Source organism: Cereibacter sediminicola (assembly GCF_007668225.1).
GTDB classification, from domain to species: Bacteria; Pseudomonadota; Alphaproteobacteria; order Rhodobacterales; family Rhodobacteraceae; genus Cereibacter_A; species Cereibacter_A azotoformans.
In genome coordinates this window covers 1-56,807 of sequence record NZ_VDEK01000004.1, presented here as the reverse complement: position 1 = coordinate 56,807, position 56,807 = coordinate 1, and the positions used below count along the sequence as shown (strand labels likewise).

50 protein-coding genes and 1 tRNA gene (1 of these 51 running past the window's edge) are annotated in these 56,807 nt (G+C 69.2%); 28 read left to right on the top strand and 23 right to left on the bottom strand.

Annotation, left to right across the window (positions count from 1 at the left end; all coding sequences use genetic code 11):
* Positions 1-2,222, top strand: the 3' portion of a protein-coding gene (hrpB, locus tag FG154_RS04085; RefSeq protein ID WP_145104610.1) for an ATP-dependent helicase HrpB. The gene continues 205 nt to the left of window position 1, outside the view; 2,222 of the gene's 2,427 nt are visible here — the last part of the coding sequence; its start codon lies beyond the left edge, outside the window; it ends in the stop codon at positions 2,220-2,222.
* A 123-nt stretch (positions 2,223-2,345) separates the two neighbouring features.
* On the opposite strand, the gene FG154_RS04080 is transcribed toward hrpB, so the two are convergent.
* From FG154_RS04080 to FG154_RS04070, 3 genes are all read right to left on the bottom strand, one after another.
* Positions 2,346-2,537: a hypothetical protein gene (locus tag FG154_RS04080; protein ID WP_011910053.1), complete on the bottom strand. Its 192-nt coding sequence runs from the start codon at positions 2,535-2,537 to the stop codon at positions 2,346-2,348.
* Positions 2,538-2,676: 139 nt separating this feature from the next.
* Positions 2,677-3,306 (bottom strand): CoA transferase subunit B, encoded by a 630-nt coding sequence (locus FG154_RS04075; RefSeq protein ID WP_145104608.1) that lies wholly within the window; start codon positions 3,304-3,306, stop codon positions 2,677-2,679.
* A gap of 14 nt (positions 3,307-3,320) precedes the next feature.
* Positions 3,321-4,019 carry a CoA transferase subunit A gene (locus FG154_RS04070; protein ID WP_011910051.1) on the bottom strand — a complete coding sequence of 233 codons (699 nt, stop codon included), beginning with the start codon at positions 4,017-4,019 and terminating at the stop codon, positions 3,321-3,323.
* A gap of 335 nt (positions 4,020-4,354) precedes the next feature.
* Here FG154_RS04070 and FG154_RS04065 point away from each other — a divergent pair, with 335 nt between their 5' ends.
* Positions 4,355-4,561, top strand: coding sequence for a hypothetical protein (locus tag FG154_RS04065; protein WP_145104606.1), 207 nt, complete (start codon positions 4,355-4,357; stop codon positions 4,559-4,561).
* A gap of 102 nt (positions 4,562-4,663) precedes the next feature.
* Here FG154_RS04065 and argF read toward each other — a convergent pair whose 3' ends face one another.
* A complete protein-coding gene (argF, locus tag FG154_RS04060) occupies positions 4,664-5,590 on the bottom strand; it encodes an ornithine carbamoyltransferase (RefSeq protein ID WP_145104604.1) in 927 nt (308 codons plus the stop codon).
* Between the two features lie 114 nt (positions 5,591-5,704).
* Positions 5,705-6,886, bottom strand: a complete 1,182-nt coding sequence (locus FG154_RS04055) for an aspartate aminotransferase family protein (protein WP_145104602.1) — start codon at positions 6,884-6,886, stop codon at positions 5,705-5,707.
* Between the two features lie 386 nt (positions 6,887-7,272).
* Here FG154_RS04055 and FG154_RS04050 point away from each other — a divergent pair, with 386 nt between their 5' ends.
* On the top strand, positions 7,273-7,896 hold the full coding sequence (locus FG154_RS04050) for a GcrA family cell cycle regulator (protein ID WP_145104600.1): 624 nt from the start codon (positions 7,273-7,275) through the stop codon (positions 7,894-7,896).
* 54 nt (positions 7,897-7,950) lie between these two features.
* On the opposite strand, the gene FG154_RS04045 is transcribed toward FG154_RS04050, so the two are convergent.
* Complete coding sequence (locus tag FG154_RS04045) at positions 7,951-9,921, bottom strand: AsmA family protein (RefSeq protein ID WP_145104598.1); 1,971 nt, start codon at positions 9,919-9,921, stop codon at positions 7,951-7,953.
* 197 nt (positions 9,922-10,118) lie between these two features.
* Here FG154_RS04045 and FG154_RS04040 point away from each other — a divergent pair, with 197 nt between their 5' ends.
* Positions 10,119-11,984: a peptidyl-prolyl cis-trans isomerase gene (locus FG154_RS04040; protein WP_145104596.1), complete on the top strand. Its 1,866-nt coding sequence runs from the start codon at positions 10,119-10,121 to the stop codon at positions 11,982-11,984.
* Positions 11,985-11,993: 9 nt separating this feature from the next.
* Positions 11,994-13,505: an anthranilate synthase component I gene (trpE, locus tag FG154_RS04035; RefSeq protein WP_145104595.1), complete on the top strand. Its 1,512-nt coding sequence runs from the start codon at positions 11,994-11,996 to the stop codon at positions 13,503-13,505.
* Between the two features lie 84 nt (positions 13,506-13,589).
* Here the strand turns inward: trpE and FG154_RS04030 are convergent, their stop codons facing one another.
* Entirely contained in the window at positions 13,590-15,017 is a 1,428-nt protein-coding gene (locus FG154_RS04030; RefSeq protein WP_145104592.1) for a polysaccharide deacteylase family 2 protein, read from the bottom strand.
* 177 nt (positions 15,018-15,194) lie between these two features.
* Between FG154_RS04030 and FG154_RS04025 the strand changes: the two genes are divergently transcribed.
* Genes FG154_RS04025 through lexA form a run of 6 tightly spaced genes read left to right on the top strand, consistent with a single transcriptional unit; the run spans position 15,195 to position 20,038 of the window.
* On the top strand, positions 15,195-15,776 hold the full coding sequence (locus FG154_RS04025; RefSeq protein WP_145104590.1) for an anthranilate synthase component II: 582 nt from the start codon (positions 15,195-15,197) through the stop codon (positions 15,774-15,776).
* Positions 15,773-16,789: an anthranilate phosphoribosyltransferase gene (trpD, locus tag FG154_RS04020; protein ID WP_145104588.1), complete on the top strand. Its 1,017-nt coding sequence runs from the start codon at positions 15,773-15,775 to the stop codon at positions 16,787-16,789. The genes FG154_RS04025 and trpD overlap by 4 nt, the downstream gene beginning before the upstream one ends.
* A gap of 31 nt (positions 16,790-16,820) precedes the next feature.
* Complete coding sequence (gene trpC, locus FG154_RS04015) at positions 16,821-17,633, top strand: indole-3-glycerol phosphate synthase TrpC (RefSeq protein ID WP_145104586.1); 813 nt, start codon at positions 16,821-16,823, stop codon at positions 17,631-17,633.
* Positions 17,633-18,112, top strand: a complete 480-nt coding sequence (moaC, locus tag FG154_RS04010; RefSeq protein ID WP_145104584.1) for a cyclic pyranopterin monophosphate synthase MoaC — start codon at positions 17,633-17,635, stop codon at positions 18,110-18,112. The genes trpC and moaC overlap by 1 nt, the downstream gene beginning before the upstream one ends.
* On the top strand, positions 18,109-19,293 hold the full coding sequence (locus tag FG154_RS04005) for a molybdopterin molybdotransferase MoeA (protein WP_145104582.1): 1,185 nt from the start codon (positions 18,109-18,111) through the stop codon (positions 19,291-19,293). The genes moaC and FG154_RS04005 overlap by 4 nt, the downstream gene beginning before the upstream one ends.
* Before the next feature lie 58 nt (positions 19,294-19,351).
* Positions 19,352-20,038: a transcriptional repressor LexA gene (lexA, locus tag FG154_RS04000; RefSeq protein ID WP_145104580.1), complete on the top strand. Its 687-nt coding sequence runs from the start codon at positions 19,352-19,354 to the stop codon at positions 20,036-20,038.
* 14 nt (positions 20,039-20,052) lie between these two features.
* On the opposite strand, the gene FG154_RS03995 is transcribed toward lexA, so the two are convergent.
* Entirely contained in the window at positions 20,053-22,092 is a 2,040-nt protein-coding gene (locus FG154_RS03995) for a ComEC/Rec2 family competence protein (protein ID WP_145104579.1), read from the bottom strand.
* A 77-nt stretch (positions 22,093-22,169) separates the two neighbouring features.
* Between FG154_RS03995 and gltX the strand changes: the two genes are divergently transcribed.
* Both gltX and gltA read left to right on the top strand, forming a co-directional pair.
* Entirely contained in the window at positions 22,170-23,585 is a 1,416-nt protein-coding gene (gene gltX / locus FG154_RS03990) for a glutamate--tRNA ligase (RefSeq protein WP_145104577.1), read from the top strand.
* 106 nt (positions 23,586-23,691) lie between these two features.
* The gene (gene gltA / locus FG154_RS03985; RefSeq protein WP_145104575.1) at positions 23,692-24,978 is read left to right on the top strand and encodes a citrate synthase; all 1,287 of its coding nucleotides are present in this window, start codon (positions 23,692-23,694) and stop codon (positions 24,976-24,978) included.
* A 56-nt stretch (positions 24,979-25,034) separates the two neighbouring features.
* On the opposite strand, the gene FG154_RS03980 is transcribed toward gltA, so the two are convergent.
* Together FG154_RS03980 and FG154_RS03975 are read right to left on the bottom strand one after the other, a co-directional pair.
* Positions 25,035-26,138: a DUF2235 domain-containing protein gene (locus FG154_RS03980; RefSeq protein ID WP_145104573.1), complete on the bottom strand. Its 1,104-nt coding sequence runs from the start codon at positions 26,136-26,138 to the stop codon at positions 25,035-25,037.
* Positions 26,139-26,294: 156 nt separating this feature from the next.
* Positions 26,295-27,440 (bottom strand): type III PLP-dependent enzyme, encoded by a 1,146-nt coding sequence (locus tag FG154_RS03975; protein WP_145104571.1) that lies wholly within the window; start codon positions 27,438-27,440, stop codon positions 26,295-26,297.
* A gap of 217 nt (positions 27,441-27,657) precedes the next feature.
* Here FG154_RS03975 and FG154_RS03970 point away from each other — a divergent pair, with 217 nt between their 5' ends.
* Positions 27,658-28,089 (top strand): Lrp/AsnC family transcriptional regulator, encoded by a 432-nt coding sequence (locus FG154_RS03970; protein ID WP_011910031.1) that lies wholly within the window; start codon positions 27,658-27,660, stop codon positions 28,087-28,089.
* A gap of 73 nt (positions 28,090-28,162) precedes the next feature.
* A complete protein-coding gene (locus FG154_RS03965; RefSeq protein ID WP_145104569.1) occupies positions 28,163-31,126 on the top strand; it encodes a valine--tRNA ligase in 2,964 nt (987 codons plus the stop codon).
* Between the two features lie 142 nt (positions 31,127-31,268).
* On the opposite strand, the gene FG154_RS03960 is transcribed toward FG154_RS03965, so the two are convergent.
* Positions 31,269-31,865 carry a transglycosylase SLT domain-containing protein gene (locus tag FG154_RS03960; RefSeq protein ID WP_145104567.1) on the bottom strand — a complete coding sequence of 199 codons (597 nt, stop codon included), beginning with the start codon at positions 31,863-31,865 and terminating at the stop codon, positions 31,269-31,271.
* Between the two features lie 167 nt (positions 31,866-32,032).
* On the opposite strand from FG154_RS03960, the gene gatB reads away from it, so the two are divergent.
* Positions 32,033-33,544, top strand: a complete 1,512-nt coding sequence (gatB, locus tag FG154_RS03955; protein ID WP_145104565.1) for an Asp-tRNA(Asn)/Glu-tRNA(Gln) amidotransferase subunit GatB — start codon at positions 32,033-32,035, stop codon at positions 33,542-33,544.
* A 123-nt stretch (positions 33,545-33,667) separates the two neighbouring features.
* The gene (locus tag FG154_RS03950) at positions 33,668-34,096 is read left to right on the top strand and encodes a DUF4177 domain-containing protein (protein WP_145104563.1); all 429 of its coding nucleotides are present in this window, start codon (positions 33,668-33,670) and stop codon (positions 34,094-34,096) included.
* 15 nt (positions 34,097-34,111) lie between these two features.
* Here the strand turns inward: FG154_RS03950 and FG154_RS03945 are convergent, their stop codons facing one another.
* The 3 genes from FG154_RS03945 to pepN form a co-directional block, all read right to left on the bottom strand.
* Complete coding sequence (locus tag FG154_RS03945) at positions 34,112-35,215, bottom strand: pyridoxal phosphate-dependent aminotransferase (RefSeq protein WP_145104561.1); 1,104 nt, start codon at positions 35,213-35,215, stop codon at positions 34,112-34,114.
* Positions 35,216-35,271: 56 nt separating this feature from the next.
* Positions 35,272-36,183, bottom strand: coding sequence for a lysophospholipid acyltransferase family protein (locus tag FG154_RS03940; RefSeq protein WP_145104559.1), 912 nt, complete (start codon positions 36,181-36,183; stop codon positions 35,272-35,274).
* Between the two features lie 103 nt (positions 36,184-36,286).
* Positions 36,287-38,842: an aminopeptidase N gene (gene pepN, locus FG154_RS03935; protein ID WP_145104558.1), complete on the bottom strand. Its 2,556-nt coding sequence runs from the start codon at positions 38,840-38,842 to the stop codon at positions 36,287-36,289.
* Between the two features lie 214 nt (positions 38,843-39,056).
* On the opposite strand from pepN, the gene FG154_RS03930 reads away from it, so the two are divergent.
* Together FG154_RS03930 and FG154_RS03925 are read left to right on the top strand one after the other, a co-directional pair.
* Complete coding sequence (locus FG154_RS03930) at positions 39,057-40,424, top strand: FAD-binding domain-containing protein (RefSeq protein WP_145104556.1); 1,368 nt, start codon at positions 39,057-39,059, stop codon at positions 40,422-40,424.
* 101 nt (positions 40,425-40,525) lie between these two features.
* Entirely contained in the window at positions 40,526-42,685 is a 2,160-nt protein-coding gene (locus FG154_RS03925; protein ID WP_145104554.1) for a malate synthase G, read from the top strand.
* A gap of 124 nt (positions 42,686-42,809) precedes the next feature.
* Here the strand turns inward: FG154_RS03925 and FG154_RS03920 are convergent, their stop codons facing one another.
* Positions 42,810-43,067 carry a BolA family protein gene (locus tag FG154_RS03920; RefSeq protein ID WP_145104552.1) on the bottom strand — a complete coding sequence of 86 codons (258 nt, stop codon included), beginning with the start codon at positions 43,065-43,067 and terminating at the stop codon, positions 42,810-42,812.
* A gap of 73 nt (positions 43,068-43,140) precedes the next feature.
* Between FG154_RS03920 and FG154_RS03915 the strand changes: the two genes are divergently transcribed.
* The 7 genes from FG154_RS03915 to FG154_RS03885 all read left to right on the top strand — a co-directional run bounded on the left by FG154_RS03915 (position 43,141) and on the right by FG154_RS03885 (position 49,699).
* Positions 43,141-43,776: a J domain-containing protein gene (locus tag FG154_RS03915; RefSeq protein WP_011910020.1), complete on the top strand. Its 636-nt coding sequence runs from the start codon at positions 43,141-43,143 to the stop codon at positions 43,774-43,776.
* Between the two features lie 123 nt (positions 43,777-43,899).
* Positions 43,900-44,937 carry a cobaltochelatase subunit CobS gene (gene cobS, locus FG154_RS03910; protein ID WP_145104550.1) on the top strand — a complete coding sequence of 346 codons (1,038 nt, stop codon included), beginning with the start codon at positions 43,900-43,902 and terminating at the stop codon, positions 44,935-44,937.
* Positions 44,934-45,263 (top strand): hypothetical protein, encoded by a 330-nt coding sequence (locus FG154_RS03905; RefSeq protein ID WP_145104548.1) that lies wholly within the window; start codon positions 44,934-44,936, stop codon positions 45,261-45,263. The genes cobS and FG154_RS03905 overlap by 4 nt, the downstream gene beginning before the upstream one ends.
* A gap of 1 nt (position 45,264) precedes the next feature.
* Positions 45,265-45,594, top strand: a complete 330-nt coding sequence (locus FG154_RS03900) for a hypothetical protein (RefSeq protein ID WP_145104546.1) — start codon at positions 45,265-45,267, stop codon at positions 45,592-45,594.
* 41 nt (positions 45,595-45,635) lie between these two features.
* The gene (gene cobT / locus FG154_RS03895) at positions 45,636-47,495 is read left to right on the top strand and encodes a cobaltochelatase subunit CobT (RefSeq protein ID WP_145104544.1); all 1,860 of its coding nucleotides are present in this window, start codon (positions 45,636-45,638) and stop codon (positions 47,493-47,495) included.
* Complete coding sequence (locus FG154_RS03890) at positions 47,495-49,291, top strand: aminopeptidase P family protein (RefSeq protein ID WP_145104543.1); 1,797 nt, start codon at positions 47,495-47,497, stop codon at positions 49,289-49,291. Before cobT ends, FG154_RS03890 begins: the two co-directional genes overlap by 1 nt.
* Before the next feature lie 66 nt (positions 49,292-49,357).
* Positions 49,358-49,699 (top strand): DUF427 domain-containing protein, encoded by a 342-nt coding sequence (locus FG154_RS03885; protein WP_145104541.1) that lies wholly within the window; start codon positions 49,358-49,360, stop codon positions 49,697-49,699.
* 22 nt (positions 49,700-49,721) lie between these two features.
* Here the strand turns inward: FG154_RS03885 and FG154_RS03880 are convergent, their stop codons facing one another.
* Positions 49,722-50,150, bottom strand: coding sequence for a SufE family protein (locus tag FG154_RS03880; protein ID WP_145104539.1), 429 nt, complete (start codon positions 50,148-50,150; stop codon positions 49,722-49,724).
* Positions 50,151-50,279: 129 nt separating this feature from the next.
* Here FG154_RS03880 and FG154_RS03875 point away from each other — a divergent pair, with 129 nt between their 5' ends.
* Positions 50,280-50,732, top strand: a complete 453-nt coding sequence (locus tag FG154_RS03875; RefSeq protein ID WP_145104537.1) for a hypothetical protein — start codon at positions 50,280-50,282, stop codon at positions 50,730-50,732.
* Positions 50,733-50,768: 36 nt separating this feature from the next.
* On the opposite strand, the gene rnd is transcribed toward FG154_RS03875, so the two are convergent.
* The 3 genes from rnd to purM form a co-directional block, all read right to left on the bottom strand.
* Positions 50,769-51,926: a ribonuclease D gene (gene rnd, locus FG154_RS03870; protein WP_145104536.1), complete on the bottom strand. Its 1,158-nt coding sequence runs from the start codon at positions 51,924-51,926 to the stop codon at positions 50,769-50,771.
* Positions 51,927-52,021: 95 nt separating this feature from the next.
* The gene (gene purN / locus FG154_RS03865) at positions 52,022-52,612 is read right to left on the bottom strand and encodes a phosphoribosylglycinamide formyltransferase (protein ID WP_145104534.1); all 591 of its coding nucleotides are present in this window, start codon (positions 52,610-52,612) and stop codon (positions 52,022-52,024) included.
* Positions 52,609-53,655 carry a phosphoribosylformylglycinamidine cyclo-ligase gene (purM, locus tag FG154_RS03860; protein ID WP_145104532.1) on the bottom strand — a complete coding sequence of 349 codons (1,047 nt, stop codon included), beginning with the start codon at positions 53,653-53,655 and terminating at the stop codon, positions 52,609-52,611. Before purM ends, purN begins: the two co-directional genes overlap by 4 nt.
* 107 nt (positions 53,656-53,762) lie before the next feature.
* Here purM and FG154_RS03855 point away from each other — a divergent pair.
* Positions 53,763-53,838: transfer RNA gene (locus FG154_RS03855), tRNA-Ile, on the top strand.
* 47 nt (positions 53,839-53,885) lie between these two features.
* Here FG154_RS03855 and FG154_RS03850 read toward each other — a convergent pair.
* The 4 genes from FG154_RS03850 to FG154_RS03830 all read right to left on the bottom strand — a co-directional run.
* Complete coding sequence (locus tag FG154_RS03850; protein WP_186312286.1) at positions 53,886-54,830, bottom strand: tyrosine-type recombinase/integrase; 945 nt, start codon at positions 54,828-54,830, stop codon at positions 53,886-53,888.
* Between the two features lie 122 nt (positions 54,831-54,952).
* Positions 54,953-55,108 (bottom strand): hypothetical protein, encoded by a 156-nt coding sequence (locus tag FG154_RS21385; protein WP_246100124.1) that lies wholly within the window; start codon positions 55,106-55,108, stop codon positions 54,953-54,955.
* Between the two features lie 240 nt (positions 55,109-55,348).
* The gene (locus FG154_RS03840; protein WP_145104527.1) at positions 55,349-55,678 is read right to left on the bottom strand and encodes a DUF2190 family protein; all 330 of its coding nucleotides are present in this window, start codon (positions 55,676-55,678) and stop codon (positions 55,349-55,351) included.
* Position 55,679: 1 nt separating this feature from the next.
* The coding region (locus FG154_RS03830; protein ID WP_222120549.1) for a phage head-tail joining protein at positions 55,680-56,807 on the bottom strand (1,128 nt) is incomplete at its 5' end.

The following is a 56,807-nucleotide window of genomic DNA, read 5'->3' as shown; positions in this document are numbered from 1 at the left end:
TGGCGGCCACGCTCGGCGAGCCGGTGGGCCAGACCGTCGGCTACCGTATCCGGGGCGAGGCGCGCGTCTCGCCGGCCAGCCGCATCGAGGTGGTGACCGAGGGCATCCTCACCCGGATGATCCAGGACGATCCCGCGCTCGAGGGGATCGGCGCGCTGATCTTCGACGAGTTCCACGAGCGCAGCCTGAACGCCGATCTGGGGCTTGCGCTGGCGCTCGAGGTGCGGGGCGCGCTGCGCGAGGATCTGCTGCTTGTCGCCATGTCCGCGACGCTCGACGCGGGGCCGGTGGCCGATCTGATGGGCGGGGCGCCTGTCGTGACCTCGGAGGGACGCGCCTTCCCGGTCGAGACGCGGTGGCTGGCGCGCCCGCTCGCCCCCGGCGCGCGGCTGGAGCCCGAGGTGGCGGCCCTCGTGCGGCAGGCGGCGGCCGAGACCCAAGGCGACATCCTCGTCTTCCTGCCGGGTGAGGGCGAGATCCGGCGCGTGCAGGGCATGCTCGACCTGCCGGGGGTGCGCGTGGCGCCGCTCTTCGGCGCGCTCGACTTCGCGGCCCAGCGCGCGGCGCTCGAGCCAGGCCCGGAGCGTCGGATCGTGCTGGCCACCTCGATCGCCGAGACTTCACTGACCATTCCGGGCGTGCGGGTGGTGGTCGATGCCGGCCGCGCGCGGCGGGCGCGGTTCGATCCGAGTTCCGGCATGTCGCGGCTGGTGACCGAGCGGGTGACGCGGGCGGAGGCCGACCAGCGGCGGGGCCGCGCGGGCCGTGTGGCCGCGGGCATCTGCTACCGGATGTGGACGCGGGGCGAGGAAGGGGCTCTGGCGGCCTTTCCGCCGGCCGAGATCGAGGCGGCGGATCTGACCGGGCTTGCGCTCGAGCTGGCGGTCTGGGGCAGCGCCGACCTGCCGTTCCTGACGCCGCCCCATCCCGGCGTGCTGGCCGAGGCGCGTGGGCTGCTCGAGCGGCTGGGCGCGCTGGAGGATGGCCGGATCACCGCCCATGGCAAGCGGCTGGCGCGTCTGCCGCTCCATCCCCGGCTGGGCCACATGCTGACGGTGGCGGGGCCCTCCGCCGCGCCGCTTGCCGCGCTGATGGCCAACCGTGACCCGGTGAAGGGGCCGCCCGATCTTGCGCTGCGTCTGGCGGCGCTGGCCGATCCGAAGCGCTTCTCGGACGAGCATCCGCACGAGGTGAACCGCACGGCCCTCGCCCGCATCCGGGACGAGGCCCGCCGGCTCTCCCGCGCGGTGGCGACGCCCGACGCGGGTCTGTCGGTGGGGCAGATGGCGGCGCTGGCCTATCCCGACCGGGTCGGCCTGAGGCGCAAGGGCGAGGCGCCGCGCTGGGTGCTCTCGGGCGGCAAGGGCGCGGCGATGGAACCGGGCCTGCCGCTCTCGGGCGCGCGGCTGATCGTGGCGACCGATCTCGACGGCGACGCGCGCGAGGCGAAGGTGCGGCAGGCGGCGCCGATCCCGGAATCCGAACTGCGCCAGCTGTTTGCGCCACAGATCCGCTGGCGCACGGTCTGCGACTGGTCGCGCCGCGAAGGCCGCGTCGTGGCGCGGCGGCAGGAAACCTGTGGCGCGCTGGTGCTCGACGACCGGACCTGGCCCGAGGTGCCCCCCGAGGCGCTGGCCCGCGCGGCCTTCGAGGGGCTGCGCCAGATCGGCCTGCCGTGGAGCGAGGCGGCCCGCAGGCTGCGCGCCCGCATCGCCCTGTTGCGCGCCGAGGGGGCCGAGATGCCCGACACGTCGGACGCGGCGCTGCTGGCCGATCCCGAATGGCTGCTGCCCTACCTCGGCACCCGCCGGACCGAGGCGGATCTGCGCGCCCTCGACCTGACCGAGCCGCTGCGCGCCCTCCTCGGCTGGGAGGGGGTGCAGCTTCTCGACCGGCTGGCGCCCGCGCATTTCGAGACGCCGCTCGGGCGCAAGGTGCCGATCGATTACGAGGGAGAGGCGCCGGGAATCGAGATCCGGCTGCAGGAGATGTTCGGCGTGACGGTGCACCCGACGGTGGGGCCCAAAAGGCTGCCCTTGCGGATCACCCTGCTGTCACCGGGCCAGCGGCCGGTGCAGGTGACGATGGATCTTCCGGGCTTCTGGGCAAGTTCCTATGCCGACGTCCGCCGCGACATGCGCGGGCGCTACCCCCGCCATCCCTGGCCCGAGGATCCGACGGTGGCGGAGCCGACGCTGCGGGCCAAGCCGCGCGGCACCTGAGGTGCGCCGGGCGGGCATGGTCCATGCCCACGACGTCTCAGACCGGGGAGGCAGACGCCAGCGCATCGCGGTCAGGGGCCGGGCACGACCCGGCCGCTGCGCCCGAGGAACCGAGCCGCCGGATCAGGCGGCGTCCGGTCCCTTGATGACCAGAACCCAGAAGGCATAGATCCCGAGGAGGAGGAAGATCACGGCCCAGACGGGGCTTCCCAGCGCGAACAGCTCGACGGCCGACCAGGCGATCGGGAAGATCCCGGTGACCCAGCGACGCCAGGCGGGGCGGAAGAACGGGTGGTTTGGATCGATGAGTTGCATGGGGAAACCCTAACCTGCCCCCTCGCCCGGAGGTAGGGAGAAGATGCCGCAGGCCCCTGCATCGGAGGTGTCCGCGGCCCCTCCCCTTCCCGCGGGAAGGGAGCGGCTCCTCTGGCAGCGGCCGGAAGAGCCGGACCTGTCAGGCGACGATGGTGGCCTCCGTCGCCGCGCGGATCTCATCTTCCGTCACGCCGTCGGCGCATTCCACGATCTTCAGCCCCCCCGGCACCACGTCGAGCACGCCGAGGTTGGTCACGATGCGGTTCACGACCCCCTTGCCGGTCAAGGGCAGGGTGCATTGCTTCAGCACCTTCGACTCGCCGTGCTTGGAGGTGTGGTCCATCACCACCACCACGCGCTGCACGCCCGCCACAAGGTCCATCGCGCCCCCCATGCCCTTCACGAGCTTGCCGGGGATCATCCAGTTCGCAAGGTCTCCGTTCTCGGCCACCTCCATCGCGCCAAGGATCGCCATGGCGATCTTGCCGCCGCGGATCATGGCGAAGCTTTGTGCGCTGTCGAAGTAGGCGGTCTTGGGCAGTTCGGTGATCGTCTGCTTTCCGGCGTTGATCAGGTCGGCATCCTCCTCGCCCTCGAACGGGAAGGGGCCCATGCCGAGCATCCCGTTCTCGGATTGCAGCGTCACCTCGATCCCCTCGGGGATGTAGTTGGCCACCAGCGTCGGGATGCCGATCCCGAGGTTGACATACCAGCCGTCCTGAAGCTCCTGCGCGGCGCGTGCCGCCATCTGGTTGCGGTCCCAGCCCATGATTTCTCTCCCCCTCAGGCGCGCTTGCGGACGGTGCGCTGTTCGATGCGTTTCTCGTGCTGGCCCTGGATCAGGCGGTGCACATAGATCCCCGGCAGATGGATCGAGTCCGGCTCGAGGCTGCCCAGCGGCACGATCTCCTCGACCTCGACCACGCAGACCTTGCCGCAGGTGGCCGCCGGCGGGTTGAAGTTGCGCGCCGTCTTGCGGAAGACGAGGTTGCCCGACGGGTCCGCCTTCCAGGCCTTGACGATCGAGAGATCCGCCACGATGCCGCGCTCGAGGATGTAGGTCTCGCCGTCGAACTCCTTGTGCTCCTTGCCCTCGGCGATCACGGTGCCCACGCCGGTCTTGGTGTAGAAGCCCGGAATGCCCGCGCCGCCGGCCCGCATCCGCTCGGCGAGCGTTCCCTGCGGGTTGAACTCCAGCTCCAGCTCGCCCGAGAGATACTGGCGCATGAACTCGGCATTCTCGCCGACGTAGGAGGAGATCATCTTCTTCACCTGCCGCGTCTCGAGCAGCACGCCCAGACCGAAGCCGTCCACGCCCGCATTGTTCGACGCGATGGTCAGATCCCGGGTGCCCGCGTCGCGGATCGCCTGGATCAGCAGCTCGGGAATGCCGCACAGACCGAAGCCACCGGCCGCGATCAGCATCCCGTCGAACAGCAGCCCGTCCAGCGCGGCGGACGCGCTGTCATAGACCTTCTTCATGGAGACCTCCCCGAAAATTCTCGCAGGAATTTGTGGCGGACCCTCCGGGGCGTGTCAATCGCCGCGCTGCGGCGGACCGCGCCGTCCGCCCAACCTGCCAAAGCCCCTGCGCCTGCCCGAGCCGAAAGCGCCTCGCCCACCATCCGAGTGGCGCGGGCGCGGCTCCGGCAGATTTCACGGCACGAAAGAATGTGGCAACCTTGCAGGATTTTGCACGTTGTTCGCTCGAAGTCCGTCTTGCAGTCTCGCAAAGCACTGCTCTTGAGCGGTTCGAAGGGGTTCATGCGGTATCAGCAGTGTTCAGGGAGGAACCTGCCACCTGTGAAGAGGTCAACATGATCGAACTTGCCTTCGTGGCCTGCCTCAGTGCCGCCCCCGAGGCCTGCGAGAAGCGCAGCCTCTATTATAGCGACGATCTCAGCCCGCAAGCCTGCCTGCTCCGCGCGCCGCCCGAGCTTGCGAAGTGGGTGATGGACCACCCGAAATACCGCGTCTCGAGCTGGAGGTGTCGCGTCCGGCCCGCCACGGAACGGGACGCCTGAGAGGCACGCCCACGCCCGCCCACGCGAGGGACCGTCCGTCCGGCGATCTGCCGGGGCCCGGTTTCGGGCAAGGCCCGGCCGTGGCCGGGCCCGGGCAGCCCATCAGGTTCCGAGGCACCAGCGCATGATGGCCTTCTGCGCATGGAGCCGGTTCTCGGCCTCGTCGAAGATCACCGAATGGGGGCCATCCATCACCGCGCTGGTGGCCTCGTCGTCGCGATGCGCAGGCAGGCAGTGCATGAAGAGCGCATCGGGCCGCGCCTTCGCCATCAGCGCCTCGTTCACCTGATAGGGCCGAAGCTGGTTGTGCCGCCGCTCGCGCGCGGATTGCGGATCGTGCATCGACACCCAGGTGTCCGTCACCACGAGATCGGCTCCGTCCACCGCCCGTGCCGGGTCGCGCTCGATCGAGACGCGCTGGCCCTTCTCGCGGGCATAGCCCACGAACTCGGCCTCGGGGTCGAGCGTGGGCGGGCCGGTGAAGGTGAAGTCGAAGCCGAACTGGCCCGCCGCATGCAGGAACGAGGCGCAGACATTGTTGCCGTCGCCCGCCCAGACCACCTTGCGCCCCGAGATCGGGCCCCGATGCTCCTCGTAGGTCATCACGTCGGCCATGATCTGGCAGGGATGGGTGCGGTTCGTGAGCCCGTTGATCACCGGCACCGTGGCGTGCTCGGCCATCTCGAGCAGCGTCGCCTCCTCGAAGGTGCGGATCATGATGAGATCGACGTAGCGCGAGAGCACGCGCGCCGTGTCGGCGATGGTCTCGCCGTGGCCGAGCTGCATCTCCTTGCCCGAGAGCACCATGGTCTGCCCGCCCATCTGCCGCACGCCCACGTCGAACGAGACGCGGGTGCGGGTCGAGGGCTTCTCGAAGATCAGCGCCACCATGCGGCCCGCGAGCGGCTGGTCATCGTCGAGCTGGCCCTTGGGCCGGCCCTGACGCGCCGCCTTCATCGCGTGGGCGCTGTCCATCATCTGCCGGAGGGCGTCGGTGTCGGTCTTGTGGATGTCGAGGAAGTGGTTCACGGAAAAGGGCCTTCTGTCTCGGGTGCGGGCCTCGGGCACCGCCTCCCGCCGGATGTTCATGCGCGACCGGAGAGGAAGCCGGCTCGCGGGCGCGGATCGGCCCCGAGGCAGGGATCAGGCCGCATCGGCTTCCAGTGCCCCAGCGGCCCGGTCGAGACGCGCCACCGCTTCGGCGATGTCCTCGTCGGGGATGTTCAGCGCGGGCAGCAGCCGCACCACATTGTCGGCCGCGGGCACGGTCAGCAGATGCTCGCCATAGGCCGCCTGCACCAGATCCGTGTTCGGCGCCCGGCACTTCAGGCCGAGCATCAGGCCCGCGCCCCGCACCTCTTCGAAGACCTGCGGATGGGCCGCCACCAGCCCCTCGAGCTTCTGGCGGAAGAGCGCGCCCTTGCGGTTCACCTCGGCGAGGAAGGCCGGGTCGGCGATGATCTCCATCACCTTCGCCCCCACCGCGCAGCCGAGCGGGTTGCCCCCATAGGTCGAACCGTGGGTGCCCGCGGTCATGGGCGCGGCGGCTTCTTCCCTGGCCAGCAAGGCCCCCAGCGGAAAGCCACCGCCGATGCCCTTGGCCACCATCATGATGTCGGGCTCGATCCCTGCCCATTCGTGGGCAAAGAGCTTGCCGGTGCGCCCCATGCCGCACTGAACCTCGTCGAACACCAGAAGCGCGCCCACGGAATCGCAGGCGTCACGCAGGCCTTTCAGGCAGACGTCGGGCAGGACGCGGATGCCGCCCTCGCCCTGCACCGGCTCGATCATCACGGCCGCCGTCCTGTCCGAGATCGCGGCCCGCAGCGCCTCATGGTCGCCGAAGGGCAGTTGCCGGAAGCCCGGCATCAGCGGCCCGTAGCCCTTGGTCATCTTCTCCGAGCCCGCCGCCGCGATGGCGCCGGTCGAGCGGCCGTGGAAGGCGCCCTCGAAGCAGAGGATCTCGATCCGGTCAGGCTGGCCCTTCGCTGACCAGTATTTGCGCACCATCTTGATGGCGAGTTCCGCGGCCTCGGTGCCCGAGTTGGTGAAGAAGACCGTGTCGGCGAAGGTGGCCTCCACCAGCTTCTCGGCCAGCCGCTCCTGTTCGGGGATGCGGTAGAGGTTCGAGACATGCCAGAGCCTGCCGGCCTGCGCCGCGATCGTCTCGACCAGCGCGGGGTGGGCGTGGCCCAGCGCGTTCACCGCAATCCCTGCGCCGAGGTCGAGGTATCGGCTGCCGTCCTCGGCGGTGAGCCACGAGCCCTCGCCCGTCACGAATGCGAGGGGCGCACGGTTGTAGGTCGGCAGGACGGCGGAGATCATCGGCAAGGGTCCCTTGGAAAGCCACAGGGGTGCCAGAGGAGGCGCCCCAAGTCAACGTGATGTGTCAGGAAGGAAGGCAGGACGGGCAAAGGCTGCGCGCAGGCGCGATCGGACGCTGGAAAGCGTCAACGTCGGGCGGCGGTGGTGCAGGTCCGGCTTGTCATGGCCCGGCTCCTATCGCGATCCGTGCCGGCTGTCCATCCGTTTCGCAGCCGCTTGCGCAAGCCTCCGGGATGGGCGCGCCCGCCCGCCCCTGCCCGCCGCGGCGCCGGAGCGGCTTGAAACACGGCCGGGGCGGGTGTAAATCTCGCCCTTCCTCCCCACAGGCGGGGAGCGGCGGAAGCCCGGCGCCCGGCGTCGGGTCCACCCTCAAGCGGAGTTGCGGCATGTCCTGGACCGACGAGCGCGTCGAGACCCTGAAGCGAATGTGGGCCGAGGGCCAGAGCGCCAGCCAGATCGCCAAGGAGCTCGGGGGCGTCACGCGCAACGCGGTGATCGGCAAGGTGCACCGGCTGGGCCTGTCGAACCGTGTGGGCGGCAACGGCAGCCGCGACGAGATCGAGGAGGAGGTCGCGCCCGCCACCGGCACGACCGCCGCGAGCCCGGCCCCGGCGGCCCCGCGCCCCGAACCGGCACGTCCGGCCGATCCGCCCCGCAGCGCCGACCCGCGCCCGGCGCCGGAACGCCCCGCCCCGGCTCCGGTTGCGCCGGTGGCCCCGGTGCCGCTGCGCAAGCCCCTGGTGACCGCGGGCCAGCCCCTGCCGCCGCAGCCCTCGGCCAACGAGATCAGCCCCGAGGCGTTGGCTTCAGTCCGCGAGGTGGAAAAGCGCGCCCGCCGGCTCACGCTGATGGAGCTGACCGAGCGGACCTGCAAATGGCCGATCGGCGACCCGGCCACCGAGGACTTCTGGTTCTGCGGCCTGCCCTCCTCGCCCGGCAAGCCCTATTGCGAAGCCCATGTCGGCGTAGCCTTCCAACCCATGAGCGCCCGCCGGGACCGTCGGCGCTGAGACGCAGCCTTTGCCCGTGTGCGGCCTGTCCGCCCACGGCACCGGACACCGGCCTCAGTTCCCGCCGAGCAACCTGTTCAGCGCCCGCCCGGCCTCGTTCTGAAGCGCCTCGCGGGCGCGGCGCTTGGCGGCCTCCTCGAGGCTCTCGCCCTCCTGAGGAACGACGCCGAGACGCTCGGCCGCCTCCTCGGACATCCGCTCCTTCACCTGCTGCCCGACCGGCTGGCGCACCAGCGCATCGAGGTCGAGCCGCGTGCGCGGGCCCGCCCAGGGCCCGGCGATGATCACCGGAACGCTCACCCCGCCCGTCCCGTCCTCGCGCGGCAAGAGCGTCGGAAGCAGCCGGTAATCAAGCGTCCGGTCGCCGAACCCGACCGATCCCGCGCCCGTTGCCCCCATCAGCGGCGCCTCGAGGGCCAGATCCTCGTTGCGCAGCACGCCCTTCTCCACGGTGAAGCTCGCGCCGAGCTTGTCGAAGATCGTGCGCGTCCCCTCGCCCACCGAGCCCGCATCCAGCGTGCGCACCATCCGCGCCACATCAAGCCCGCGGAACTCACCCTTGCCAAAGCGGATCGAGCCGGTGCCCGACAGGCTCTGCATCAGGGCCTCCTGATGCGGGCCCGAGGCGAGCAGCTTCAGCCGCACGTCCCCTTGCGTCGCAAGCCGGTCGAACTCCGCCAGATCGGCCAGAAGGGGCTCGGTCTGCAGCCCCGACAGCGTCAGGTCCGCCGCAAGCGAAAGGCCCTGCCGCCCGTTCACCACCAGCTCGCCCGTGAGACTGCCGCCGTAGGCGGCCACCTCGCGCAGGTCCGCCACCAGCCGCGCCCGGTCGAGCGTCAGGATCGCCTTGGTCGCCCCCAGCCTGAGCCGTCCGAGGTCGATGCTGCCCGCAGAGAGGGCAAGACCGAGATCCACCGCCGAAAGGGCGCTGACGTCGATGGGGGTGCGTGACCAGCCTTGCCGGTCGCCGCCGGGCTGGCCTGCGGCTGCGGCCGGTGTCGAGACGCCTGCAAGATCAAGCGCCTCGGCCCGCACATTCGCATCAAGCCTTGGGCGATCCCCGCCGGGGGTCATGTCGGCTTCGACGGCCAGCCGGTTGCCATCCGCGGTCACCCGCCCCTCGCGCAGATGCAGGGTGCCTCCCTCGGCCAGCGTGAGCCGGCCCGCGATCTCGAGCTGACGGCGCCCCAGCCCTTCGGGCAGCTCCGGCCGGGAGCGGCCAAGAAGCGCCGCCAGATCGCCGAGATCGCCCAGAGCGGCGTCGATCCGCCCGTCGGCCATCGGCGGCGCGCTGCCGGCCTCGCCCTCGAAGGTGATGCGGGCGCTGCCCGTGGCGAGCGACAGGCGCAACGGCGCGACCCGGCCGGCCAGTGCGCTGCCCGCTTCGTCAAGCCGGCCCTCGACAGCAAAGCCCCGGCCATTCGCCTGACCCGAGAGGGTGAGATCGGCCGGCCCGCCCGGCTCCGGCAGGGTCACCCGCGCCTGAACGGCGGAAATGTCGCCCCGGCGCCCGGTGCCGTGATCGATCCAGAGAACCCGCCCGCCCTTCACGATGCCCTCGTCGAGGGTGAAGGGCGACACGGCCGATCCCGCGGCAGCGGCGGGCGCGGGATCGGCCCCGGGCGCAGGATCGGACAACGGGCGCGACAGGTCCCAGTTCGCCCGCCCCTCCGCGTCGCGCTCGAGGCGGATCACCGGCTCGTCCAGCGCGACCCGGCTGATCCGCCAGCTGCCTCCCATCAGGGCGAGCGTATCGAGCCCGATCTCGAGCGCGCGCGCCTCGAGCAACGGCTCGCCCGCGGCCCAGGGGGCATTTGCGATCGTCACCGGGCCCGTGCGCACCCCGAGCCTGGGCCAGACCGAGGGGCGCACCTCGCCGGAAAGGGTCATGGGGCGGCCGGTCGCGGCCTCGAACTGGCGGGCGGCCAGCTCGGCCAGCCGGTCGCGCGGCACGAGCACCAGCGCCACGAGAAACAGGGCCACGAGCCCGAAGAGCACAGCCACCAGACGGATCAGCCAGCGCATCGACACCTCCGATCTTTCCCGCGAAAGCCTAGCCGCCGCCATGGGCCGCAGCAAGCATCGCCCCGGCGCGGAGCTGGCCGGGAGGTCAGGATTGCGTGAAGCGCGTCGCGCGGGCCCGCGTCATGCGGCCCTCTGCACCTTGCCCCGGCGCCGCCCAGGCCCTAGACAGTCGCAACCGCCCAAACCGGAAGAATGCCATGTCGAGACTGACGTCGATCGAGCACCACAAGCCGAAGAAGAAGGGCACGCAGATCGTGTTCTGGGGCCTTGTCGCCCTGATGGCCGTGGGCCTCGGCGGCTTTGGCGTGACCAATTTCGGCGGCGGGCTCAGCACCGTCGGCAGCGTCGGCGACCGTGACATCACCACCGCCGACTATGCCCGCGCGCTTCAGCAGGAGATGCGGGCGCTCGGGGCGCAGATCAACCAGCCGGTCACGATGGAGATGGCGACGGCCTTCGGGCTCGACCAGCAGGTGCGCCGCCGTCTCGTGACGCAGGCCGCGCTCGCCAACGAGGCGGACCGTGTCGGCCTGTCCGTTGGCGACGCGCGGGTGGCCGAGGAGATTACCGGCTCGGATTCCTTCCACGGTCCCTCGGGGCAGTTCGACCGCGAGACCTACCGGCTGGTGCTGCGCCAGAACAACCTTTCCGAACCCGAGTTCGAGAACGGTCTGCGCGAGGATATCTCGCGCTCGCTGCTGCAGGGCGCGGCGGGGGGCGGCTTCGTGGCGCCCGCGGCGCTGGTGGACACGCTTCACGCCTACATCGCCGAGCGGCGCAGCTTCAGCCTCCTTCGGGTGCAGGAGGCCAACCTCGGCGCGCCCCTGCCCGAACCCACCGAGGACGAGCTTCAGGCCTGGTATGAGGCGCATCCGGCCGATTTCACCGCCCCGGAGCGCAAGCGCATCACCTACGCCGCCCTGCTGCCGCAGGAGGTGGCCCCAACCCTTCCGGTCGATGAAGAGGCGCTGCGCCGGCTCTATGACCAGCGTCTGGGCGAATTCGTGCAGCCCGAGCGCCGGCTGGTCGAACGGTTGGTCTTTTCCACGCCCGAGGCCGCGGCCGAGGCCCGGGCCCGGATCGACGAGGGAACGCCGTTCGAGACGCTCGTTTCCGAACGGGGACTCGAATTGAGCGACATCGACATGGGCGATGCCACCCGCGACGAGTTGGGCGGGGCGGCGGATGCGGTCTTCGCGCTGACCGAGCCGGGCATCGCGGGCCCGGTCGAGACCGGGCTGGGCCCTGCCCTCTTCCGGGTGAACGGCGTGATCGCGGCGCAGGAGACCCCGTTCGAGGCGGTGCGCGACGACCTGCTCACGGAATATCAGCAGGACGCCGCCGCACGCGCCATCTCGGGCCGCCGCGACCAGATCGACGACCTGCTCGCGGCCGGTGCCACGCTGGAAGAGCTGGGGACCGATGCCGGGATGAAGATCGCCACCGTCGACTATGCGCCGGGGCTCGATTCGGACATCGCGGGCTATGAGGCGTTCCGCAGCGCCGCCGATGCGCTGCAGCCGGACGACTTCCCCGAGACGGTCCAGCTCAACGACGGCGGGCTTCTGGCCATGCGCCTCGACGAGGTGGTGCCACCGCAGCTGAAGCCCTTCGAGGAGGTGCGCGACGAGGTGGCCGAGGCCGTGCGCGCCGACGCACTTGGCAAGGCGCTGGCCGCCCGTGCCGCCGAGATCGCCACGGCGGCCGAGGAAGGCACGGATCTCGGCAGCTTCGGCCCGGTCGAGGATCTGGGCCCGATGACCCGCGACGGCTTTGTCGAGAACGTGCCCGATACGCTCGTCACCACCGCCTTCGGGATGGACGAGGGCGCGCTGCGCGCCATCGAGGGGCCGGGCTTTGCCGGCGTCCTCCGGCTCGACACGGTCGTGCCCGCCGCTGGCGACGACGAGGCGGCCCGGGCGCTCAAGGCCTCGCTGTCGGCCCAGATCGAACAGGCGCTCTCGCAGGATGCGCTTGCACTCTTTTCCAACAGCCTGATGCAGGAGGCCGGCATCACGCTGAATGACGCCGCGATCTCGGCGGTTCAGGCCCAGTTCCAGTAAGGTGCCCTCGTGCCGCTCGTGACCTCCTTCGAAACCTTCGAGCGCGGCTGGAACGCCGGGCAGAACCAGCTTGTCCATGCGCGGCTGACGGCGGATCTCGACACGCCGGTGTCGCTGATGCTGAAGCTGGCCGAGGCGCGGACCGACACCTTCATGCTGGAATCGGTGACCGGCGGCGAGATCCGGGGCCGCTATTCGGTGGTCGGCATGAAGCCCGACCTGATCTGGCAGTGCCACGGGCAGCACAGCCGCATCAACCGCGAGGCGCGCTTTGACCGGCAGGCGTTCCAGTCGCTTGAGGGCCATCCGCTCGACACGCTGCGGGCGCTGATCGCGGAAAGCCGGATCGACATGCCGGCCGACCTGCCGCCGATCGCCGCCGGCCTCTTCGGCTATCTCGGCTATGACATGATCCGGCTGGTCGAACATCTGCCGGGGGTGAACCCCGATCCGCTCGGCCTGCCCGATGCGGTGCTGATGCGGCCCTCGGTCGTCGCGGTGCTCGATGGGGTGAAGGGCGAGGTGACGGTCGTGGCGCCGGCCTGGGTCTCGTCGGGCCTTTCGGCGCGGGCGGCCTATGCGCAGGCCGCCGAGCGGGTGATGGACGCGCTGCGCGACCTCGACCGTGCGCCGCCCGCGCAACGCGACTTCGGCGAGGTGGCGCAGGTCGGCGAGATGCGCTCGAACTTCACCCACGAAGGCTACAAGGCCGCGGTCGAGACCGCCAAGGACTACATCCGCGCCGGCGACATCTTCCAGGTCGTGCCCTCGCAACGCTGGGCGCAGGAGTTCAAGCTGCCGCCCTTCGCGCTCTACCGCAGCCTGCGGCGCACCAACCCCTCGCCCTTCCTGTTCTTCTTCAACTTCGGCGGCTTCCAGGTGATCGGGGCCAGCCCCGAGATCCTCGTGCGGCTGCGCGACGGCGAGGTGACGATCCGCCCGATCGCCGGCACCCGCAAGCGCGGCGCCACGCCGGAAGAGGACCGTGCGCTCGAGGCCGACCTGCTCGCCGACCAGAAGGAGCTGGCCGAGCATCTGATGCTGCTGGACCTTGGCCGCAACGACGTGGGCCGGGTGGCGAAGGTGGGCACGGTGCGGCCGACCGAGAAGTTCATCATTGAGCGCTACAGCCACGTCATGCACATCGTCTCGAACGTGGTGGGCGAGATCGCCGAGGGGCAGGACGCGCTGTCGGCGCTGCTGGCAGGCCTGCCGGCGGGCACCGTGTCAGGTGCGCCCAAGGTCCGCGCGATGGAGATCATCGACGAGCTGGAGCCGGAAAAGCGCGGCGTCTATGGCGGCGGCGTGGGCTATTTCGCGGCCAATGGCGAGATGGATTTCTGCATCGCGCTCCGCACCGCCGTGCTGAAGGACGAGACGCTCTACATCCAGTCCGGCGGCGGCGTGGTCTATGACAGCGACCCCGAGGCCGAATATCAGGAGACGGTGAACAAGGCCATGGCGCTGCGCCGTGCGGCCGAGGATGCGGGCCTCTTCGCCCGCCGCCACGGCAACGGCTGAGACCCTTGAGGGGCGGCCTTCCCGGCCGTCCCCTTATCTCACGACCGAATCGCATCGCGCGGCCCGCGACCGCGCCGCGCGCGATTACCGCATCAGGGCCGTCACCGGCGCCAGCGCCACCGCATCCGCCCGCCCCTCGACCGTCCATTCCAGCAGGCCCTGCAGCGTCTCGGGCCGCGTGTCGCCATAGACCGCCACCCGGCCGTCCTGCGCCGCCTTGAAGGCGGCCCGGTCGAGCACGCGGCGGATCTCGGCCGCGTTCGCCCCCTCCGCATCAAGGCTGCGGAACACGACCGCTGCCGGGAGGCTCTGGCGCCGCGCCACCTGATCAGCGGCGTTGAGGCCGCGGTCATGGGTCACGAGCCCCCGGCCCTGCGATTCCAGGATGCCGACGACCTGCGTCGCCAGCGTCCGGGCCTCCTGAAAGCCACCCGACGGCAGATCGATCATCCCGACCGCCTCCGGCACCGCAAGCGCGGCGGATTCGAGCATCACCTCGGCATCCGCGGCCGTCGCGCCCTCGGGCAGGCCGGTGGCGAGCATCAGCACCTCATGCCCCGCCGCGCGATACATGGCGGCCGCGGTGGCCGCGCCGGGCTCCTGCGGGTCGATGACGAAGGTCACGGGGAACGGCAGGCCGGCCAGCGCCTCGCGGTCAAGGCCCGGCCCGCCCGTGTCGCGCAGGAGAACTGCAAACAGCGGCTTCTGCATCGGGTTCTCGAAGGGCCGCGCGTAGCGCCGGATCGGCGGCGGGTCGGTCTCGGGCTCGGCCGTCGCTGAGGTGGCAGGGTCCGGGTCGCCGATGCGCGGCAGGCGCGAACCGTCGGCGGGCGTGCGCGGCGGGTCGGCCTCGATCATCCGCGGGCGTGCGGGATCGGTGATCCCTGCGGCGTCCGCCAGCATCGCCTCCTCCTCCGGCGTCAGGGGCGGTGGCGGCGGCAGCTCGGCCGCGGCGGGATCGGCCTCGGCCGAGGGCACCCCCGGCTGCGCCGTCCCCTCGAGACGGACCGGCGCGGCAAGGCTGGAGGCTGGACGCGCGGGCGCTGCGGCCTCGTCCGCCGGTGCGACCGGAACCGCGGGTTCAAGCGGCACCGATTGCGGCCGGGAGGCGGTCCGGGTGTCGGGCGACGAGCTATCGGGCACGTCCGGGACGGCCACGGGCAGCACCTCGCTGCGCGGCGGCGCCCGGTCGGCCGTCGGCAGGACCGGCGGTGCGTCGGGCAGCGGGCGGGCGAATTCGGATCCGGCGGGCGGCACGAGATCGGTGGCGGGGCCCGCAGGCACAGGCTCGGCCGTCGGGGCCTTGGGCACGAGAGCCGGATCGGTCTTTCGGACGGCGTCCGCCCCGGCGGCGCGATCCGAGGAGGAGACCTCCGCGGCCACCCTTGCGGGCTCGGCCTCGGCGGCTGGCCAGGTCGTGCCCGGAGGCCGCGCCATCTGCGAGGCGACGGCGAGGCCCACGCTGCCCACGATGCCGCCCATCAACACGCCCGAAAGGAAACCCCGGCTCATCTGGCCACTCCTGCCCACTGCCCCGCCGCGCCGGCCAATCCCGGCCCTCGTGGGGCATTTCGCGCGTTGTCCGCGCTGTTCATCCCCTTGACGCCCCTGCGCCGCTCGGCCCATGTATAACGCGACCGTCGCAAGGGTTCACCCCCTATCCTCCACATCGCCTCGGGGTGCCGCAAGATGCTGCTTCTCATCGACAACTACGACAGCTTTACCTACAACCTCGTGCATTATCTGGGGGAACTCGGGGCCGAGGTCGATGTGCGGCGCAACGATGCGCTCGACGTGCAGGCGGTGATGGCGCTCCGGCCCGAGGCCATCGTGCTCTCGCCCGGCCCGTGCGATCCCGAGGCCGCGGGGATCTGCCTGCCGCTGACCGCCGCCGCGGCCGAGGCGAAGATCCCGCTCCTGGGTGTCTGCCTCGGACACCAGACGATCGGCCAGGCCTTCGGCGGCAAGGTGGTGCGCTGCCACGAGATCGTGCACGGCAAGATGGGCGCCATGCACCACGAGGGCAAAGGCGTCTTCGCGGGCCTGCCCTCGCCCTTCCTCGCCACGCGCTACCACAGCCTGATCGTCGAGCGCGACAGCCTGCCCGACTGCCTCGAGGTCACCGCATGGCTCGAGGATGGCACGATCATGGGGCTGCGCCACAGGACCCTGCCGATCGAGGGCGTGCAGTTCCACCCCGAGAGCATCGCATCCGAGCATGGCCACCAGATGCTGCGCACCTTCCTCGATAGCGCCAAGGTGGCGGCATGAGCGACCGGCTGAAGCCGCTGATCGGGACCGCGGCCACCCGCGCCCTCACCCGCGAGGAGGCCGAGTTCGCCTTTGAATGTCTGTTCGAGGGCGAGGCCACGCCCGCGCAGATGGGGGGCCTTCTGATGGCGCTGCGCACCCGCGGCGAGACGGTGGACGAATATGCCGCCGCTGCCAGCGTCATGCGGGCCAGGTGCCACAAGGTCCGCGCGCCCCACGGCGCCATCGACATCGTGGGCACCGGGGGCGACGGCAAGGGCACGCTGAACATCTCGACCGCGACGGCCTTCGTGGTGGCGGGCGCGGGCGTGCCGGTGGCCAAGCACGGCAACCGCAACCTTTCATCCAGGTCGGGCGCCGCGGATGCGCTGACCGAGATGGGTCTCAATGTCATGGTCGGCCCCGAGCGGGTCGAAGAATGCCTGATGGAGGCCGGGATCGGCTTCATGATGGCGCCGATGCACCATCCGGCGATGCGCCATGTGGGGCCGGTGCGGACCGAGTTGGGCACGCGGACGATCTTCAACATCCTCGGGCCGCTGACCAATCCGGCGGGCGTGAAGCGGCAGCTGACCGGCGCCTTCTCGGCCGACCTGATCCGGCCGATGGCCGAGGTTCTGGCCGCGCTCGGCTCCGAGAAGGCGTGGCTCGTGCATGGCGGCGACGGCACGGACGAGCTGGCGATCTCGGCCGCCTCGAAGGTGGCCGCGCTCGAGGGCGGGCAGATCCGCGAGTTCGAGTTGCACCCCGAGGAGGCGGGCCTTCCCGTTCACCCGTTCGAGGAGATCGTGGGCGGCACGCCGGCCGAGAATGCGCAGGCCTTCCGCGCGCTGCTCGAGGGCGCGCCCGGCGCCTACCGCGACGCGGTGCTGCTGAACGCGGCGGCGGCGCTCGTGGTGGCCGATCGGGCGCCGGGCCTCCGCGAAGGGGTGGAGATCGCCACCGAAAGCATCCTGTCCGGTGCCGCCAAGGCGAAGGTCGCCCTGCTGGCCCGGCTGACGAACGCCGCCTGACGGCCAAGAGACAAAGGGGGACCGGCCGGCGATGAGCACCATTCTCGACCGCATCAAGGCTTACAAACTGGAAGAGATCGAAGCCCGCAAGGCCGAAAGGCCGCTGGTGGCGGTCGAGGATGCGGCCCGCGCCGCGCCTGCGCCCCGAGGCTTCGCCCGCGCGCTCTCGACGGCCGCCGCGACCGGCTACGGGCTGATCGCCGAGATCAAGAAGGCCAGCCCGTCGAAGGGCCTCATCCGCGAGGATTTCGACGTGCCCGCGCTGGCCCGCGCCTATGAGGCGGGTGGCGCCACCTGCCTCTCGGTGCTGACCGACGGCCCGTCGTTCCAGGGCGCCGACGAGTTCCTGCGCCAGGCCCATGACGCGGTCAAGCTGCCCTGCCTGCGCAAGGACTTCCTCTACGACACCTATCAGGTGGCCGAAGCCCGCGCGCTCGGGGCCGACTGCATCCTGATCATCATGGCCAGCGTCAGCGACAGCCAGGCGCTCGAACTCGAGGCGGCGGCAAACCAGTGGGGCATGGATGTGCTGGTCGAGGTCCATTCGCGCGAGGAACTCGCGCGGGCGGAGCATCTGAAATCGCGGCTCATCGGCATCAACAACCGCAACCTCGACACGTTCGAGGTCTCGCTCGACGTGACGCGCGACCTGGCGCGCCGCGTGCCCGAGGACCGGCTGATCGTCTCCGAGAGCGGGCTTTATACGCCCGACGATCTGGCCGACCTCGCCCGCTACGGCGCCCGCTGCTACCTGATCGGGGAAAGCCTGATGCGGCAACAGGATGTCGAGGCGGCCACCCGCGCCATCCTCGCGGCGCCGCTCACGTCGCAAGGCGGCATCTGATGGCCGGGCTGAGCCACTTCGACGAGGCCGGCCGCGCGCATATGGTGGATGTGTCCGACAAGCCGGTGACGGCCCGCGTGGCCGTGGCCCGCGGCGAAGTGCGGATGGGTGCCGCGACGCTCGCCCTCGTGACCGAGGGCCGGGCGGACAAGGGCGATGTGCTGGGTGTCGCGCGGCTTGCCGGGATCATGGCGGCCAAGCGCACCGCCGATCTGATCCCGCTCTGCCACCCGCTGCCGATCACCAAGGTCGCGCTGGAGCTGACGCCCGACCCGGGCCTGCCGGGCATCGTGGTCGAGGCCACCGTCCGGACCGGCGGCCAGACCGGCGTCGAGATGGAGGCCCTGACCGCCGTCTCGGTCGCCTGCCTCACGATCTACGACATGGTGAAGGCGGTCGAGAAGGGCATGGAGATCACCGGCATCCGCCTGCTTCTCAAGGATGGCGGCAAGTCGGGCCGGTTCGAGGCCAGGCCATGATCCGGGTCGAGGAGGCGCTCGAGCGGGCGCTGGCGCTCGCCTCCCCGTTGTCGGTCGAGAAGGTGCCGCTGGCCTCGGCCTCGGGGCGGGTGATGGCGCGCCCGGCGGTGGCGACGCGCGATCAGCCGCCCTTCGACGCCTCCGCCATGGATGGATATGCGGTGATCGGCAATCCTGACGCGGGGGCGACCTTCGCCGTGGTGGGCGAGGCCGCGGCGGGCCACGGTTGGCAGGGCGTCCTGGAACCCGGACAGGCGGTGCGGATCTTCACAGGCGCGCCCGTTCCCCCCGAGGCGACCCGCGTGGTTTTGCAGGAGGATGTGACGGTCGAGGCGGGCGTGATCCGTCTGGCCTCGGCGGCCACGGGGGGCGCGCATATCCGGCCGAAGGGGCAGGATTTCCGCGCCGGCGACAGCCTGTCGCCCCGGCGCCTGCGGCCGAACGACCTGGCGCTTCTCGCCGCGATGAACATTCCCGAGGTCACGGTGACGCGCCGCCCGGTGGTGGCCCTGATCGCCACCGGGGACGAGCTGGTGATGCCCGGCGAGGTGCCGCGCCCCGATCAGATCATCGCCTCGAACAGCTTCGCGCTGAAGGCCCTGGTCGAAGCCGAGGGCGCCGAGGGGCGGCTTCTGCCCATCGCGCGCGACACCGAGGACGAACTGCGCACCGTGCTGGGCCTCGCCTCGGACGCCGACCTGATCGTGACGATCGGCGGCGCCTCGGTGGGCGACCACGATCTCGTTGGGAAGGTGGCGGCCGAAATGGGGCTGGAGCGCGCCTTCTACAAGATCGCCATGCGCCCCGGAAAGCCGCTGATGGCGGGCCGCCTGCGGGATGTGCCGATGCTGGGGCTGCCGGGGAATCCGGTCTCGTCCATCGTCTGCGCGCATCTCTTCCTGCTGCCGATGCTGCGCGCGATGCTGGGTCTGCCGGCCGGCCCCGCACCCGTGCACAGGGCCGAGCTTGCGGTGGCCCTGCCGCCGAACCCCGCCCGCGCGCACTACATGCGCGCGCGCCTGACCCCGCGCGAGGGGCTGCCGCTGATCGAGCCCCTGGGCTCGCAGGACAGTGCGCTGCTGCGGCTGCTGGCACAGGCGGATGCGCTGCTCGTGCGGCCGGTGGATGACCGGGCGCGCGAGCCGGGCGAGGCGGTGGATTACATCTCGCTGAACGCTTGACACAAAGCGGGAACGCGGGGCAGAACATGCGGTGAACCCTTCGACGGAGGTTGCCGCCGTGCTGACACGCAAGCAGATGGAACTGCTGGATTTCATCAAGACGCGGATGGACCGCGACGGCGTGCCGCCTTCGTTCGACGAGATGAAGGATGCGCTCGACCTGCGGTCGAAGTCGGGCATCCATCGGCTGATCACCGCGCTGGAAGAGCGTGGCTTCATCCGCCGCCTGGCCCACCGCGCCCGCGCGATCGAGATCGTGAAGCTGCCCGAGGCGATGGAGCGGGCGGGCTTCGCCCCCCGTGTAATCGAGGGCGACCGGCCGGAGCCTCCTCGGGGCGCGCGCCCGGTGGAAACGGCGAACGCGCTCGATCTGCCCCTGATGGGCCGGATCGCGGCGGGCCTGCCGATCGAGGCCATCACGGACGGGGCGCAGTCGGTCACGGTGCCGAGCATGATGCTGTCGGGCCGCGGGCAGCACTACGCGCTGGAAGTCCGCGGCGACTCGATGATCGAGGCCGGGATCAACGACGGCGACATCGTCGTGATCCGCGAGCAGCAGACGGCGGACAATGGCGACATCGTGGTGGCGCTGGTCGCGGATCATGAGGCAACGCTGAAGCGCTTCCGTCGCCGCGGCGGCATGATCGCGCTCGAGCCCGCCAACGCCTCCTACGAGACGCAGGTCTATCCCGATCACATGGTCAAGGTTCAGGGCAGGCTGGTGGGACTGATCCGCAGCTACTGACGGCGCGCTCCGGCTCAGGGGCGGCCGCTCCAGAGCCTCCGGTCGGCGCGCGCGGGCACCATGCGCAGCCCCTTGGCCCCCGGCCAGATGGCCAGCGCGCCGGTTCGGGCCAGCACGGACTGGTCGATCAGCTGGCAGCCCGAAGGAACCGGCCCCTCGTGCCGCGCGGCGAGAATCACCAGATGCGCCGTGGCGCAGGCCTCGGGGACGCGATCGGCCGCTCCCTTCCCCTTGAGGGCCACCCCCTCGATCCCGTCCATCGAGAAGCGCCGCGCGCCGCGTGGCCCGTCAAAGCCCGGTCGCGCGGCGGCGGCCGGCTGGTCCGCCAGATCGCCGTCGTTCTCAAGCCAGCTTCGCGCGGCAAAGCCGCCCCCCCGTGCCGACGACAGCGCCCTGCCCTCGGGGCCCAGAAGGCCGACCAGCGCCCCATCCGACGAGACGAGGAGCGGCGGCCGGTCCGCCTGCGCCCAGAGCAGGAAGGCCCCCGCCATGCCGACCAGCCCTGCATGGCGCGCCCTCCCCCGCCAGAGCATGAGCCAGAGCCCTCCGAGCGTCAGGATCGGCAGCACCCACGGCCCCGGTGAGGCCACTGCCCCGACCGAGCCGGGCAGCGCCGCCACCCAATGCGCGACCCAGAGGATCCAGCGCGCGCCAAGCTCCATCGCCCAGAGCGCCGGGAACGACGCGCCGAAGGGGGCAAGCAGCGCGGCAACCCCGGCCGCGGGCATCACCAGCAGCTCCATCATCGGCACGGCGATCAGGTTGCCCATCAGCCCGTAGGTCGCGATCCGGTTGAAGTGGGCCGCCGCGTAGGGGCCGGTCGTGACACCGCCGATCACCGACGAGACGAACAGCAGGAACACCGGTGCCACGAAGCGCGACATCGTGCGGGGATGGACCCGTTCGCGCAGCGCGTTGAAGCCCCAGATCAGGCCCGCCGTGGCGGCGAAGGACATCTGGAAGCCGGCCTCGAGCAGGGCCTCGGGCTGCCAGAGCAGGATCACGCTCGCCGCCAAGGCAAAACTGCGCATCGACAGCGCCCGGCGGTCGGCGAGGATCGCGGCCAGCATGACGGCGATCATCACGAAGGCGCGGAGCGTGGGCACGTTCCCTCCCGACATCAGCAGGTAAAAGCCGGTGGCGAGGAAGGCCACGCACGCCGCGATCTTCTTCGTCGGCAGGCGCAGGGCGAGCGGCGGGACAAGCGCCAGCCCGTGCCGCACGAGCCCGAAGACAAAGCCCGCGAGAAGGCTCATGTTCAGGCCCGAGATGGCGAGGATATGGGCCAGCCCCGACAGCCGCAGATCCTCCATCGTGGCGGCGCTGATGCCGGCGTAGTCGCCGGTCAGCACCGCGGCGGCAAAGGCGCCGGCCTCGCCCGGAAAGCGATCCTGCACGCCGATGCGGACCGCCACGCGCAGCCGGTTCACGAGGCTGTCGCCGCTCGCCGCCGGCTCGAGCATCACGACGGGCGTCCGCGTGTAGCCCACCGCGCCCAGACGGTCGAAGAAGGCCATGCGGCGGAAGTCGAAGCCGCCGGGCTCGGCCGGGGGCAGCGGCGCGTCGAGATGGCCGGTCATCATCACGACCATGCCGGGCGTGGGCTCGAACGGCTGCAGGCCGTGAACGGTCACCCTCACCCGGTCGGGCGTGCGTTCGGGCGGGGTCCGCTCCAGCACCAGACGGTCGAGCGTCAGGCGCATGGCGTCGGTCTGCGAACGGTCGATGGACAGCAGCCGCCCCTCGATCGCGCCGTAATAGTGAAAGCCGAGGATCGGCGCGGCCAGCACCGCGGCCCTGAGTCCCGCGGCGAGGAATCCCGCCGCGATACAGGCCAACGCCACGATCGGCGGATGGAAAAGTTCGGGTGCCTTCCAGCGGCCGAGGAGGCCAAGAAGGGCTCCGGCCAGCGCCAGAGCATAGGCGGGCCATCCCGGCTCGGCCGCGGGTGCGAACCAGATCCCGATCCCGATCCCGAGGAACACCGGCACGAAGGGGAACAGGAAGCCCCGCGCTTCGGCCAGAGCCACGAGCGGAAGCGCCAATGCCCGCACCTTGTTTCCCGATCCGTGATTGCCTAGACAGGCCCCGATCCTGAGCGCCTGATGGTTTCAGAAAGGTTAATCCACCCATGTCCGCCGCGTCCGAAAAGCCTGTCGTCACCCGTTTCGCCCCGTCGCCGACCGGCTATCTGCACATCGGCGGCGCCCGGACGGCGCTGTTCAACTGGCTCTTCGCCCGCGGCCGCAAGGGCACCTTCCTGCTGCGCATCGAGGACACCGACCGCGAACGCTCGACCCCCGAGGCGACGGACGCGATCCTGCGCGGGCTCAGCTGGCTGGGCCTCGACTGGGACGGCGAGGTGGTCAGCCAGTTCGCCCGCAAGGACCGCCACGCCGAGGTGGCGCGCGAGATGCTGGCGCGGGGCGCGGCCTACAAGTGCTTCTCGACCCAGGACGAGATCGAGGCCTTCCGCGAGGCCGCCCGGGCCGAAGGCCGCTCGACCCTGTTCCGCAGCCCCTGGCGCGAGGCGGACCCTTCGACCCATCCCGATGCACCCTATGTGATCCGCATGAAGGCGCCGCGGACCGGCGAGACGGTCATCGCGGACCGGGTGCAGGGCACCGTGCGCTTCCAGAACGAGACGCTCGACGACATGGTGGTGCTGCGCTCGGACGGGACGCCCACCTACATGCTCGCCGTGGTGGTGGACGATCACGACATGGGCGTGACCCATGTGATCCGGGGCGACGACCACCTGAACAACGCCGCCCGGCAGACGATGGTCTACGAGGCGATGGGCTGGGAGGTGCCGATCTGGGCCCATATCCCGCTGATCCACGGGCCGGACGGCAAGAAGCTGTCAAAGCGGCACGGGGCGCTTGGCGTCGAGGAATATCAGGCGATGGGCTATCCGGCGGCCGGGATGCGCAACTACCTGACCCGTCTGGGCTGGGCGCATGGAGACGACGAGTTCTTCACCTCGGAGCAGGCGATGGAGTGGTTCGACCTGGAGGGAATCGGCCGCTCGCCCGCCCGACTCGACTTCAAGAAGCTCGAGAATGTCTGCGGCCAGCACATCGCCGTCATGGATGATGCGGCTGCGATGCATGAAATAGAGGCATATCTTGCTGCGGCGCGGAAACCCGCCTTGACCGACCTGCAGGCAGGGCGGCTTTCGGCGGCTCTTTACGCGCTGAAGGACCGGGCCAAGACCTTCCCGGAACTGCTTGAAAAAGCCCGATTCGCGCTCGAGTCGCGGCCGATCGCGGCGGATGACGCTGCGGCGAAGGCACTCGATGCGGTATCCCGTGGTATACTGCGCGAATTGACGCCGATCCTGCAAACTGCTAGCTGGTCGAAGCAGGAGCTGGAGGCCGCCCTGACCGCCTTCGCGGGCGAGAAGGGAATGGGCTTCGGCAAACTGGCCGCCCCCTTGCGCGCCGCCCTTGCCGGGCGCACGGTGACGCCCAGCGTCTTCGACATGATGCTGGTCATCGGTCGGGACGAGACGATTGCGCGGCTGGAGGATGCCGCGGCGGCCTGACGGGCCGCCCTCCCCTCTTTGCCGCATCCCGGTCCTCAACGGAACCGGAACCTATCGGCCTCGCGCCATCCCGCGCGACGCCGGCCCGAACGAGAGAGGGAGAAGCATGACGAAATCCGCAAAGCTCACGATCGGAGAGAAGGTCATCGACCTGCCGATCCACTCGCCCACCCTTGGGCCGGACGTTCTCGACATCCGCAAGCTCTACGCGGAAGCTGACGTCTTCACCTACGATCCGGGCTTCACCTCGACGGCCGCCTGCGAAAGCACGATCACCTACATCGACGGCGACAAGGGCGAGCTTCTCTATCGGGGCTACCCGATCGAGCAGCTGGCCGAGCGGTCGCACTATCTGGAAGTCTGCTACCTCCTTCTCTACGGAGAGCTGCCGAACGCAGCACAGGCGGCCGATTTCGAATACCGGATCACGCGGCACACGATGCTGCACGAGCAGATCCACTACTTCTTCCGCGGCTTCCGTCGTGACAGCCACCCGATGGCGACCATGGTGGGCGTGGTGGGCGCGATGTCGGCCTTCTACCACGACTCGCTCGACATCAACGATCCGTGGCAGCGTGAGGTCGCGGCGATCCGCATGATCGCCAAGCTGCCGACGATCGCGGCGATGGCCTACAAATATTCGATCGGCCAGCCCTTCAACTACCCGCAGAACCACCTCGATTACGCCGGCAACTTCCTGCACATGTGCTTTGCGGTGCCGGCCGAGTCCTACACGGTGAACCCTGTCCTCGCCAAGGCGATGGACCGGATCATGATGCTGCACGCCGATCACGAGCAGAACGCCTCGACCTCGACGGTGCGTCTGGCGGGCTCGTCGGGTGCGAACCCCTTCGCCTGCATCGCGGCCGGTATCGCCTGCCTCTGGGGCCCGGCGCATGGCGGCGCGAACCAGGCCTGTCTGGAAATGCTGCGCGAGATCGGGACGGTGGACCGCATCCCGGAATACATCAAGCGCGCCAAGGACAAGGACGATCCGTTCCGCCTGATGGGCTTCGGCCACCGGGTCTACAAGAACTTCGACCCGCGCGCCAAGGTGATGAAGGAAAGCGCCGACGAGGTGCTGGGCCTGCTCGGCATCGAGAACAACCCGACGCTCCAGGTCGCCAAGGAGCTTGAGCGGATCGCGCTCGAGGACGATTACTTCGTCTCGAAGAAGCTCTATCCGAACGTGGACTTCTACTCGGGGATCATCCTCGACGCGATGGGCTTCCCCACCTCGATGTTCACGCCGATCTTCGCGATCTCGCGGACGGTTGGCTGGATCTCGCAGTGGAAGGAGATGATCGGCGATCCCACGCAGAAGATCGGCCGCCCGCGCCAGCTCTACAAGGGCGAGAAGACCCGCGACTACGTCGATCTGCGCCACCGCTGATCGCCATGCAGATGAACGGCGGCCCCTCGGGGGCCGCCGTCTTGCTTTTCCGGCGCCTATCCTTGCGTGGGTTCTCCCGCCGGGCCCGAGCCCAGCCGAAGCCGCCACTTGCGGGGGGCGGGATCGGGCCGCAGGGCGGTCGGGTGGAGATATTCCGTCGGGCAGCACAGCTGCGACCGGCGCTGCCGCCAGAGAAAGAGCTTGCCCCAACCGGCATAGAGGCTCGTCATCGGGGCGGTGGCATCGCAGGGAAACGCGGCGCGCCAGCCCTCCGGCAGCTGCAAGCCGCAATGCGCGGCGCGTTCAAGCATCCAGACCAGAGGGATGTTGGACAGCAGGCGCGAGCCGTGCTGGCCGCCGTTGAGCTGGCCCCCGATGTCGCCGTGGCCGCCGCGGAACCAGGCCTGCTCGACGATCTGGCCGTGGTAGGGATAATCCCAGAGCACCGGCTCGAAGACCGTGCGGGTCTCGTCCATGGCCAGCGCGTGAAAGCCGTGGCGCACCGTCCGGCCCAGCCTGTGGCTGTGAAAGGCGTGCCGGTCCTCGGTCAACCGCCACAGCAGCGGCAGCCGCAACCCGAGGGCCTTCACGGTGTCGAAGATGCCCACCACCTCGATCTCGACCCGCGGATGGCAGTAGCGGCGCGAAAAGGCGCGGGCATGGGGCCGGATGCTGCCCTGCTCGTAATGGCGCCAGGCCAGCTGGACATTGCGCTCGGTCGCCTCTTCGCGGCGCAGCAGCCCGACGCGGTCGATCACGCCCGCCAGCGAGCGCACCGCATAGGCCCCGCGCGAATAGCCGAAGAGGAAGATCCGGTCGCCCGGCTGATAGTGCGAGGCGAGATAGCCATAGGCGCGCCGGATCTGGCGGTTGAGGCCCCTGCCCTGCACGAGGTCGCCGACCCTGAGCCAGCCGCCCCATTGCAGCCCCGGCTCGTAATAGATCGTGCGATGGACCGAGCGCCGTCCCTGGCGCAGCAGCTTGAAGATCAGCCCGACGTTGGTCTCGTTGCCCGGCTCGAGCGAGGAACAGGTGCCGTCGAGCAGGATCACGTGATCCACCGGCCCCCGGCGGGCGCCGCGCGCGGGCGGCGTGGCCGGTTCGGTCTCCACGGTGGGATGGGGCCGCAGCCAGTGACGGAGGCTCTTGATCAGCGACATGCCGCAACCTCCGGTTCGACCGCGGTTCCGCCCTCGCACTGAGTCAACTGGTCGAGCGCCGACATGTAGCCCATCCACTGTTACATGGAGGATGAAGAAAAAGCCCGGGCGGAAGGTTCCGACCGGGCCTTAAAATATCACCGGGAGGTGAATGATTTACAACTTGAGCGAAAGGACGGTCGCCATACTCAGTTCGCCGAAGCCGTTGAACCGGGTGTTGGTGGCCGTGGAATAGGCGCCCATGCCCTGGAACACCAGAAAGTCGCCTTCCGCGACATCGACCGACAGCGGCAGTTCGCCCGGCAGACGGTCCACCGAGTCGCAGGTCGGCCCGAAGATGATGCGGTCGCGCGTCTCACCCTCGCGGCGGCGGCCCTCGGGGGTCAGCACCGACACACGGTCGATCACGCCGATCAGCGGCAGTTCCGTCAGCGAGCCATAGACCCCGTCATTGAGGAAGATGTGGGCATCGTCCCGCACCGCCTTGATGCGCGTGGCGAGGGTGAAGGCATCGGCGCAGATGCCCCGGCCCGGCTCGCACACGAGGAGCGGACGGTCGGCGCCGAAGGCCTCGTCGGCCACGCGGTCGATCAGGTGGAAGATCGCCTCAAGCTCGGGCTCGACCCCGTTCAGCCGGTGCGAGGGGAAGCCGCCACCCACGTTCAGCCGGGCAATGGTGACGCCGGCCTCACGCGCGATCTCGGCCGCCGTGCGGATGTAGGTCTCCCACGCCGCGGGGTCGGTGCATTGGGTGCCGGGGTGGAAGGTCATCGAGGGGATGAAGCCCGCCTCGGCCACCGTCTTCAGCAGCTCGGTCGCCAGCTCCACCGTGGCGCCGAACTTGGCGCCGAAGTTGTAGGCCGCGCCCGAGACCGGCAGCTTGAAGCGCACCGAGATCTCGCATCCCTCGGCCGGAACCAGCTCGATCAGCTTGGCCAGCTCGGACTTCGAGTCGACCGACCAGCTTTTCACGCCCATCTCGACGGCCACGGCGATTTCCGCGCGCGATCGAACCGGGTTGTTGTAATGCAGCGCCGCATCCGGGGCGATCCGGCGGATCATGCGGATCTCGTGCGGCGACGCCACATCATAGCCGCGGATCCCGGCGGCGGCGAGGTTCTCGATCACCACCTCTTCCGGGTTCGACTTGACGGCATAGGTCACCATGCCCGGAAAGCCGTCGATGAAACGCCGCGCCGTCGCCTGCAGGATCGACGGCGAGAAGAACAGCACCGGCGCCTCGGGAGAGATCGCACGGAGATATTCGGCGGGGTTTGTCCAGATCGTCTTCGAGAGTCCCATCGGCGTTCCTTTCGGCCAACAAGACGCAAGCCCTCTGCCCGCGTTACATGGGGGGAGTGGGAGGCACCTGCGCGGTTTCGACAAACCAGGCCAGGTGCGTATGAGCCGCCCTTTTCCTGCAACAAAGGATGCCTCATTTGGGGCACAAATCCACCGATCAAAAGTGTTGATATGCAGCGATATGTCGGCATAGTGACGAAAACTCTGGGCATTTTGCATGGATGAGCTGGACCGCAACATTCTCGGCATTCTGGGGGCCGACGCACGGACCTCGGTGGCGACGCTCGCCCGTCGGTTGAAGGTCGCGCGGTCGACCATTCAGGCGCGGCTGGAGCGGCTCGAGACTTCGGGCGTGATCGCGGGCTACACGCTCAAGCTGGGCGAACAGGCCCGGCAGGGACGGCTGCGGGCCTCGGTCCTGCTCACGATCGAGCCGCGGACACAGGCCGCGATCCTGACCCGACTCAAGGCCATCGCCGAGGTCGAGCGCGTCTTCACCACCTCCGGCCGGTTCGACCTCCTCCTCCAGATCGCGGCCCCCTCGACGCAGGTCCTCGATCAGGTGCTCGACGAGGTGGGGGCGATGACCGGGGTCCGAAGCTCGGAGAGCCTGATCCACCTCTCGACCCGGATCGACCGCGCGGTGTGAGCGCGGGTGCGATGAGGCTTGGCCTCGGGCCGCGGCTTGGATAGACCGGGCGCAACGAATTGCGAGGCCCGACATGCCGATGGACAAGACCTTCAACGCCGCCGAGGCCGAGGCCCGGCTCTACGACAAGTGGGAGAAGGCGGGCGCCTTCCGCGCGGGCGCCAATGCCTCGCGGCCCGAGACCTTCTGCATCATGATCCCGCCGCCGAACGTGACGGGCTCGCTGCACATGGGGCACGCCTTCAACAACACGCTGCAGGACATCCTGACGCGCTGGCACCGGATGCGTGGCTTCGACACGCTCTGGCAGCCGGGGCAGGACCATGCCGGCATCGCCACCCAGATGGTGGTCGAGCGGGAACTCGCGAAGGCCGGCCAGCCGGGCCGCCGCGAGATGGGCCGCGAGGCGTTCCTGTCGAAGGTCTGGGAGTGGAAGGAGCAGTCGGGCGGCACGATCGTCAACCAGCTCAAGCGCCTCGGCGCCTCGTGCGACTGGTCGCGCAACGCCTTCACGATGGATGCGAACTTCCAGCGCGCCGTGCTCAAGGTGTTCGTGGACCTTTACGAAAAGGGCTTCATCTACCGCGGCAAGCGGCTGGTGAACTGGGATCCCCACTTCGAGACGGCGATCTCGGACCTTGAGGTCGAGCAGGTCGAGGTGAACGGCAGCATGTGGCGCCTGCGCTACCCGCTCGCGGACGGCGCGACCTACCGCCACCCGGTCGCCTTCGACGAGGAGGGCCAGCCCGTCGAGTGGGAGGAGCGCGACTACCTGACCGTCGCCACCACCCGTCCCGAGACGATGCTGGGCGACACCGGCATCGCGGTGAATCCCGCCGACGAACGGTACGCCCACCTGATCGGCAGGGAGGTCATCCTGCCGCTGGTCGGCCGCCGCATCCCGATCGTGGCCGACGATTACGCCGATCCCTCCAAGGGCACCGGCGCGGTGAAGATCACGCCCGCGCACGACTTCAACGACTGGGGCGTGGGAAGCCGCACCGGGCTGCGCGCGATCAACGTGATGAGCGGCCGCGCGGCCATGTTCCTCGCCGAGAACGCCGATTTCCTCGAAGGCTGCACGCCGTCCGAGGCGGCGCTGGCGCTGGATGGCCTTGACCGTTACGAGGCGCGCAAGCGCATCGTGGCGCTGGCCGAGGAGCAGGGCTGGCTCGACGGGATCGATCAGGACAAGCACATGGTCCCGCACGGCGACCGCTCGAAGGTCGCGATCGAGCCGATGCTGACCGACCAGTGGTTCGTGGACACGGCCAGGATCGTGCAGCCCGCCATCGACGCGGTGCGCGACGGCCGGACCGAGATCCTGCCCGAGCGCGACGCCAAGACCTACTTCCACTGGCTCGAGAACATCGAGCCCTGGTGCATCTCGCGCCAGCTCTGGTGGGGCCACCAGATCCCGGTCTGGTACGGCCTCGACATCTGGCCCGCCCGCTTCGACGACGACGGCGATGACACGCTCGACGAGGTCGAGATCTTCGAGTTGCTGGAAGACGGCGCCTTCAACCATGCCGAGCCCACGCATCACTGCGCCTTCGACTTCGACGCGGTGTCCGAGAAGTTCCTCGACGATCTCGCCTCGCTGCCGGCGCCGCTGAACCATGCCCGCGTGGTCGAGGTCGCGAGCCGCGCCGAGGCCGTCGACCGGCTGGCGCAGGCGCTCGCCGACTACAACGTGAGCGAGGACCCGACGCATCTTGTCTATCCGGTCTGGCGCGACCCGGACGTGCTCGACACCTGGTTCTCCTCCGGCCTCTGGCCGATCGGCACGCTGGGCTGGCCCGAGGATACGGACGAACTCCGCCGCTATTTCCCGACCAACGTGCTGATCACCGGCTTTGACATCATCTTCTTCTGGGTCGCCCGGATGATGATGATGCAGCTGGCCGTGGTGAACGAGGTTCCCTTCAAGACCGTCTATGTCCACGCGCTCGTGCGGGACGAGAAGGGCAAGAAGATGTCGAAGTCGCTCGGCAACGTGCTTGACCCGCTGGAACTGATCGACGAGTTCGGGGCCGATGCCGTGCGTTTCACCCTGACGGCGATGGCCGCCATGGGCCGCGACCTCAAGCTGTCCACCGCGCGCATCCAGGGCTATCGCAACTTCGGCACCAAGCTCTGGAACGCCTGCCGCTTCGCCGAGATGAACGGCGTGTGGGAGGGGCACGCAACGCAGGCCGCCCCGCCGCAGGCCACCGCCACCGTGAACCGCTGGATACTTGCCGAGACGGCGAAGGCCCTGAGCGACGTTGATGAGGCGCTTGCCGCGTACCGTTTCGACATGGCGGCCGGCACGCTGTATTCCTTCGTCTGGGGCAAGGTGTGCGACTGGTACATCGAATTTTCCAAGCCGCTGTTTGATGGTCCGCAAGCGGACGAAACCCGCAGAACGATGGCATGGGTTCTCGATCAGTGCATGATCATGCTGCATCCGATCATGCCCTTCATCACCGAGGACCTCTGGGAGGCCACCGGGCAACGCGAGAAGATGCTCGTGCACACCGACTGGCCGACCTACGGCCATGAGCTTCACGACGTCCTTGCCGAAGGCGAGATGAGCTGGGTGATCGGCCTGATCGAAGAGATCCGCTCGGCCCGGGCCCAGGTGCGCGTGCCGGCGGGGCTCAAGCTGCCGGTGCTGCAACTGGCGCTGGACGAGGCAGGACGCGCGGCCCTGGCCCGCAACGAGGCCCTCATCCTGCGCCTCGCCCGCCTCGAGGGTTTCACCGAGGCCGCGACGGCACCGAAGGGGGCCCTGACCATTGCCGTGGAGGGCGGCAGCTTCGCCATCCCGCTCGAGGGCGTGATCGACATCGCCGCCGAACGCACGCGCCTCGCCAGGACCCTCGAAAAGCTCGAGAAGGATCTCGGCAGCCTGCGCGGGCGCCTCGGCAATTCCGCCTTCGTCGCCTCCGCGCCGGAAGAGGTGGTGGACGAGGCCCGCACCCGGCTTGAACAGGGCGAGGAAGAGGCCGCGAAGCTCTCCGCGGCCCTCGCCCGCCTGTCCGAAGTCGCCTGACCCGGCGGCGCCCCCGGGCGCCGCCCCGCAAGGCTCGGGACGGCCCGCGCCGCCCCTGCTTTCACTCTTGCAGAAATATCCTCGGGGGGAGGCCGCGGCCTGCCGCGGCCCGGGGGGGCAGACAGCCCCCCGCCGCCGGACCTCAGCTCCGCATCTGGCAGTAGGGCTGTGAGCGCGTCCATGCGGCCATCTCGGCCCGCTTCGAGGCGCTGCGGAACGGCGCCCAGTCGCGCCCGAGGCCCTTGCGGCCGTTGCCCGCCACCATCCCGTCGCGTCCCACCTGCCTGGCCGCGATCCGCACGGCGCAGGACAGGTTCAGCGCCCCGTCCTTCAACTCGCCCGCGCTCTGGGCCCGGCAGCCGTAGGCGCGGGCGGTCTGGGGCGCGATCTGCGTCAGGCCGATCCAGCGCCCGCCCCCGCCCGAGGCCACCGGGTTCCAGGTGCTCTCATGCTTGGCCAGCGCCGAGAGGATCCCGCTCCAGAAGGCGCGGCGCTCCTCGGGCGTGGCGTCGGGATAGCCGGGGCACCAGGTCCCGATGTCCTGCGGCACGATGTCGGTCAGGAAGTCGTCGCGCTGTTCCACGGCAAGGAGCGTCCGCTCGGTCCAGATCTTCGCTTCGGGGCGGTGGTCCCACCGCATGGCGGGCAGGAAGTTCCGCGCTTCCGAAGTGGGTCGCGCTTCGCCGCAGGAAACCGGCAGGGCGAGCAGCAGACCGATCAGGACCATCCGGATCTTCATCCGTCAACCTCAGAGTTGCACCGCCTCACGTCGCGGCTCGCGGGTTGTGCCCGGCGCCAGCGGATTCGGGCAACCCAGCCCAAATGATGTCGGCGAGACTTCGCCACCCCCTCCCTTGCCCTCTGGCAGTTCCCCGCCTAGAAACGCCCAGCGACCGGAGGTGCCCCATGCTCGACCTGACCTATGAGACCCCGAAGCCCAAGGTGATCGCCGGGGCCAAGCACGACTGGGAACTGGTGATCGGCATGGAGATCCACGCCCAGGTCTCGTCGAACGCCAAGCTGTTCTCGGGCGCCTCGACCACGTTCGGCGCCGAGCCGAACTCGAACGTGTCCTTCGTCGATTGCGCGATGCCGGGAATGCTTCCGGTGATCAACGAGTTCTGCGTGGCGCAGGCGGTGCGCACCGGCCTCGGCCTCAAGGCGCAGATCAACCTGGTCTCGGCCTTCGACCGCAAGAACTACTTCTACCCCGACCTGCCGCAGGGCTACCAGATCAGCCAGCTCTATCACCCGATCGTGGGCGAGGGCGAGGTGCTGGTCGAGATGGGTCCGGGCGTCGCGCGCCTCGTGCGGATCGAGCGTATCCATCTGGAACAGGACGCCGGCAAGTCGATCCACGACATGGACCCGAATCTCTCCTTCGTGGACTTCAACCGCACCGGCGTGGCCCTGATGGAGATCGTCAGCCGCCCCGACATCCGCGGCCCCGAAGAGGCGGCGGCCTATGTGGCCAAGCTGCGCCAGATCCTGCGCTACCTCGGCACCTGCGACGGCAACATGCAGAACGGCAACCTGCGCGCCGACGTCAACGTCTCGGTCTGCCGCCCCGGCGATTATGAGCGCTATCAGGCGACGCAGGACTTCTCGCATCTGGGAACCCGCTGCGAAATCAAGAACATGAACTCGATGCGGTTCATCCAGCAGGCCATCGACTACGAGGCGCGGCGCCAGATCGCCATCCTCGAGGATGGCGGAAAGGTGGTGCAGGAGACCCGCCTCTACGATCCCGACAAGGGCGAGACGCGCTCGATGCGGTCGAAGGAAGAGGCGCACGACTACCGCTACTTCCCCGATCCCGACCTTCTGCCGCTCGAGATCGAGCAGCCGTGGGTGGACGAGATCGCGGCCTCGATGCCCGAGCTGCCGGACGCCAAGAAGGCCCGCTTCATGGGCGACTACGGCGTGACCGATTACGACGCCAACGTGCTGACCGCCGAACTGGACGCGGCCGCCTTCTTCGAGGCGGTGGCCAAGGGGCGCGACGGCAAGCAGGCGGCGAACTGGGTCATCAACGAACTGTTCGGCCGGCTGAACAAGCAGGGCCTGACCATCGCCGAGACGCCGGTGAGTGCCGCGCAGCTGGGCGGGGTGCTCGACCTGATCGCCTCGGGCGAGATCTCGGGCAAGATGGCCAAGGACCTGTTCGAGATCATCTGGACCGAGGGCGGCGATCCCGCCGAGGTGGCGGCGGCCCGCGGCATGAAGCAGGTGACCGACACCGGTGCCATCGAACGGGCGGTGGACGAGATCATCGCGGCCAACCCCGCGCAGGTCGAGAAAGCCAAGGCCAATCCCAAGCTTGCCGGCTGGTTCGTCGGCCAGGTCATCAAGGCCAGCGGCGGCAAGGCCAATCCCGCTGCCGTCAATCAGATCGTGGCGCAGAAGCTGGGGCTGTAGGGCTCCGACCGGCGGGGCCTGATCGGCTGTTCACCGCGCGGCGGGGCGGCGCGGCCCGCCTTGCCCCTTGGCACCCGCCCGGTTCGCCCTAGACTCTCGCCCGAGCAAGCGAGATTCCAGACCATGCCCCGATTCGAATACAAGGTCATCCCCGCGCCGCGGAAGGGCGAGAAGGTGAAGGGCGCCAAGACCCCCACCGATCGCTTTGCCCACGCGCTTACCCAGATGATGAACGAGCTTGGCCGTGACGGCTGGGATTATCTGCGCGCCGAGACCCTGCCCTGCGAGGAACGGGTCGGCTTCACAGGCAAGACGACCACCTACCAGAATCTGCTCATCTTCCGCCGGGTGGTCGAAGAAGCCCAGACCACGGACCAGCTTCCGCCGGACCTGCCGGCCTTCTTCCGCCCCGAGGGAACGCCGGGCCCATCCGCGCTTGCCTCGAGCCTCCGGCCCGGCACGGACGAGGGCCAGAGAGGGCTGACCGCGCAGGCCCCCGAGGGACATGCGCCCTCGCTTGGTCCGGCACGCGGGGGGCTGGCGGCCGAGTAGGCGGCCGGTGCGCCGTTATCCTGCCGCGCGAATCGCGTCGGGCAGGGCCTCGGCCAGGGCGGCCAGATCCTCGGGACGGCCGCAGCTGATGCGAATGCAGCGGTCGTGGGGTGCCACGAACGGCATCCGCACGAAAATGTCCCGCTCCACCAAGGCCCTGAGGATGGCACGCGCATGGGCGCCGTCCCGTCCGCAATCGACCGTGACGAAGTTCGTGGCCGAGGGCAGCGGCGCCAGCCCGCAAGAACGGGCGATCCGGCCGATCTCGTCGCGGGAGAGGCCCACCTGCTTTCTCACCTGCACCAGCCAGTCCTGATCGGTGATGGCCGCCAGCGCACCGGCCTGCGCGATCCGGCCAACCCCGAAATGGTTGCGCACCTTGTCGAAGGCGGCGATCAGGCCGCGGGCGCCGATCGCGTAGCCCACCCGCAGGCCCGCAAGCCCGTATCCCTTCGAGAAGGTGCGGAAACGGATGACCCGCGGATCCTCGGGGTCGATGTGCGGGGCTGTCCCGTCGGGCGCAAGCTCCACATAGGCCTCGTCGAGCGCAAGGAGCGTCCCCTCGGGCAGGTTCTCGATCATCGCGCGGATGGTGGCGGCGGGATGGTGCGAGCCCATCGGATTGTCCGGGTTCGCGAGGTAGAGGATCTTCGCCCCGACCTCGCGGGCGCGGGCGACGAGAGCCTCGGTGTCCTCGCGATCACCGCGGTAGGGAACCTTGTGCAGCGTGCCGCCAAACCCCGTGACGTGGAAGGCGAAGGTCGGATAGGCCCCGTCCGAGGTCACCACCGCATCTCCGGGCGCCACGAGCAGCCGGACCAGCAGGCCCAGCAGACCGTCGATCCCCTCGCCCACCATCACCTGATCGGGCGCCACCCCGTGATGCGCCGCGATCGCGCCGCGCAGCTCGTGCATCTCGGGGTCGCCATACATCCAGACCTCGGATGCGGCGCGCGACATCGCCGCGACGGCCCGCGGTGACGGCCCGAAGAGGCTCTCGTTCGCGCCGAGCCGGGCGCGGAAGGGTCGGCCGCGCGCACGCTCCTGCGTTTCGGGGCCAACGAAGGGAACGGTGGAGGGCAGGCTCTCGACGAGCGGGGTATAGCGCGGTGCGGTCATGGCGCCGAGTTGAACGCCATCCCGGGCCGCCGCGCAAGGGGATGCCGCAGCGGTGCCTAGCCCCGTGCGTAGCGAAGGGCACCGCGCAGGCTGGTCATCTGCAGGATGCTGACCGCGGGCGAATGCTGCCCGCCCAGCGCCAGCGTCGCCTCGCGCAGCATCTCGATCCCCTCTTCGGACTTCGTGGGCAGACGCTCAGGCGGGATGGGGCGGCCCATGGTGATGCGGAACGGCTGGCGGTGCTTGTTCAGCACCTCGTGGAACAGGGTGATGTCGCGCAGCGTGGGGTGGATCAGGTCAAAGAGATAGAAAAGCGTCGAGTTGCGGGCCCGGATGTTCACCGGCACCACGGGCAGGTCGAACTTGCGCGCGATCATTGCGGCCGAGGCCATCCACGGCCGCTCCATCAGCTTGAGCCCGGTGCGCTTCGCAAGGCGGCCCGACGGAAAGATCACCCCGAGCCGCCCCGCCTCGATGGCGCGGCGCGTGTAATCCATCGTCTCGCGCGTCTTCTGGTGGCTGCGCTTTTCGGGACGCCATTCGACCGGGCAGATCATGTCCTCCATCTGCGGCAGCACGCGGAGGATATCACGGTTGGCGTAGAAGAAGAGGTCGGGCCGCAGGGGCGCCAGTGCCCGGTGCAGGATGATCCCGTCGGCAATCCCGGTGGGATGGTTGCAGACCACCAGCGCCGGCCCGTTGCGCGGCAGGTTCTCGAGCCCGGACACCTCGACATCGCGGGCGATCATCGCGGCCACGCGGCGCATGATCTCGGGTGCGGGGTCGTCCTTCAACGTCTCACCGATCTGCACCGTGCGGTCGTAGCTCAGGACGCGCGTCAGCAGCCGCCGGCACAGGTCATGGTGCGGCCGGCCGGAAAAGAGCCACGGCGCGCGCTCCTCGATGAGCGGATCGATTCGGGACTGCATCATGAGCGATACCAATGGCCTCCTGCTCTCGCATGACATGAGGCTGAGTCGTTTTGGCCGGCAAGTGCCGGCCTTTGCGCGCCTTCGCACTCGGCAGTCATCCGCCGGTCAGAACGCCTGTTTCGGGCCAAGGTTCCCCTCCTCACCCGCGCCTCATCCGCCCGGCCATCTCGCCCAGATCCCGGCTGAGGCCGGGGGTGGCGAGGATGCGGTCGAGTTCGGCGAGCATCATGGCCTGCCGGTCCGCGTCATAGCGCGCCCGCGTCTCGAAGGCGGTGGACATGCGCGCCGCCGTCTGCGGGTTCAGCGGATCGAGCCGGATCAGCCAGTCCGCAAGCAGCCGGTACCCAGAGCCCGAAGCGTGGTGAAAGCCCGCATGATTGGCCGAAAGCGCCCCGACGACCGAGCGGAAGCGGTTCGGGTTCTTCCATTCGAAGGCGGGATGGGCCGTCAGCCGCTCGACCGTCGCGCCCGTCTGGTCGGGCGAAGCATGGAGGATCTGCAGGGCGAACCACTTGTCCATCACCAGACGGTCCCGGCTCCACCGGGTCTCGAAGAGGCCCAGTTCCTCCTGCCCCCGGCCGATCTCGAGCAGGCAGGCCAGCGCGCCAACCTCTTCGGTCATGTTGTTGGCCGCACGGAAGGCGGCCTCGGCGCGCGCGCCCCCGTCGCACCGGGTCACGAGGCCCAGCGCCGCCAGCCGCAGCGCCCGCCGCCCCGCGGCCCGCGCCTCGGGCGAGAAGGGCCCCGGTTCGGCCAGCGCGTCGATCAGCGCCCCCAGTTGCGGCTCGAGCCGCTCAGCCAGCGCCTCGGCCATCCGCTCGCGCGCGGCATGGATGCGCGCCGGATCGGGCACATGGCCCGCGGAATGGAGCGTCTGCGCCATGTCATCCTCGCCCGGCAGCCGCAGGGCGAGCGCACGGAAGGCGGGGTCGAGCGCATCGTCCACCGCCACCCGCGCCAGCGCATCGAGCCAGTCCGGCCCCGGCTGCGCGCCTTCGGTCACCATGCGTGCCAGCACGTCCTTCGCGAGCGCCCGGCCCGCCTCCCACTTGTTGAACGGGTCGGTGTCATGGGCGAGCAGGAAGGCGCGCTCCTCGGGCGAGGTTTCGCGTTCCAGCACCACGGGCGCCGAGAAGCCGCGCAGGATCGACGGGACGGGGCGGCTCGCCAGCCCGCCGAAGCTGAAGCTCTGGCGCGACTCGGTCATCTCGAGGACGGTCGTCGGCACCACCTCGTCGCCGTTCGGATTCAGAAGGCCCACGGCGATCGGGATGACCTTGGGGCGCTTCACGGGCTGGTCCGGGGTCGGCGGGTTCAGCTGCTCGAACTCCAGCGTGTAGCGGCCCGCCTCGAACCGGTCCGAGACCTTGAGGCGCGGTGTCCCGGCCTCGGAATACCAGAGCTTGAACTGCGAAAGATCGCGGCCCGTGGCATCCTCGAAGACCTTGAGCCAGTCCTCGATGGTCGCCGCCTGCCCGTCGTGGCGCCGGAAATAGAGGTCAAGCGCCTTCGCATAGCCCTCGTCGCCGACGAGACGCTTGAGCATGCCGATCACCTCCGCCCCCTTCTCGTAGACGGTCGCGGTGTAGAAGTTGTTGATCTCGATATATTCCTCGGGGCGGACCGGGTGGGCCAGCGGCCCGTCATCCTCGCGGAACTGCCGCGCGCGCAGCGTCAGCACATCCTCGATCCGCTTCACCGCGGCCGATCGCATGTCGGAACTGAACTGCTGGTCGCGGGAGACCGTCAGCCCTTCCTTCAGGCACAGCTGGAACCAGTCGCGGCAGGTGATCCGGTTGCCGGTCCAGTTGTGGAAATATTCATGCGCAATGATCGCCTCGATCCGGGCGAAATCCTCGTCGGTCGCGGTTTCGGGCAGGGCCAGCACATACTTCGAGTTGAAGATGTTGAGCCCCTTGTTCTCCATTGCGCCCATGTTGAAATCATCGACCGCCACGATGTTGAACACGTCGAGATCGTATTCGCGGCCATAGACCTCTTCGTCCCATCTCATCGACCGGATCAGGCTGTCCATCGCATAGGCGCAGCGCGCCTCGTCGCCCGGCCGCACCCAGATGTTCAGTGCGACGTCGCGGCCCGACATGGTGGTATAGCCCGCGCTGTGGGCCACGAGATCGCCCGCCACCAGCGCGAAAAGATAGGCGGGCTTCGGCCAGGGATCGTGCCACTCCGCCCAGCCCGGCCCCGAGGCGACCTCGTTGCCGTTCGACAGCAGCACCGGCAGGTCGCTCTCGATCCGCACGCGGAACGGCGCCATCACGTCGGGCCGGTCGGGATAGAAGGTGATCTTGCGAAAGCCCTCGGCCTCGCATTGCGTGCAATACATGCCGTTCGACATGTAGAGCCCCTCGAGCGCGGTATTGGCGGCCGGGTCGATCTCGACCTCGGCCGAGAAGGTGAAGGTGCCCTCGGGCAGGCCGGCGGCAGGCAGGGTGAGGCCGGTCGCGTCGGGAGAGGCCGTGACGGGCGCGCCATCGACCGCGGCCGAGATGAGCTTCAGCCCCTCACCATCAAGGCGCAGGTCGTGCCGCCCCGGCAGGGCCGGGTTCGGCCGGAACCGGATCTCGGACAGGACGCGCGTCTGGCCCGGCGTCAGACGGAAGACGAGCGAGACGGTTTCGACAAGATGGCTGGGGGGGCGGTAATCGGCGAGGCGGATCGGCGTGTCAGTCATGATCTTCTCCTGGACCTTCAGCCTAGCCCGCGCCGCGCCGCGCGCAAGGCCCGCCGCGCCGGGTCGCGGGGGTCGCCCCTTCATCGCAAGGCTTGGTTTCAGGGCGATGACGCTGCGGGGGGTGGGTCGTGCCTATCGGCTGCCCTTCGCGCCGCGACGCCCGAGGGGCCACGAGACCCTTGCCCTTCCCGCCCGATCCGCTAAGCCGTGTTCCATGAATGTTCTGGTGTGGTTTCGCAATGACCTGCGGGTGACGGATCACCCGGCGCTGGCGCGTGCGGACGGGCCGGTGCTGCCCCTCGTGATCGTCGATCCGTCGGAATGGGCGGACCCGGCCCGATCGGGGCGGCAATGGGCCTTTCGGGCCGAGTGCCTGCAGGACCTGCGCGAGTCGCTTGCGGCGCTTGGCGCGCCCCTCGCCCTGCGGGTGGGCGATCCCCTGTCCGTGCTCGAGAAGCTCTGCCGTCTGCACCGGATCGGACGCATCCTCTGCATCGAGGATCCCGCCTGCCATGCGCTTGATCGACGGGTTCAGGCCTGGGCGGCGGCCGCGGGGGTGGAGTTCACGGCCCTCGCGCCGGGGCCCGGTGCGCCTGCGACGCTCACTCCGCTGCCGGGGGTCGAGCCGGGGCCGATCCCCCCGGCCCGCGCCCTCAGGATCGCCGAGGACCGTTGCCCGCACCGCCAGCCGGGCGGGCGGATGCAGGGACGGCTGTTGTTGCAGAGCTTCCTGGAACGGCGGGGCGAGCATTATCGGGACGAGCGCGACCGGCCACTGCGGGCCGAGCGGATTTGCTCGCGCCTGTCGCCGCACCTGACGAACGGCACGCTGTCGAGAGACGAAGTGCGCGAGGCCGTGACGGCGCGGATGGAGGGGGCGGGGGGGGATTGGGTACGCAGTCTCGGCACATTTCGGGCGGCGCTTGCGAAGGCCGATGTCGCGCGGGGGGCTGTCTGCCCCCCGGCCGCCCCGGAAGGGGCGGCTCCCCCCGAGGATATTTTCGCGAGAATGAAGGATGGTATCGCCTCGGGAGCGGCGCGGCAGGAGGCGCTTCGACTGGGCGAGACCGGTCTGCCGTTTGTGGATGCGGCCGCCCGGTCGCTGGCGGCGACAGGCTGGCTGCCGGCGCGGCTGCGCGGCCTGCTGGTTTCGGTCGCGATGCACCATCTGCGTCTGTGCGAGCGGACGTCGGGTGCGGTCCTCGCAGCGGGCCTGACGGACCATGCCCCCGCCGTCCATCGGGCGCGGGTGCGGCGGGCGGCGCTGGCCCGGCCCGTGGATCCCTTGGGACTGGCCGCGGCGCTCGATCCGGCAGGCGCCTTCACCCGCCGCTGGCTGCCGGAGCTGGCCGACGTGCCCGACATGTTCCTGCAGGCGCCCTGGCGCTGGGAGGGCGCGCGGCAGCTTCTCGGGCGGCGCTACCCCGAGCCGCTTGTCGATCCGGCGACGGCCATCCGCGAGGGTCGCCGCCGTCTTGTCCTGCCCACGCCGGATCTGCTGGAACCGTCGGACATGCGGGCGGTTCGGGGGACACGCGGACGGCGCGGGGCCGACCCGGGGCAGCTTTGCCTGGATCTTTGAGGTGCGCCGGCAAGATTGGTCATCTTTCATGACCAGATGGTTGAATGCCGGCAGCTTTGTCCGTAATGCTGCGACAGATTGTCAACAGCGGGAGTAGGGCCTTGACCGACCGGATCGAGAAGCACGGGTTGCAGGTGGACGCGCGCCTTGCCGAGTTCGTGGCGCGTGAGGCCCTGCCGGGCACGAGTGTCGGCGAGGACGCCTTCTGGGGCGGGCTTGCCCGGATGGTGCGCGAACTGGGGCCGCGCAACCGCGCGCTTCTTGACCGTCGCGCCGATCTGCAGGCGCGGATCGATGCCTGGCATCGGGAACGGCGCGGCCAGCGCACGAGCATCGAGGACTACACCGACTTCCTGCGCGGGATTGGCTATCTGCTGCCGGAGGGCCCGGATTTCACGATCGAGACCGGCAACACCGATCCCGAGATCGCCGAGGTGGCAGGTCCGCAACTGGTCGTGCCGGTGATGAACGCCCGCTACGCGCTGAATGCGGCGAACGCGCGCTGGGGCTCGCTCTATGATGCGCTCTACGGTACGGACGCGCTTGGGGATGCGCCGCCTGCCGGTGACTTCGATGCCGAGCGCGGGGCGCGCGTGATCGCCTGGGGGCGGCAGTTCCTGGACGAGGTGGCGCCGCTCGCCGAGGGCAGTCATGCCGACGTCGAGAGCTACCGGATCGAGAACGGCGCTCTCGTTCCCGCGCTGAAGGAGCCTGCGCAATTGGCCGGCTACGCGGGGCCGGCGGGGTCACCGAGCGCGATCCTCCTCGGGAACAACGGGCTGCATCTGATTCTCGACATCGACCGGAGGCACCGGATCGGGGCGACGGACCGCGCGGGTGTGGCCGACATCCGGATGGAGTCCGCGCTGTCGGCCATCATGGATTGCGAGGATTCCGTTGCGGCCGTCGATGGCGAGGACAAGGCGCTGGCCTATGGCAACTGGCTGGGCCTGATGCGCGGCGACCTGCGCGAGGCGATCTCGAAGGCCGGGCGCATGTTCGTGCGGGAACTGGCGCCGGACCTGTCCTTTACGGCGCCCGATGGCGGCACGATCACGCTCAAGGGCCGGGCGCTGATGCTGGTGCGGAACGTGGGCCATCTGATGACCACGCCCGCCGTGCTGGACGAGGCGGGTGAGGAGATCTTCGAGGGGATGCTCGACGCCTTCGCCACGACCCTCTGCGCCATGCATGACCTGCGCAAGACCGAAGGGCCGCGGAACTCGGTGACCGGCTCGGTCTATGTGGTGAAGCCCAAGATGCACGGGCCCGAGGAAGTGGCCTTTGCCGACGAGATCTTCACCCGTGTCGAGGAGGCGCTCGGCCTGCCCCGCTACAGCGTCAAGCTCGGCATCATGGATGAGGAACGCCGCACCTCGGTCAACCTCAAGGAGTGCATCCGGGCGGCGAAGCACCGGGTGGCCTTCATCAACACGGGCTTCCTCGACAGGACCGGGGACGAGATCGTGACCGGCATGGAGGCGGGCCCGATGGTGAAGAAGGGCGACATGAAGGCCTCGCGCTGGATCGCGTCCTACGAGGACCGGAACGTGGACATCGGCCTTGCCTGCGGGCTGCGCGGCCGGGCTCAGATCGGCAAGGGCATGTGGGCCATGCCCGACCGGATGGCCGAGATGCTCGCGACCAAGATCGTGCATCCCCGTGCGGGCGCCAATTGCGCCTGGGTGCCCTCGCCCACGGCGGCGACGCTCCACGCCACCCACTATCACCGCGTGGATGTGAAGGCGCGGCAGGAGGAGATCGCCGCCGGCGGCCCCCGCGGCAGCCTCGCCGACCTGCTCACCCTGCCCGTGGCCGAGGGCGTGAACTGGTCGGACGCGGAACTGCGGCAGGAAATCGAGAACAACGCCCAGGGCATCCTCGGCTATGTCGTCCGCTGGGTCGATCAGGGCGTGGGCTGCTCGAAGGTGCCCGACATCAACGACGTGGGCTTGATGGAGGACCGGGCGACCTGCCGGATCTCGAGCCAGGCGCTGGTAAACTGGCTGCACCACGGGGTTGTCTCGCAAGAGCAGGTGATGGCGGCGCTGAAGAAGATGGCGGCCGTCGTGGATTCGCAGAACGCCGGAGATCCCGCCTACCGCCCCATGGCGCCGGATTTCGACGGCGCGGCCTTCCAGGCGGCCTGCGATCTGGTCTTCAAGGGCCGCGAGCAGCCTTCGGGCTACACCGAGCCCGTGCTGCACGACCGCCGCCTCCAGGTGAAGGCCGAGCGCACGCCCCAGGTGAGCCGCGCCTGACCGGCGGGGCGCGCTCCCTCTCCGGGCGCGCGCGCCCTGCTCCATTCATTCTCGCTCAAATATCCATGCCACGGCGGCCCACGCGGGCCGCCGGACAGGTCTGCGCCGCCCGAGAACGGCTGCGTCAGCCCTCCAGATCGAGCGCCAGCGCGTGGATGCGCCCGACAAGATCCTGCCCGAGCGCCGCATACACCGCCCGGTGCCGTTCAAGCCGGCTCAGCGCCGCCATCGCGCCCGCGCGCATCCTCACGTGAAAGTGTGTCTCGCCGCCCTCACGCCAGCCAGCGTGACCCCGATGCTTCTCGCTTTCGTCCGTCACCTCAAGCTCATGCGGGGCGAAGGCCGCCTCCAGCCGATCACGAATTTCCTCGACGACGCCCATCCCGTGCCTTCCCCTCTTCAATCCGGCGCACAAAGCCCTAAACTCACGCCTCCGAGTCGGAAAGGCAGAAGAAATGACGAACCGCCCCCCCTTCGAATTCGACATCCGGGTCTCCTCGGACAAGAAGCGGCGCAAGACCGGGCGGCGGGGCATGTCGGGTGCCTTCGAGACATCGAACCGGCAGTGCGAATATCCCGGCTGTTCCGAGGCGGGCATCTACCGCGCGCCGAAATCGCCCGACCTGCTCGACGAGTTCTTCTGGTTCTGCAAGGACCACGTCCGCGAGTACAACCTCAAGTGGAACTTCTTCCAGGGTTCGGGCGAGGAAGAGATCAAGCGCATCCTCGAAAAGGACCGGCTCTGGGGGCGCGAGACCCAGCCCTTCGGCAAACGCCCCGACGAGGGTCGCGTCTGGTCGCGCCTCGGCGTGAACGACCCGATGGAGATCCTCGGCGAGAAGGCCACCCAGAACCCCGGCAAGGTCGCCAGCACCGCCACGCGCAAGCTGCCGCCGACCGAGCGCAAGGCGCTCGAGATCCTCGATGCGCGCGACACCTGGACCAAGCTCGAGATCCGCAAGCAATACAAGAGCCTCGTCAAGGACCTGCACCCGGACATGAACGGCGGCAACCGCGCCGACGAGGAGCGGCTGCAGGAAGTCGTCTGGGCGTGGGACCAGATCAAGGACAGCCGCTACTTCCGCGAGTGAATCCGGGGTGCGGGCAGGAGGGCGCAATGCCTGCCCGCTGCCGCACCGGCGGGAAAGGGCCTGGCGCCGCCGCCGGCCGAAGGCCCTCTGCGGCCGGCCCTTCCCCTTGCAGGCCCTCTCGATATGTTTCATCAAAGGCCGGGTGCGCCGCGAGCGGGCGCCCGAAGTGGAAACAAGGCGGACGGAATGCTGGACATGACTGTGAAACCCACTGAGGAAATTTCCGTTCGCGAGACCTTCGGCATCGACACCGACATGAAGGTGAAGGGCTTCGCCGAGCGCGCCGACCGCGTGCCGGATCTGGACCCCACCTACAAGTTCGATCCCGACACCACGCTCGCGATCCTTGCGGGCTTTGCCTACAACCGTCGCGTGATGATCCAGGGCTACCACGGCACCGGAAAATCCACCCACATCGAGCAGGTGGCGAGCCGGCTGAACTGGCCCTGCGTGCGGGTGAACCTCGACAGCCACGTCAGCCGCATCGACCTGATCGGCAAGGACGCGATCAAGCTGGTGGACGGCAAGCAGGTCACCACCTTCCAGGAGGGCATCCTGCCCTGGGCGCTGCGCAACCCCTGCGCCATCGTCTTCGACGAATATGACGCCGGCCGCGCCGACGTGATGTTCGTGATCCAGCGGGTGCTGGAAACCGACGGCAAGCTGACGCTGCTGGACCAGAACGAGGTGATCACCCCCCACCCGTCCTTCCGCCTGTTCGCAACCGCCAACACCGTGGGTCTGGGTGACACGACCGGCCTCTATCACGGCACCCAGCAGATCAACCAGGGCCAGATGGACCGCTGGTCGCTGGTGGCCACGCTGAACTACCTCAGCCACGACGCCGAGGTGGCGATCGTCCTGTCGAAGAACCCCCATTACAACACCGAGAAGGGCCGCCGTCAGATCAGCCAGATGGTGACGGTGGCGGATCTGACCCGCACCGCCTTCATGAACGGCGACCTCTCGACGGTGATGAGCCCGCGGACCGTGATCTCCTGGGCGCAGAACGCCGAGATCTTTCGCAACGTGGGCTACGCCTTCCGGCTGACCTTCCTCAACAAGTGCGATGAGCTCGAGCGGCAGACCGTGGCCGAGTTCTACCAGCGCTGCTTCAACGAGGAACTGCCGGAAAGCGCCGCCTCGATGGCGATGAAATGAGCGTTGCGGCATTGGCCGGTCGCATCGCGGACGGTGAGGCGGCGCGCGCGCGCGCCAGGCGCCAGATCCTGACGCTCGGTCACCTGCTGGCTCTGGCCGGTGCGGGGCTGGGGCTCCTCCTCTTCGGAGGTGTCGGCACTGCGCTTGCGCTGGCTCTTGTCGGCGCCTCCCTTGGATCGGCCAGCGCCGGGATTGCTCTGATCGCGGCGCGCCGGCACCTCAAGCGGCTCGCGGCCGAGCAGCCAGACCTCTACCCGGCGGCGGTCGAGCGGTACCGCATGGTGATGGCGACCGAGCGCGCCTCTCGCTACAAGCTCTTCTGCTGACATGGATCAGGCCGCGATCGCCGCACGCCTGGCCGAGCTTCACGGCCGCCTCGAGACCTTGCGCCGGCAGGCGCGCCTTCTGGCGGCAGGGGCTGGCCTCATGGCCGCGGCCGCCGTGTGGATGGCGGCGGGCTCAGCCCTGATGGCGCTGGCCGCGGGGCTGCTTGCGGCTCTTGTCGTGGGCCTGCTGGCGCGGATGCGGGTCAAGGCCCCGCTGCGCGCACTGGCCCGGCTCGAGCGCGAGCATCCCGAGGCCGTCGCCCTCGCCATGGACCGCTACCGCCTGACGCTTGCGCTCGAACGGGCCGAGCGGTGGAAGCTCTTCCGCTGACTCCCCTTGTCGGCATCCCGCGCGGGTGCTTTATCTGAGGCATGAGCAAGCCCACCGACAATCCCGCCGATCCGTTCAAGAAGGCTCTCGCCGAGGCGACCAAGACGCTCGCCGACGACCCGGACATGACGGTGACCTTCTCGGTCGATCCCGCGGGGATGAACCGCGAGGGGATGCGCCTGCCGCAGGTCAGCCGCCGGATGACGCGCGACGAGGTGATGCTCGCCCGCGGCACGGCCGACGCCTTCGCGCTGCGCCGCCGCTATCACGATGATGCAATTTCGACGCGCTACCTGCCGCAGGGCCAGATGGCGCGCGAGATCTACGAGGCGATGGAGACGGCCCGGTGCGAGGCGGTGGGCGCCCGCACCATGCCGGGCACCGCGGGCAACATCGACGCCCGGATCGGCCACGAGGCCGAGCGCAAGGGCTATGGCCAGATCACGCAGGCCTCGGATGCACCGCTCGCCACGGCGGCGGGCTACCTCGTGCGCCATCTGGCGACGGGGCGCACCCTGCCCGGCGGCGCCGACAATGTGATGGAGCTGTGGCGCGGTTTCATCGAGCAGCAGGCGGGCGGGACGCTTCAGAACCTCGACGAGGTGCTGGCCGATCAGGCGGCCTTTGCGCGACTGGCCCGCCAGGTGATCTCGGATCTGGGCTATGGCGACCAGCTTGGCGACGATCCCGACACGGACGAGCAGGACGACGCGGGCGAGGACGCGGAAACCAACGAGGACGAGTCGCAGAGCCAGGGCGAGGACGAGTCCGACGAGTCGCCCGAGGCGCAGCCCGAGCGCAGCCAGGAGGAACAGCAGGATCACAGTCAGGCCCAGGTCTCGATGGAGGACCAGCCCGACGCCGATCAGGGCGAAGAGGTGGAGATGCCCGAGGGCGAGGCGCCGCTCGAGCCGCCTCCCCCTGCCCCGTATTCCGAGGCCGATCCCGCCTATACGGTCTTCGCCACCGACTTCGACGAGGAGATCCGCGCCGAGGATCTGGCCGAGCCCGCCGAACTCGAGCGGCTGCGCGCCTATCTCGACCAGCAGCTGGAGCCGCTGAAGGGCGCCGTCAGCCGCCTTGCCAACAAGCTCCAGCGCCGGTTGCAGGCTCAGCAGAACCGCAGCTGGGAGTTCGACCGCGAGGAAGGCATCCTCGATGCCGGCCGCCTCGCGCGGGTGGTGGCCAACCCCACCACGCCGCTCTCGTTCAAGGTCGAGAAGGACACCGAGTTCCGCGACACCTGCGTGACGCTGCTGCTGGACAATTCGGGCTCGATGCGCGGCCGGCCGATCTCGATCGCCGCGATCTGCGCCGACGTGCTGGCGCGAACGCTGGAACGTTGCCAGGTCAAGGTCGAGATCCTGGGCTTCACCACCCGCGCCTGGAAGGGCGGGCAGAGCCGCGAGAAGTGGCTCGCCGCCGGGCGGCCGCAGCAGCCCGGCCGGCTCAACGACCTCCGCCACATCATCTACAAGGGCGCCGACGCGCCTTGGAGGCGCGCGCGGGAAAATCTCGGATTGATGATGAAGGAAGGGCTGCTGAAGGAGAACATTGACGGCGAGGCGCTGGAATGGGCGCACCGCCGCCTGAGCTACCGCCCCGAGGCGCGCAAGATCCTGATGGTGATCTCGGACGGGGCGCCGGTGGATGATTCCACCCTGTCGGTGAACCCGGCCAGCTATCTTGAAAAACACCTCCGCGACGTGATCTCGATGGTCGAGCGCAAGCGGCAGGTAGAGCTTATCGCCATCGGCATCGGCCATGACGTGACGCGCTACTATGCCCACGCCGTCACGATCACGGATGTGGAGCAACTGGCGGGCGCCATGACCGAGCAGCTCGCCTCCCTTTTCGACGCCGATCCGAAGAAGCGCATCGGCAAACGGCGGGTGGCCTGATGTTCCAGACGTTCCATGCGACTTCCTCCCCGGCCCAGGGGCCGGCCCGGCTTGCGGCGCTGCGCGCGGCGCTGGCGGCCGACGGGCTGACGGGGTTCATCGTTCCACGCTCGGATGCCCATCAGGGCGAATATGTGGCCGCCCGGGACGAGCGTCTCCAGTGGCTGACGGGCTTTACCGGCTCGGCCGGCTTCTGCATCGTGCTGCCCGACCTCGCGGGCGTCTTCATCGACGGCCGCTACCGGGTTCAGGTGAAGCATCAGGTCGATCTGGGGCATTTCACGCCCGTCCCATGGCCCGAGGTGCAGCCGGGAGAGTGGCTGCGTGAAAATCTTCCCCAAGGCGTGATCGGCTTCGATCCTTGGCTGCACACGGCTGACGAGATCGCGCGGCTCGAGGCGGCGCTGGCGGGCTCCGACATCAGCCTGCGCGCGGTGGAGAACCCGCTCGACCGGCTCTGGGCCGACCAGCCCGAGGCACCGATGGGGCGCGCCTTTGCCCATCCCGACGCGCTTGCGGGCGAGACGGGCGAGGCCAAGCGCCAACGGCTCGCCGCTGCGCTTGGCCGTGCCGGGCGCAAGGCGGCGGTCCTGACGCTGCCGGACTCCATCTGCTGGCTGCTGAACATCCGGGGCGCCGACGTGCCGCGCAATCCGGTGCTGCATGCCTTTGCCGTGCTGCATGACGACGCCCGCGTGACGCTCTTTGCCGACGCCGCGAAGTTCGACGAGGCAACCCTTGCGCATCTGGGCCAAGGCGTGACGCTGCGCCCGCCGCAGGCGTTCGTGCCGGCCCTGCGCACGCTCGGCGGCCCGGTTCAGGTGGATCGCAAGACCGCCCCGCTGGCCGTGACGCTCGAGCTGCAGGATGCCGGGATCGAGGTCGCCGAGGGCGACGATCCCTGCCGCCTGCCAAAGGCCTGCAAGACCCCGGCCGAGATTGCCGGGATGCGCGACGCCCACCTGCGCGACGGCGCGGCGATGGTCGAGTTCCTCTGCTGGCTCGAAGCCGAGGCGCCAAAGGGCGGGCTGACGGAGATCGACGTGGTGACCGCGCTCGAGGGCTTCCGCTGGGCAACCAACGCGCTCCACGACATCAGCTTCGACACGATCTGCGGCGCAGGCCCCAACGGCGCGATCATGCATTACCGCGTGACCGAGGGGTCCAACCGCCCCGTGCAGCGCGACGAGCTGCTGCTCGTCGATTCGGGTGCGCAATATGCCGATGGCACGACCGACATCACCCGCACCATTGCCGTGGGCGACCCCGGCGAGGAGGCGCGCGAGTGCTACACGCGGGTGCTGCAGGGCCTGATCGCCATCAGCCGCGCGCGCTGGCCGAAGGGCCTCGCCGGGCGCGACCTTGACGCGCTGGCGCGCTACCCGCTGTGGCTTGCGGGACAGGACTACGATCATGGCACCGGCCACGGCGTCGGCGCCTTCCTGTCGGTTCATGAGGGGCCGCAGCGGATTGCCCGCATCTCGGAGGTGCCGCTCGAGCCGGGCATGATCCTCTCGAACGAGCCGGGCTACTACCGCGAGGGCGCCTTCGGCATCCGGCTGGAAAACCTGATCGTCGTCGAGGAAGCGCCGGCGCTCGGCGATCATCGCCGGCAGTTGTCGTTCGAGACCCTGACCTTCGTGCCCTTCGACCGGCGGCTGATCCTGCCCCACCGCCTTTCGCTGCCCGAGCGGGAATGGCTGGATGCCTACCATGCGGAAGTTCTCGAAAGGATTGGATCGCGCCTCTCGCCTCCGGCCCGCGCCTGGCTTGGGGCGGCGGCTGCGCCTCTTTGACCTCTTGCCCCGCGGCTGACGCGACGGCATGATTTGCTGCATTGCAGCACAGTGAGGGACTTTCCGATGAACGATCACATTCACCTGCGCAAGGCCGAGGGCAAGTGGGTCATTCGGACGGACTCGGCTGTTCTGGGCGAAACCCTCAACGCGATCGAACTGACCGAGGGCAGCCGCGACCCGGTGATCTATTTCCCGCGCGAGGATGTGGCGATGGTCATGTTCGACAAGAGCGACAAGACCACCGCCTGCCCCTTCAAGGGCGAGGCGAGCTATTACTCGATCGTGGGCGTCAACGGCACGCTGAGGGACGCGGCCTGGTCCTACGAATCGCCCAGGGAAGGGCTCGAGGCGATCGCGGGCTATCTCGCCTTCGCCCCGGACGTCACCAAGGTCGGCCAGTACTGAAAGCGCAGGGCGGCAGGCACCGTCAGGCCGCCGCCGCCTCGGCCGAGACGCGGCGGATCCGCTCGACCATCGCGCGCAGTCCGTTGGACCGCTGCGACGAAAGGTGCTGGTCAAGCCCGAGGCGCGTCAATTCGTGCGCGGCATCGACCTTCCCAACCTCGGCCACCGTGAGACCGGAATAGAGCGCGTGCAGCACGGCGATCAGGCCGCGCACGATCATCGCATCGCTGTCGCCCTGAAAGTCGAAGCGCGCCGCGCCGCCCTCACCCTCGATCACCGGCCGGATCCAGACCTGGCTCGCGCATCCCTCCACCTTGGTCGAGGGCACCTTGAACGCCTCGTCCAGCGGGGGCATCGCCTTCCCAAGCTCGATCACATGGCGGTATCGGTCCTCCCAGTCGTCCAGGAAGTCGAACGTCTCGGCGATGTCTTCGAAGGCTTGCGTGGCCATGGTCTTCTCCGTTCCTGCCGCCAGAGGTAATCACCGAGCCGCGTCAGGTCCAGCCCTGCGCGCCCGTGCTTTTCAAAGCCCGCCGCATAGGCTAGCCAATGGGCAGGAAAAGATGCGAGGGATGAAGGAATGAGACGACCGCTGCTCGTGGGGCTCGCGCTGGTCCTGGCACTCGGGGCCTGCGGCTCGCGGCTCAATCCGCTGAACTGGTTCGGCGGTTCGGAGGCCGCACCCGCGACCCTGGCCCCCGTCGCCTCGTCGGGTCCGGCGCAGGACGCGCGCCCGCTGATGGCGCAGATCGTCTCGCTTGACGTGGAGCCGAACCGGGGCGGCGCCGTGATCCGCGCGGTGGGTCTGCCCCCCACCCAGGGCTACTGGAACGCCGAGCTTGTCGCGCGGCCGGTTCAGGATGGCGTGATCACCTACGAGTTCCGCGCCCTGCCCCCGCCGGGCCCCGCGGCCGTCTCGACCCAGGCCTCGCGAGAGGTCACGGTGGGGGCGTTCCTGTCGGCCTACCAGCTCCGCTCGATCAACCAGATCACGGTTGTTGCGGCAGGCAACGCCCTCACCAGCCGCCGCTGAGGTGCCGCGGCGGCCACCCGGCCGCCGCGCAACCTGTCAGAGCTTGACCACCCGCACATCGTTGCCCTTGGCCGAGAGCGCGATCTCACCCCGGCAGAGCCGCAGCGCATCGGCACCGAAGGCTTCCAGCCGCCAGCCCTTGAGCGTCGGCAGGTCGCGCTCGCCCGCCGCGATGGCGTCGAGATCCGAGGCCGAGGCGATCAGCCGGGCCGCCACACCAAGGCTCTCCGACTTGGCCTTCAGCAGCACCCTCAGCAGGTCGGCCAGGGCCGGGTTCACCTGAAGCTGCTCGCGGGACAGGTCGGGCTTGGGAAGATCCTCGGCCTTCACCTCCATCCCGGCCTTGACGGCAGCGAGGATCCCGTCCGCGATGTCCCCCCGCCGGCCCTCGCGCAGCAAGAGCCGCGAGCGGCCCAGTTCCTCGACATTCGTCGGCCGGGTTGAGGCGATCTCGAGAAGGGCATCGTCCTTGAGCACCCGCGAGCGCGGAACGTTGTTCTTCTGCGCATATTCCTCGCGGAAGCGCGCAAGCTCCTTGACCACCGCAAGGAAGCGGCCCGAGGTGGTGCGCGTCTTGATCCGCAGCCAGGCTTCCTCGGGACGGACGGTGTAGGTCTCGGGATCGGTGAGGATCGCCAGCTCTTCCTCGACCCACCGCTGCCGGCCGTTCTTCTCGATCTGGGCCGAGAGCCACTCGTAGATCACCCGCAGATGCGTCACGTCGGCAATGGCATAGGTCTTCTGCGCGTCGCTCAGCGGCCGGCGCGACCAATCGGTGAAGCGCGAGGTCTTGTCCAGCTGCTCGCGCGCGATCTTCTTGACCAGCGTCTCGTAGCCCACCTGCTCGCCAAAGCCGCAGACCATCGCGGCCACCTGCGTGTCGAACAGCGGCGAGGGAAACACCTTTCCCTCGACGAAGAAGATCTCGATATCCTGCCGGGCGGCGTGGAACACCTTGACCGTCGGCTCGTGCCGGAACAGATCGTAGAGCGGCTCGAGCGACATGTCGGGCGCCTCGACCGGATCGACGAGAACCGCCTCGCCGTTCTTGCCGGGAAGCGCCATCTGGATCAGGCAGAGCTTGGACCAGTAGGTGCGTTCGCGCAGGAACTCCGTGTCGATCGTGACATAGGGGGCGGCCTTGGCGGCCTCGCAGAAGGCGGCCAGCGCCTCGGTGGTGGTGATCGTCTTCATCCAGATCCCGCGTCTCGGGGTTCACACGGGTTCGTCCCGCGCCTTCCGCTATAGGCGCCGTGAGGAGAAAAGGAAAGACCGATGGGCGCTTGGGGTCAGGTCAGCCAGATCGGCGTGCGGTCGCCCGATGCAAAACGACGCAGAACGGCCGGATAAAGCACATGTTCGCGCGCAAGCACCCGCGCGGCCAGGCTGTCGGGCGTATCCCCGGCCAGCACCGGCACCCGCGCCTGTCCGAGGATGGGCCCGTCATCCAGCGCGGCCGTCACCTCATGCACGGTGCAGCCCGCCTCGGTGTCGCCGGCCTCGAGCGCCCGCCGGTGCGTGTGCAATCCCTGATACCTGGGCAGCAAAGAGGGATGGATGTTCAGCATCCGACCCTCGAACCGGGCAACGAAATCGGCCGTCAGCACGCGCATGAAGCCCGCAAGGCACAGGATGTCCGGGTTGGCCGCAAGGATCGGCTCGAGCAGGGCCGCCTCGAAGGCGGCGCGGTCGCCCCGGAACGGCCGGTGATCCACCGCCGCAACCGGCACGCCGAGCGCCGCCGCCTTGGCAAGCCCCGCGGCCCCGGGGTCGTTCGAGGCCACCAGCACCGGCCGCGCCGGATGATCCCCCACCATGCTGCGCACGAGAGCCAGCATGTTCGAGCCTCCGCCCGAGATCAGGACGGCGACACGTTTCACAGCAGGCGGCCGTCGTAGCTCACACCCTGGCCGGGGATCACTTCGCCGATGCGCGTGACGGTCTCGCCCTCGGCCTCGAGCAATGCCGCGATCGCGTCGGCACGGTCGGCCGCAACCACCACGATCATGCCGATGCCGCAGTTGAACGTCTTGAGAAGCTCCGGCTCGGCCATCGAGGCGGTCTCGGCGAGCCAGCGGAACACGGGCGGCAGCTCCCACGCGCCGAGGTTGATGCGCGCACCCAGCCCCTCGGGCAGCACCCGCGGCAGGTTCTCGGTGAGGCCGCCGCCCGTGATGTGGGCCAGCGCATGGACCCCGCCCGCGCGGACGGCCGCCAGCGCCTGCGTCACATAGAGCCGCGTCGGTGCCAGCAGCGCCCGCCCCAGGCTGTCCCCGCCGAACGGCGACGGCGCGTCCCAGGCAAGACCCGACAGTTCGACGACCTTGCGCACGAAGGAATAGCCGTTGGAATGGACACCGTTCGACCCGAGCCCGAGCAGCACGTCGCCCGCCACGAGCCCTCGAGGCAGGTCCGCGCCACGCTCCATCGCGCCCACGGCGAAGCCCGCAAGGTCGAAGTCCCCCTTGTGGTACATGCCCGGCATCTCGGCCGTCTCGCCACCGATGAGGGCGCATCCCGAGGCCGCGCATCCTTCGGCAATGCCTTCGATGATGCGGGCCGCCTGATCCAGCTCGAGCTTGCCCGTCGCGAAATAGTCGAGGAAGAAGAGCGGTTCGGCCCCCTGGCAGACGAGGTCGTTCACGCACATGGCCACGAGGTCGATGCCGATCGTATCCACCTCGCCCGTGTCGATGGCGATGCGCAGCTTGGTTCCCACCCCGTCCGTGGCCGCCACCAGCACCGGGTCACGGTAGCCCGCGGCCTTCAGGTCGAAGAGCGCGCCGAACCCACCCAGGCCCGAGACCGTGCCGGGACGCGCCGTGCGCCGTGCGGCGGGCTTGATCCGCTCGACGAGCGCGTTGCCGGCGTCGATGTCCACGCCTGCGTCCGCGTAGGTCAGACCCTTCTGCTGTTCGGCCATCTTTCATCCCTGCAGCTGCCTGCGGCCGCTCTAGACGATCTCCGCTGGCTTCGCAACGCGAAGCACGCTTGACCCGCCTGCGGCGAGGCCTTAACCGGACTCCATCCGGGCCTGTAGCTCAATGGTCAGAGCAGGGCGCTCATAACGCCTTGGTTGGGGGTTCGAGTCCCTCCGGGCCTACCACCCCTGCGCCGCGATCTTTATTTTTCAACTGGTTACGCGGCATTTTGTCAAACCTCCCCGGCGGGTTTGACAATCTTCGTTCTCATTTCGTCTGCCGCGACCTGCTTCTTCAGCGCCTCCCGCGCGAGTCCCAGACAGTCGGCGGCCTGAATGTAGGTCTGCACTTCCTTGAGGTTCTTGTGGCCCGAAATGGCCATGATCTGCGGCCCGGTGCATCCGGCCTCGGCCAAGCGGCGGCAAGCGGCCTTGCGCAGTCCGTGGGCGGAAAGTCCCTCGGGCAGCCCGGCTTCAGTCACCCTGTCCCGGAACCAATTGCCGAACCCAGCCGTCGCGAACGGCTTCCCATATTCGGTCAGCAAGAAAGTCATGTTCTTGGTGGGCAGAGCCTCCAGCGATGCCTGAAGGACCGGATGCAACGGGATTTCAACCTCAGTCCCGGTCTTAGACTGGCGAAGGGTCAGTATGCCGTCCCGGATGTGCTGACGACCCATCCGCACCACATCGGCGCGGCGTTGCCCGGTGTAGAGCATGAGGTCCAGCGCGAGACGGGCACGGCTGCCTGTTGGGTGTTTCTCGTAGAACTTTTCGATCTCAGCTTCAGTCCACGTCCGATAGCCAGAAGACCCGGTGCGCAGCTTGCGCAGGCCGATTGTCGGGTCATCCGGGCGCATTCCGGTTTCAACCGCGTGGCGCATCAGAATCTTGATAGACTTCAGCCAGTTGTTTGCCACGGCTGGGCGATTGGCCAGCTTGGCGATGATCGCCTTGACGTGTTCACGCTTCACCTTCAGCACAGCCTTATCGCCATGCTGTTCCCGGAAAGGTTCAATGGTGCTGCGATACGTCCGCTGCGTAATCGGCTTCAGGTTCAGATATTCGGACGAGCGGTAGTAGCTGGCGACGAGGGCCGCCACGGTGCCCGGCTGACTCTTCGAGGCTCCTGCCCCGGCGACGTTGGGTTCTCCCTTGTTGGCAGCCTCATAGGCCGCCATGAAGGCAGGACTCCACGGCAGACCGGGCAGCGCCACGCGCTCATAGCCGGGCCGCCGGAAATACCACCGGGGCCGGCCGTGACGGTCAACGAACCCTTGGCAGTATTTCGGCGGCTTCCGCATCATGACAGCACTTCGTCCCATTCGTTGCCTTCGTTGCTGACCTTGGGCAACTCCTCCCGGTCGGGCAAGCAATCAATGGCGGCGTCTAGCGCCTGAACGTCCCAGAGGGTCCGCGAATAGAGCCGGACAGGGCTAGGCATCAGGCCGTCAGACATCAGTTTATCAAACGTGCTTGGCGACACCCCGGCATAGGCAGCTGCCTCCGGGCGCGACAGAAGTCGCGGAGTCGGAGGGGGCAAGGCCCTGTAGTTACGAGGAGAAACAGCAGACATCTCGACCTCCATGGCTGAAGTGAGGGGATGACGCTGCCCGGATCGGGAAAGGAAAAGCGATCCGGGCAGCGGACACGAGGCTTAGCCCGCAGGGTGTGGCGGTGCCCTACGAACGGCCCCGCGTCAGAACGCGCCGTTGAGGCGGACGCGCACCGTCGCAGCGGTGTTGCTGGCGGCCTCAAGCGCAGCGCCGATCTTCGAGTTGCCGGTTGCCGTGGCCGTGGCCAGCTGGGCCGTGGCGTCCCAGTAGACGGCAGCCCCCAGGGCGAACGTGTCGGTGCCGACCTTCGCCAGATCGAAGACGCCCACGGTCTGCACGTCCACGTCCGCCGCCTCGGCCGCATCGCCGCAGGCCACGCCGAAGATCAGGCCGGACTTCACGCCTTGACCGGACAGGACCGCATAGGGCGCCGGAATGGTCACGGTGTTGCCCGGTTGAACGAAGTTCTTCATGTCAGACTCCTTTGCTGGTCTGAAAGCGGATGATGGAAGTGGGGCGGCGCGCGAGGCCCTGAATTTCGGCGTCCAGCGCGGCCAGTGCGCGGGCCATCTCGGTGTCGGTCTTGTATTCGACTTCCTCGCCGTTCTGGTCGCGCAGGCGCCGGACGCCGCCATATCGGGCCGCCCGCAGCCGGTCACGAAACTGGATCAGGTCGGCCAGCATCATGCCCCCGCGTTGCGATAGGCGCCGCGCCAGTCCCACCGCGCCGCACCCGAAGTCGAGCACCACGCGGAATTCGCGGCCCAGCACTTCCCAGCCGTCGCGGCTGGAAAGCTGCGGCCCCGGCGCGCTGGACAGGTAAGCGTATTCGAGAACCGGCGCCGTGGCCGGATCACCGAAGACGAACCAGCCGTTGCCCGTCAGACGAGGTTCCACCAGCAGCGACAGCTTGCCGCCGAACGGGTTCACGTCGGCCGCAGTGGTAGCGTTGATCGCCGCCAGCAGCTTTTCAGCCGCGGTTTCGAGCGCAGGCGCAACCACCAGATACTTCGGCACCACGTTGACCGGGGTCTTGCCGTCGAGTCCCTTCTGCGTCCGCAGTGCCAGCCGGGCCGCCGACAGTGCCGCTTCGGAGAGCGCGGCGCCGGTGGCTGCAAGGTTCCCATGGTCGGCGTGGAACAGGGTCTTGCCGTCATCCATCTTGATGCCCGCGCCGCCGTTCTGCGCCAGCAGCGCCAGAAGCTGCTTGGACTCCGTCTCGGCCGCGGCGCGGCCCATCATCTCGCCCCAGCGGGCGAAGGCGCCCAGATCGTCGTTGGTGATCGCCTTGCGCGACAGCGCGAAGGTGCCGCCGAAGGTTTCGAGGGCATAGCCTTCCTTCGCCTCGCCCGTGGTCATGGCTCTGATTTCGCCATGCTCCGACAGCTTCTGAAGCCCCGAGAATTCGCCCAGCTTCAGAACGGTGAGCGCCCGGAAGTCAGATGCCGTGCGCTGCCGGGCCAGCGCCTTCAGCGGGCTTTGCGCGGCCTGATAGGCGTTGGTCAGCACCCGGTTGCCCGCGCCGGTCAGCAGTTGCGGGAAGTCGCTGTGTTTCGGCGTGCAATTTTGACCCCCCAGGCGGGGTGATCGGCGTCCAATTTT

Bases quoted from the DNA above. Each gene is read 5' to 3' on its own strand.
- FG154_RS04080 (WP_011910053.1), bottom strand. From the start codon at position 2,537: ATGCAACTCATCGATCCAAACCACCCGTTCTTCCGCCCCGCCTGGCGT.
- FG154_RS04075 (WP_145104608.1), bottom strand. From the start codon at position 3,306: ATGGGCTGGGACCGCAACCAGATGGCGGCACGCGCCGCGCAGGAGCTT.
- FG154_RS04070 (WP_011910051.1), bottom strand. From the start codon at position 4,019: ATGAAGAAGGTCTATGACAGCGCGTCCGCCGCGCTGGACGGGCTGCTG.
- FG154_RS04065 (WP_145104606.1), top strand. From the start codon at position 4,355: ATGATCGAACTTGCCTTCGTGGCCTGCCTCAGTGCCGCCCCCGAGGCC.
- FG154_RS04055 (WP_145104602.1), bottom strand. From the start codon at position 6,886: ATGATCTCCGCCGTCCTGCCGACCTACAACCGTGCGCCCCTCGCATTC.
- FG154_RS04050 (WP_145104600.1), top strand. From the start codon at position 7,273: ATGTCCTGGACCGACGAGCGCGTCGAGACCCTGAAGCGAATGTGGGCC.
- FG154_RS04045 (WP_145104598.1), bottom strand. From the start codon at position 9,921: ATGCGCTGGCTGATCCGTCTGGTGGCTGTGCTCTTCGGGCTCGTGGCC.
- FG154_RS04040 (WP_145104596.1), top strand. From the start codon at position 10,119: ATGTCGAGACTGACGTCGATCGAGCACCACAAGCCGAAGAAGAAGGGC.
- FG154_RS04030 (WP_145104592.1), bottom strand. From the start codon at position 15,017: ATGAGCCGGGGTTTCCTTTCGGGCGTGTTGATGGGCGGCATCGTGGGC.
- FG154_RS04025 (WP_145104590.1), top strand. From the start codon at position 15,195: ATGCTGCTTCTCATCGACAACTACGACAGCTTTACCTACAACCTCGTG.
- trpD (WP_145104588.1), top strand. From the start codon at position 15,773: ATGAGCGACCGGCTGAAGCCGCTGATCGGGACCGCGGCCACCCGCGCC.
- trpC (WP_145104586.1), top strand. From the start codon at position 16,821: ATGAGCACCATTCTCGACCGCATCAAGGCTTACAAACTGGAAGAGATC.
- moaC (WP_145104584.1), top strand. From the start codon at position 17,633: ATGGCCGGGCTGAGCCACTTCGACGAGGCCGGCCGCGCGCATATGGTG.
- FG154_RS04005 (WP_145104582.1), top strand. From the start codon at position 18,109: ATGATCCGGGTCGAGGAGGCGCTCGAGCGGGCGCTGGCGCTCGCCTCC.
- gltX (WP_145104577.1), top strand. From the start codon at position 22,170: ATGTCCGCCGCGTCCGAAAAGCCTGTCGTCACCCGTTTCGCCCCGTCG.
- gltA (WP_145104575.1), top strand. From the start codon at position 23,692: ATGACGAAATCCGCAAAGCTCACGATCGGAGAGAAGGTCATCGACCTG.
- FG154_RS03980 (WP_145104573.1), bottom strand. From the start codon at position 26,138: ATGTCGCTGATCAAGAGCCTCCGTCACTGGCTGCGGCCCCATCCCACC.
- FG154_RS03975 (WP_145104571.1), bottom strand. From the start codon at position 27,440: ATGGGACTCTCGAAGACGATCTGGACAAACCCCGCCGAATATCTCCGT.
- FG154_RS03970 (WP_011910031.1), top strand. From the start codon at position 27,658: ATGGATGAGCTGGACCGCAACATTCTCGGCATTCTGGGGGCCGACGCA.
- FG154_RS03965 (WP_145104569.1), top strand. From the start codon at position 28,163: ATGCCGATGGACAAGACCTTCAACGCCGCCGAGGCCGAGGCCCGGCTC.
- FG154_RS03960 (WP_145104567.1), bottom strand. From the start codon at position 31,865: ATGAAGATCCGGATGGTCCTGATCGGTCTGCTGCTCGCCCTGCCGGTT.
- gatB (WP_145104565.1), top strand. From the start codon at position 32,033: ATGCTCGACCTGACCTATGAGACCCCGAAGCCCAAGGTGATCGCCGGG.
- FG154_RS03950 (WP_145104563.1), top strand. From the start codon at position 33,668: ATGCCCCGATTCGAATACAAGGTCATCCCCGCGCCGCGGAAGGGCGAG.
- FG154_RS03945 (WP_145104561.1), bottom strand. From the start codon at position 35,215: ATGACCGCACCGCGCTATACCCCGCTCGTCGAGAGCCTGCCCTCCACC.
- FG154_RS03940 (WP_145104559.1), bottom strand. From the start codon at position 36,183: ATGTCATGCGAGAGCAGGAGGCCATTGGTATCGCTCATGATGCAGTCC.
- pepN (WP_145104558.1), bottom strand. From the start codon at position 38,842: ATGACTGACACGCCGATCCGCCTCGCCGATTACCGCCCCCCCAGCCAT.
- FG154_RS03930 (WP_145104556.1), top strand. From the start codon at position 39,057: ATGAATGTTCTGGTGTGGTTTCGCAATGACCTGCGGGTGACGGATCAC.
- FG154_RS03920 (WP_145104552.1), bottom strand. From the start codon at position 43,067: ATGGGCGTCGTCGAGGAAATTCGTGATCGGCTGGAGGCGGCCTTCGCC.
- FG154_RS03915 (WP_011910020.1), top strand. From the start codon at position 43,141: ATGACGAACCGCCCCCCCTTCGAATTCGACATCCGGGTCTCCTCGGAC.
- cobS (WP_145104550.1), top strand. From the start codon at position 43,900: ATGTTTCATCAAAGGCCGGGTGCGCCGCGAGCGGGCGCCCGAAGTGGA.
- FG154_RS03905 (WP_145104548.1), top strand. From the start codon at position 44,934: ATGAGCGTTGCGGCATTGGCCGGTCGCATCGCGGACGGTGAGGCGGCG.
- FG154_RS03900 (WP_145104546.1), top strand. From the start codon at position 45,265: ATGGATCAGGCCGCGATCGCCGCACGCCTGGCCGAGCTTCACGGCCGC.
- cobT (WP_145104544.1), top strand. From the start codon at position 45,636: ATGAGCAAGCCCACCGACAATCCCGCCGATCCGTTCAAGAAGGCTCTC.
- FG154_RS03890 (WP_145104543.1), top strand. From the start codon at position 47,495: ATGTTCCAGACGTTCCATGCGACTTCCTCCCCGGCCCAGGGGCCGGCC.
- FG154_RS03885 (WP_145104541.1), top strand. From the start codon at position 49,358: ATGAACGATCACATTCACCTGCGCAAGGCCGAGGGCAAGTGGGTCATT.
- FG154_RS03880 (WP_145104539.1), bottom strand. From the start codon at position 50,150: ATGGCCACGCAAGCCTTCGAAGACATCGCCGAGACGTTCGACTTCCTG.
- FG154_RS03875 (WP_145104537.1), top strand. From the start codon at position 50,280: ATGAGACGACCGCTGCTCGTGGGGCTCGCGCTGGTCCTGGCACTCGGG.
- rnd (WP_145104536.1), bottom strand. From the start codon at position 51,926: ATGAAGACGATCACCACCACCGAGGCGCTGGCCGCCTTCTGCGAGGCC.
- purM (WP_145104532.1), bottom strand. From the start codon at position 53,655: ATGGCCGAACAGCAGAAGGGTCTGACCTACGCGGACGCAGGCGTGGAC.
- FG154_RS03850 (WP_186312286.1), bottom strand. From the start codon at position 54,830: ATGGCGGCCTATGAGGCTGCCAACAAGGGAGAACCCAACGTCGCCGGG.
- FG154_RS21385 (WP_246100124.1), bottom strand. From the start codon at position 55,108: ATGTCTGACGGCCTGATGCCTAGCCCTGTCCGGCTCTATTCGCGGACC.
- FG154_RS03840 (WP_145104527.1), bottom strand. From the start codon at position 55,678: ATGAAGAACTTCGTTCAACCGGGCAACACCGTGACCATTCCGGCGCCC.